Raw genomic sequence first — 56520 nt, 5'->3', positions numbered from 1 at the left:
TCCTGCCCAAACTCCGCATGCTGCCGCGGGGCCGCGAGTGGTGGCCCATCCTGGCCTACGGCGTCATGTGGTTCGGCGGGTACAACGTGGCCCTCAACGCCGCCGAACACCTGCTCGACGCCGGAACCAGCGCGTTGCTGATCAACGTGAACCCCATTCTCATCGCGGTGATGGCCGGCCTCATCCTCAAGGAGGGGTTCCCGCGCTGGCTGATCATCGGAAGCCTCGTGGCGTTCGGGGGTGTTGCCGTGATCGCGCTGGGTTCAGGGCAGCGGTCGACGGCGGACGTGGCCGGCGTGCTGCTTTGCCTCCTCGCTGCCGCACTGGCCGCCGTCAGCGTCATTGTCCAGAAGCCCGTGCTGCGGAAGTTTCCCGCCGGGCAGGCTACCTGGTTCGGGATCATGGTGGGCCTGGTGTGCTGCCTGCCCTTTGGCGGCCAACTGGTGACGGAACTGCTGGCGGCGCCGTTGCCGGCAACCCTGGGCCTCGTGTATCTCGGCATCTTCCCCACCGCCATCGCGTTCACCACCTGGGCCTACGCGCTGTCCCTGATCGACGCCGGGAAGCTGGCTGCCACCACCTATCTGGTTCCCGGCACCACTGTCCTGATCTCGTGGCTGGTGCTGAGCGAAAACCCGACGGTCTGGGGCCTGGTGGGCGGCGCAATCTGCCTGGTCGGCGTGGGGCTCACGCGGCGGGGATCCCGCTAAAGTTTGGGTATGCCTGCAAACCTGCCGCCCGGACTTCCCATCGTCCCGGACGGCGACGGCGAACCATCAGGCTTCGACATGTCGGAAGCCGATTTCGAGGCGGCCGTCAGCGACGCGCTGAACAGGATTCCGGCGGAGGTGGCGCGGGCCATGGACAACGTGGCCGTCTTCATCGACGACGACTACACACCCCAGCCGGGCGAGGATCCGGACACAGTGCTGTTGGGACTGTACGAGGGCGTTCCGCTGACCGAGCGGGATTCATGGTGGGACGCGGGATCCCTGCCGGACCGGATCACCATCTACCGCCAGCCCATCCTGGACATCTGTTCCTCCCGGGAGGAGGTGGTGGAGGAAGTGGCCATTACTGTGATCCACGAGATTGCCCACCACTTCGGAATCGACGACCAGAGGCTTCACGAACTCGGTTGGGACTAGCCTTGTAGGCATGGGACACGACCACAACCACGCGCACGGTGTCACCGCGACCGGGAAGCACCGCAGCCGACTGGTTGCGGTCCTGTCCATCACCTTGGCCGTGGTCTTCATCCAGGTGATTGGCGCGGCACTATCGGGGTCCCTGGCCCTGCTTGCCGACGCCGGACACATGCTGTCCGACGCCGCGGGCGTGTTCATTGCCCTCCTGGCCGCGTGGATCGCGGCCCGTCCGGCCAGCGACCTGCGCACCTACGGCTATCAGCGCGCCGAGGTCCTGGCCGCCCTCGCCAACGCGCTCATCCTCGTGGTGATTGCGGTGGTCATCTTCTCCGAGGCGATCCGCCGGATCGGTTCCGCGCCGGAAGTGCAGACGGACATCATGCTCTACGCCGCCGTCCTGGGCGCGGTCGCCAACCTGGCCTCCCTGCTGATCCTGCGCCGGGCGCAGAAGGAAAGCCTCAACGTGCGCGGCGCATACCTGGAAGTGCTGGGCGACCTCCTGGGGTCCTTCGCCGTCATTGCTGCGGCCCTGGTGATCAAATTCACCGGTTTCCACGCAGCGGACACGATTGCCTCGGCGCTCATCGCCCTGATGATCCTGCCCCGCGCCTGGCACCTGCTCCGGGACGTGGTGGACGTCCTGCTCGAAGCCACGCCCAAGGGTGTGGAGGTCCAAATGATCCGCGAGCACATCCTGTCCGTGGCCGGCGTCGTGGCCGTCCATGACATCCACATCTGGACCATCACCTCCGGCGTGCCCGTGTTTTCCGCCCATGTGGTGGTGGAGGATGCCGTCCTGAGCGCCCGCGGCGCGGACCAGGTCCTGGACAAGCTCACCACGTGCCTCGGCTCCCACTTCGACACGGAACACTGCACCTTCCAGCTGGAACCGGCCAGCCACTCCGAGCACGAGTCCCGCCAGCACGCCTGAGCGCGCCGTAAGGGGCTGTCGGGGCCGCTCCCGCCACGTGGAACACGCCCACGGAAATTCCATCGGATGACACGCTTGTGGTTTATGTTATTGATGTGACTCGTGTTGCCAAAGTGGCACATGGGCACGTAGCCTCGGTGCTGCTGGGTGATTTGCAGAGGGGCACTTTTGTGCCGCCTCCCTACTCGTTCGTCCCGGCCCCGAACGCAGCGAGGTTTGCGAATGAGTTTGACCGGAACAGGCCGCAAGGCCGCCGTGCTGTGCACCGCCGTCGTACTTTTCGGAATGCTCGCGGTGCCCGCGCACGCCTCCCTGCTGCCCCCGGCCAGCGCACCGGCGCTGGTGGTTCCGGCGGCCCCTGAGATCCCCTCCCCCGGCGACATTGCCACCGCCAAGTCCAGTGAAAGCGCGACGGCGGCGCGGGTCACCGACATCGAACGCATCCTGGCGGATGCCGCCTCAGCACAGGAGCTGACCTTCGCACGGACCCTCGAAGCAAACAACGCCTACAGTGACGCACTCGTGGAGCTCCGGATCAGGACCGACGCCGCTGCCGTGGCAACCGCCCGCGCCGAGGCCGCGGACAAGGAACAGGCAAAGAGCCGCAAGGAGATCGGCCACCTGGCAGGGGACCTGTACCGCAATGGCGGGCTGAACCCCGCGCTGAGCAGTTTCGTCACCGGCAAGGGCGACGTCCTGGAGCAGGCGGCAACCCTGCAGGCCCTCACCGCCGGCCGCAGCCGTGCCTTCGAAACAGCCGAGACCACCGCTTCCGCGGCAGAATCACTTACAGCAGCCGCTGCAGACGCCCGGCGGGCGGCCGAGGACGCCGCCAAGACGGCCGAGTCGCTCAAGGGTGCGGCCGAGCAGGCGAACGCTGCCCAGCTGAAGGCTGTGTCCGAGGCCAAGGCGCAGCGGACCGTCCTCGTGGGCCAGCTCGCCTCGCTGAGGCGCACCACGGCCGCCCTTGAGTCGGCAAGAATTGACGGGCTGGACCGGCAGCGGCAGCAGGCACGGCTCGCTGCCATCACGGCCGCAGCCGGGGCTGCAGCGGAGCAGTCTGCAACCGTGCAGTCTGCAACGGTGAGCGGCGCCGCGGATGCATCGGCGGGACAGACTCCCAGCCGGACGGCAGTTCCCGCACCGGCAGCCCAGGCGCCGGTAGCCGCCCGGCCTGCGGCGCCGGCAAACCCGGCACCCGACCCGGCCCCCGCGAGGCCGGAACCGGCGCCGTCACCGGCGCGGCCTGCTCCGGTCGATCCGGCTCCCGCGGTTCCGGCTCCGGCTCCGAAACCGGTCCAGCCCGCTCCCGCCCCGTCACCGGGAGGCACCAACCAGACCGCCGTTTCCGTGGCTTTAGGCAAGGTGGGGAAGCCCTATTTCTACCAGTTCGGCGGCACCGGAGCCTACGGTTTTGACTGCTCCGGCCTGGTTCAGAACGCCTTTGCCGCAGCAGGAAAATACCTGCCGCGGACGGCCGCCGAGCAATTCGCCCAGGCGCCCGTGCACGTTCCCCTGTCGCAGGCGCAGCCGGGTGACCTCCTGGTCTGGGGATCGGCTCCCGGTTTCTACCATGTGGCCATCTACCTGGGCGGCGGCCGGGTGGTGCAGGCCCTGAATCCGTCTGACGGGATCACCGTGACGGACCTCAGCATGATGGCCGGCATGCAGCTCCATCCGGTGGCGGCGCGCTACTAGCCTGGTCCGGCACAGCCTGACTCGGCACGCAAGCACGGCACCGCTAGGACAACACGTCCTTGCTGACGAACCGGCCGTAGGCCAGGGCACCGAACACGGCGATGTAGCCGGCCTGCAGCATGGCGTTGCTGGTGAAGGAATCCCACCCAATGGGTTGGCGCAGCAGGTCCGCGAAGCCGAACCAGTAATGGCTGAATAGCCACGGGTGCAGCCACTCCAGCTGGGGCAGCTGGTCCATCACCTGCGACGCGACGGACAGGACGATCGTGGCCGCCATGGCTCCCACTGGCACGTCCGTCAGCGTGGACAAGAAGAGCCCGATCGCCGACAGTCCCAGCAGGGATACGGTCTGGTAGGCGGCGATCAGCAACATCCTGTTCAATGCTTCGCCCGGCTCCACAACGTCGCCGGACAGAAGGGTCACGGGGCCCACGGGGAACAGTGCCGCCCCGATCCCGGCCCCGGCGAGCGCCACCGCCAGCGGGGCCGAAACGCAGAATGCGACCGCCCCCACATACTTCACGAGGAGCAGCCGCACGCGCCCGGCGGGAGCCACGAGCAGGTAGCGGAGGGTTCCGTGGCCGGCCTCCCCGGCGATGGTGTCACCGGCCACGACGCCGATGGTCAGCGGCAGGAACAGCGGTACCGCAACGATCAGGGCGGTCACTCCGACGAACAGCCCGTTCTGCGTGATGCGGTCCAGGAACGCCGGCCCCCGGCCCGGCGGGACCGCCGTGGAAAGGCGGACGACGACGGCGATCATCACCGGGATGGCGGCGAGCGCCAGCAGCAGGGCCTGGGTCCGCCGGCGGCGGAACAGCTGCTTGAGCTCCGAGGCGAGCAACGATCGGCTGGAAGGCCGCTGGCGAGGCGATGAACCCTCCCTGCCGGGGTTTGTCCTGGTCCCGGCGCCGGGTGCGGACACCTGGTCACTGTGCGACATCGAAGCCCTCCCCTGTCAGTGCCACGAAGCGGTCCTCCAGGCTGCCCCGCTCGACGGCGAATCCCCGGACGCGCACACCGTCCGCCACGAGCGCGGCCACGATTGCTTCCGGCGCCGCATCAAGGGCGGACGTAATGACGGCGTCGGCGCCGTCCGGGTGCCCGACGACCGGGGTCATGCCGAACCGGACCAGCACGCCCGAGGCCGCGCCGGCGTCGGGCGTTATCAGGCGCACCTGAGCGGTGCCCGCCTGGCGCAGCTCGGCCAGCGGCCCCTGCGCCACCAGGCGCCCCGCACTCATGATGGCCGCATGCGTGCAAATTTGCTCCACTTCGGCCAGCAGATGGCTGGAGACGAACACGGTGGCGCCATCGGCAGCGAGGGAACGGACCAGGCTGCGCACCTCCCGGGTGCCCTGGGGATCCAGCCCGTTCGTGGGTTCGTCCAGGATCAGAAGTTCCCGGCGGGAGAGCAGGGCATTGGCGATCCCGAGCCGCTGCTTCATGCCCATCGAATAGGCGCGCACCTTCTTGCGCGCGGCGTGGGAGAGCCCCACCCGCTCGAGCGCTTCCGCCACCCGCGCCCGCCGCGTGCCCGGCGAGGCGTGACGGTCCGCGGCATCAAAACGGTGCAGATTTGCAGCACCGGAGAGGAACGGATAGAAAGCCGGCCCCTCGACGAGGGCGCCCACCTGCGGCAGGACCTCGTCCAGCTTGCCCGGCATGTCCTGACCGAGCACCCTCACCGACCCCGCTGTCGCTGCGGCCAGGCCAAGCATCAAGCGGATGGTGGTGGTCTTGCCGGAGCCGTTGGGACCCAGGAAGCCAAAGACGGAACCCCGTGGCACCGCCAGGTCGATGCTGTTCACGGCAAGCTGATGGCCGAAGCGCTTGCTCAGCCCCGTGGTTTCTATGGCGAGTCCGGCGCCCCGGTCAGCGGAAGTCACCTCGCGGCAGCGGCCTGCAGCCGCTCCAGGGGCACCGAGCCAACGAACATCCGGCCGTCGTCCGTCAGCAGGACGTTCAGCAGCGATGTGGAGATCGCCCGGCCGCCGGGCACGGCAACCGTTGCCTGGCGGAGAAGCGGATCATTCAGCAGCATGTCGACCGACGGCGCCCCGGCCGCCGGGGAGTTGGCGCGGGCCGGGAAACCGACCACCGTCTCCCAGCCGAAGCCGGTCACAGACGGTGCCCTACCGGCCGCAGCCGGCGGCCTCCGGTCCTTTTCCAGCTTGCCCTGTTCATCCTTCCACGAGCCGGCGGCGCCCTTGCCGTACTTGCCCAGGTCCCGCTTGGCGTATCCGGACGACGGCAGCGCCAGTTCCTTCACCGTGGCGCCGGGCGGAGGCGTGAAGTTGAAGACGGAAGCATCCGGCGCCTCAAGCTTGAGGCTGGAGAATGCCGTCCGGAAGGCCGGTTCCTGCTGTCCACGGGCCCGAACCTCCACGCTCAGCGGCAACCCGCTCTCGCCGTCGACGGCGACAGCCACGGATTCAACCAGCGTTGCCTGCGAACGCGGAGTGACCACCAGGTTGTAGGCTGCCCGGCCGGCCACCTCAACGTCCTCACGCACGGCCACGTCCGTGGAAGCATCAACCTTTTCAAGCATCCGGGCGGCCAGTTGTTCGGGCGTTGCCACACTGCCCGGCATCCGGGAGCCACGGTCCTCCTTGCCGGACGCATTGCCCGGAAGCGTCAGGTGGGTGGCGGTGTTGTCCTTGGAGTTGTACAGCCAAACCTCGCTGCCCTGCCGCACCGCGTCCCGCTCGCCCATCCGGTCCATGATCTGGACGCGCACCTTGGCGGGTCCGTCGACGTAGACCCGGGCGGTATGCGGTCCGGTCAGCAGTTCCGCAATCGAACCTGCGGCGGGGCCGCTGGTCGGCCCTATCTGCGGAACGTCGGGCAGTCCAAGCTCGGACGTCTGCTCCACAGTTCCGGAGAGGGCCTTGGTGGTGTGCGGCGCGATCATTGCCAGCACCTGCGCGGGCGTCTTGTCGGGCAGCGGATCCCGGGCGCTGGCGGGGACGGACCCTGCCAGGACTCCGGCAGCGATTACAGCAGGTACGGCCACGGCGGGCATCCACCGCAGCCAGGTGGGGGTCATCTCAACTCCGCTCCGTGGTCGCAGCTCATATCCTCAGGGTACGCCTCGGCCCAGCGGGTGGCAGCCCCCAATTCGTGCTGCCGCTTTCGCCGGACCACGCGCTAGGCAAGACTGGGTGGGACGCCGTCATCCAGCTTCAGGAGCCTGAGCAAATGAGCAGCATTGGTGCCATGTCCACGCCCGCCGATGAGCTGACCGGCATTGTGGGCTACGCCGCCCGGTCCATCGATTCCCTCGGGGAATGGGGCGTCGGGCTGTTCACGCTCGCGGAGACGGTGTTCCCGCCGATCCCCAGCGAGGTCATTCTCCCCCTTGCGGGGTTCCTGACCCGGCAGGGATCCCTGAGCCTGCCGCTCGTCTTCGTGACCAGCACGCTCGGGGCATATGTGGGTGCCCTGGCGCTGTACTTCCTCGGGGCCAAGGTGGGGCTGGAACGCTCCATCCGGTGGTTATCCAAGCTGCCGCTCGTGGACCGGGAGGACTTCGAAACCGCGGAACGCTGGTTCCGGAGGCACGGCAGGTCCGCGATCTTCTTCGGCCGGCTGCTACCCGGTGTGCGTAGCCTCATCTCCCTGCCGGCGGGGGCTGAGAGGATGCACCTGGGCACGTTCAGCATCTTCACCATCGCCGGAAGCGGGATCTGGAACGGGGCCCTGATCGGGCTGGGGGTCCTGCTGGGGCGGCAGTACTCGATGGTGGAGCAGTACTCCCGCTTCCTCAACTACGCGGTCTACGCTTCGCTGGCGGTCTTCGTCGTTTGGCTCGTGGTCCGGTACGTCCGGCGAAGGAAGACGGCGGACGAACCGAAGCAAGTGCCCTAGTCCTCAGCCTCCCGCGGCCGACCGGATTCCGGCCGGGCCCCTGCCGGCCTTCAGGCCCCGCCCACTCTGCCGCCGGCCGGCACCACGGTGCCCGCGCCGCCGTCGACCGTTACTTCCTGGCCCGTCCGCAGGACCGACGTAGCATCGGCGACGCCCACCACCGCGGGGATCCCGTACTCCCGGGCCACCACCGCTCCGTGCGAGTTGGGGCCGCCCATTTCCATGACGAGGCCGCCGGCCGTGAGGAACAGCGGGGTCCAGCCCGGATCGGTGGACGGGGCCACCAGGATCTCGCCCGGTTCCAGGTGCGCACCCACCGGGTCCAGGATCACCCGGGCCGGGGCCGTGACCGTTCCCGCCGACGCCGGGCTCCCCGCCAGGGCACCGTCCGCGGCAGCCCCGCGGGCAGTGGCCAGGGTTTCCGGCTCCGTTCCGTCGGACAGCAGGATCCTCGGGATGCGGCGCCGCTCCAGCTCCAGGTAGTAGGCGCCTTGCCGCCGCGCCACGAGTTCCTGCATATCGGCGCCGTCCAGCGCCTCCCCCGCCTCGCCGAAGTCCAGGAAGAACACGTCGTCGGCTCGGGCGATCCGCCCTTCCGCGGCCAGTGCCTTGCCCACCTCGGCCAGCTGCCGGCGGACCTCCGCCAGGGCCACGACGATCTGGTATTTCGGAAGTTCGCGGAGCCCGGCGAAAAGCCGGGCCCTCCGGAGCGCGCCCCGGACGATGATGCCGCGGAGCCGGCCCCTGGAGCGGGCCTCGGCCACCAGCCGGGCCACCTGCGCCTCCGCTTCGTCTTCCGCCCGGCTGAACTGCCGGTCGGGGGCGAGCGCGGGGTCATCCAGCCGCAGGTAGTTGGCCAAGACACCCAGGATGTGGGTGGGGTCGTCCCGCCACCGCGGCATCCCGACGTCGATTTCCGCAACGGCCCGGTGCCCGAACCGCTCCAGGAATGCGGCCAGGCCGGACTGCGCCACGGCCGGGAGTTCGCCGGCACTGAACCGCTGGGCCAGCAGCGCGGGCGGCTGCCCGGTGAGCAGCCGCGAGGATTCGGCGTCGGCACGGATGGCCGTGGCAAGCCGCCACAGCTCCAGATCCATCTCCGTGGTGACGTTGTTGGGCAGTCCGCGCAGAATCGGCTGGAGCTCAGCCCACGCGTCGCGCCCTGCCTGCCCCTGCCGCCGTCCTCCCTTGAGCAGCCTTCCGGCGAGCGCCAGCATCGCAAAGCCGAGCGCCGGTAGCGGAATGATGGCCGGGACATTGGGGAACAGCCTGGTGAGTACCTGCTCCGCGTGCTCCAGCCGCTGCCGTGGCGAAACGCCGTCGGGCAGTTCGAGCGACTTATTGAAATCCTTGGTGAACCGGTCCACGCGCCGCAGCGCGGCTTCCGGCCGGACCAGCGCCCGGAAGAGGGATTCCGGCACCCGGGCGCGCGCGGCCACAGGTCCCACGTGTTTGATCAGGCCCCAGGGCGTGCGGCGGGTGATCGAGAACCGCGGATCGTCAAACACCCGGCGCAGGACCGCCGCCGAGCGCGCCTCCATGATGTCGAATACCTTGGGGACGATCCGGCGGCCCACCGTGCTCCGGGCCACGGTGGTCAGGTCGAAGAAGATGCGCTGGCCCGCTTCGACAAAGGGACGGGGGCCGCTCCGCGCATCGGGCACGTCGAAGCCGGCCGCCGTTGCCACCGAGGCCGCGATGCGGCGGAAGGCGGCGAGGCCCATCGGGGTGATGGGCCGGGTCAGCCCCTGGGCCAGGCTGAAGCACAGGTAGATGCGGGTGTCGTACTCCGAGACCTCGCCACGCAGCACCTTATCCGCCAGCGGGTAGAGCGTGGTGATGGGCCTGGACTGGGTCAGCCATGCCTTGCCGGCGGCGTCGATCGCCCACTCTGTGTCCTGCGGCGCCCCGTAGTGGTGCTCGGCCTTTGCCCCCAGCGCGGCGAGTTCCCTGACTTGCGTGTCCGTCAGGCAGGGCTTGTCCCCCGCGGCCGGCTGGTCGGCGCTTTCCGTGCCTCCCCCGGGCAGCGGGCGGATGACCAGTCGCTTGTCTCCGACCCGACGCTCCAGGATCCTTCCGGACGCGGTGTCCACCACAAAGTGGTCAGGGTTCACGGCACCGGACACCACGGCCTCCCCCAGGCCCGGGCTGGCATCGATCACGGATTCCCGGCGCCGACCGGTCACCGGGTTGGCCGTGAACATCACCCCCGCTGCCGCGGCATCCACCATGCGCTGGACGACGACGGCGAGCGCCACCGTGGACGGGTCAATGTTGCGGCTGGCGCGGTAGGCGACGGCGCGGTCCGTCCACAGGGAAGCCCAGCAGTCCCGGACTGCCGCCAGCAGCGCTTCCGCGCCCACGACGTTCAGGTAGGTGTCCTGCTGGCCGGCAAAACTGGCGAAGGGGAGATCCTCGGCCGTGGCCGACGACCTGACCGCGACCGGAACGCCCGGTCCCGGCCCCGAGTCCGGTCCCGGCCCCGGCCCCGGGTCCAGCGCCTGATAGGCGGACAGCAATTCGCTCGCGATGCCCGGCGGCAGTTCGGCCGCGGTGATCAGGCTGCGGGCCCGGGCGGCCAGCTCGGCGAGGGCGTCCAGGTGGTCCGCCGGGGTGGCCTGCAGGTCCCGGTGCACGTCGCCAAGCCCCAGGGGCGCCATGGCTTCGGCATAGGCCTCGGTGGTGAGGCAGAAGCCGTCGGGCACCGGCAATCCCGCTGAGAACAGCTCGCCCAGGTTCGCGGCCTTCCCGCCCACCTGCGGCAACATGCGTGCGTTGAGGTCACGGAGGCCGAGCACCCGCCCGCTCATGGCCTATGAGGCGCCGAGCATGGGCCCGAAGCTGGCACGGTCGGCGAGCCTCGGGTCCTCGCTGTCCGGCACCACCATCACGGGACTCTTGGCGTGGTGCAGGACGCCGTCGGAGGTGGAGCCCAGGAGCATGCCGGTGAAACCGCCGCGCCCGCGCGTGCCAACGACAATCAGCTCCACATGGCGGCTGGCCTCGACGAGCACATCCACGGGCGAACCGTCCACGAGCCGGGTTTCGATGGTCAGCCGGGGGAAGTGGCTCTGCAGCCACGCGACACCGGCCTTCAGCTGGACCTGGATGTCCGCAAACAGGGCCTCCCTGTCCAGCGGCGCCGGAACCCACGCCAGGGATCCGCTGTACTGCGGCACGGCGCAGATCACCCGAAGCGGTGCTGCCAGCCGCTCGGCCTGGGCCGCGGCCTCGAGAACGGCGACGCGGGCCTGTTCAGAGCCATCCACGCCCACCACGACCACGTTTTCCACGGGACCGTACCCTGCCTTGGCCTGCTCCGCCCGGACATGTTTGTCCTGCGTGGTTTCGCCCAGCCGGTTGGCGCAAATCAGGGGAACCGTAACGGTGGGGCACTTGGCGTGGGCGGGCAGGGCGCTGCTGACGGAACCCAGAAGCCGCCCGACGAACCCGCCCCGGCCGCGGGTCCCGACGACCAGGAGTTCCGCGGATTCCGAGATTTCCAACAGCACGCCGGAGGCGTCCCCGTTTTCAACCGAGGCGGTGACGTGGATGTTGTAGCCGGCCACCTTGTCCACCGCGTGCTGCAGGATGGCCTCGGCGCCCTCGCGGATCACAGAATCGTCCACGGTGGCATAACCGCCGTCGAGGCCGGACGCTGCGAAGATGGGCACCGAGTAGGCGGTGACGACATGGAGGGGATGACGGCGGCGCTCGGCTTCGCGGGCTGCCCACACCAAGGCGCACTGCCCATGGTCTGAACCGTCGACGCCGACTACGATCCCTTCGGGCCTGGCGGCCCTTCCGTCGCCATTCCGTGCCGGGTCCGGATGCAACTCGTGTGCGTCCATTCGGTCCGCCTCCTCGCGATACTGCCCTGATGATGCGGCTATTCTGCCAGAAGCAGGGACTTTCGCCGTCACCGGCAGGCCTCCCGTCTCCCGGTTGCGTCAGGCCTGCTTTCATGTCCAACTATTCTCGGTCGGCGACATGTTAGCAAGCGGGCCGGGAGGCCGTTTCAGGCGGCCGCGTGCGCGGGCTCAACGGCTCCATGAGGCCCCGGCGCGGGTCACTGTTTCAATGTTTCCGGCGGGCTATCCAGGGACCGAAAAATTCTGTAGTCTTCGAGGCACTATTGATCCGAGAATTGTGTTTCAGAACACATCCGGACAATATTTTGTGTCTGCTTGCTGGGGCAGCGGACCGTGCAGGGCGCAGACGCCCTGTGCTTCGAAATTTTCGAGGAGGAAGCTGTAGTGTCAAGCATGCCTGGTCTCAGCGGGGCTGAACGGACCACCACCGTGGTCATCGGCGCCGGCCTTCCCGGTCTGGCCATCGCCACGGAACTCCGCCGGCGGGGCGTGGATTCGATCACCGTCAGCGGGCTTGAAGCGCCCGGCGGGCAGGCGTCCCAGACAGCGCCGCTGCAGCGGTGCGACGCAGCGGGGGGATCCTCCCTTCAGGAGCGCAATGAAATCCTGCGCCAGTTGCGTAATTATGCCTCGAGCCACCACTTGGACATCCGAAACGGCACCGCCGCCGTTCAGCTGGACAGGATGGGCGCGGGGACGGCTGACGCTCCGCTCCACCGCTGGGCCGTCCACACCCCTGACGGCGTGCTGCTGGCCGACCACATCGTGCTGACCCGCTGCGCCCACAGCCAGCTGCGCCGCATGCTCACTGACCTCGGCATCTCCGTGGGCCAGAATCTTGTGGCGGCCATGCGGGCCATCGGCATGTACCTCGTGGGGGTGGGCGAGCTGATCACGCCGACGCCCAGGGAAGTCCTACGGCAGGCGAAGGTAGTGGGCCAGGCCATCTCGGCCAAGGTGTACCCGGACAGCGTCCCGTCAGTATTGACGGGAAGCTTCGCGACCCTCCAGGCCCCCGCCTAGCAGCAAGACCCGCCTAGCGGCCAAGGCCCCCTGGCACCAAGGTCCCGTCAAGCAGCAAGACCCGCCTGGCGGCGGGGACTAGACGCTTCGGCTTAGACCCCCTGGCCGCCGGACCCTCCGGGGCGGGCGCCGGCGTCGTCATCCTCAGCACCGGCCGCCTCCCCGGCGTCCGGCTCCTCCCGGTCATTGCCGGTGCCGAGCCTCCGGCGGGCCAGCACACCAAGGGTCACGAGCAGCCCGAGCGCCACCGCGGCGAACACCACGACGCTCCACGGGAACGGCTCCGAAGCGTCAGGCACCTTTTCCGGGGCCGGGGTGATGCCGGGCTGGGGCGTGCCGACCGTAGGAACCGGGACTGCCGGCGTCGATCCCGCGGCCCCGGACGATGCCGTGAACGTGAACGTCCCCTCAATGGGGTGCGAATCCGAACTGACCACGCGCCAAGCCACCGCGTATTTACCCGCCGGGGCACCCTCCCGCAGTTTCTGCGAGGCCACGTTGTCGACGATCTCCACCTTGCCGTCCGCCCAGTCAGTTCCGGCGGAGTCGGTGACCTTGACCTGCGAGCCGAGCCCCAGCGGATTCTTGTTGAAGGTGATGGACACCTTCTCCGGCGGCGTGGCCACCGTGGCGCCGTCGGCCGGGCTGCTGGACTCGGCGGCATCGTGCGCTGCGGCCGGACCGGCGGTGAGGAGCAGGGCGGCGAAGACGAGCGCGCCCAGGATGGCGCTCAGCAGCTGGCGGGTGGAACGCATGGACGGACTTCTCCCTTGTGTTGGCTTCCTTACAGACTAGGCGAAAATGCCGGGAAGGCCCCCTGCCGCCTAATAGGATTCAACCAACCCCAACCCCGGAGGACTAATGCTTAAGCAGGGCTCTGCACTGGACCGGTACTTCAAGATTTCCGAACGGGGGTCAAACTTCTCCCGCGAGATCCGCGGCGGTTTTGCCACGTTCTTCGCCATGAGCTACATCGTGGTGCTGAACCCCCTGATCCTGTCGGTAGCGGACTCCTCCGGCGCCACTCTTGGCTTTCCCGCCGTCGCCGCCACCACCGCGTTCGTCGCGGGCATCCTGACCATCCTCATGGGAGCGTGGGCCAAACACCCGTTCGCGATGGCCACCGGTCTGGGCGTCAACGCTTTCGTGGCCGTCACGGTGGCCACCAACCCCGGCCTGACATGGCCGGACATGATGGGGCTCGTGGTTCTGTCCGGGACCACCATGCTGATCTTGGTCCTCACCGGCTTCCGAACCGCCGTGTTCAAGGCGGTCCCGGACGGACTCAAGACGGCGATCGTCGTGGGCATCGGCCTGTTCATCGCCCTGATCGGGCTGGTCAATGCCGGCTTCGTGCGCCGCATCCCGGACGCGGCAGGCACCACGGTGCCGGTGGGCCTGGGTGTTGACGGCCAGCTGTTGGGGTGGCCGACGCTGGTGTTCGTCTTCGGACTCATCCTGACCATCGGCCTGCTGGTCCGCAACGTCAAGGGCGCCATTCTGATCGGCATCGTCGCGTCCACCGTCCTGTCCGTGATGCTCGAATTCACGCTGCGCATCGGCCCGAGCTTCGACGGCGAGAACTTCAACCCGCAGGGCTGGTCCCTCGTTGCCCCCACGTTCACCGAGTGGGCCGCCCCGGACCTCTCCCTGATCGGCAAGGCCAACCCGATCGGCGCCTTCGAGCACCTGGGCTTCGTGGCCGCTACCCTGCTGGCATTCGTGATCCTGCTGAGCATCTTCTTCGACGCCATGGGCACCATGGTTGGCCTGGCCAACGAGGCCGGAACCGTGGACAAAGAGGGCAACATCCCCAACGTTGACCGGGTGCTGCAGGTCGACGCCCTCGGCGCCATCGTGGGCGGCGGCGCGTCCGTGTCCTCCAACCAGATCTACGTCGAATCCGGCGCCGGCATCGGTGAAGGCGCGCGGACCGGCCTTGCCTCGATTGTGACCGGCCTGCTGTTCCTGGTGGCCATGTTCTTCACCCCGCTCATCAACCTGGTGCCGTTCGAAGCCGTGGCCCCCGCCCTGGTGGTGGTCGGCTTCATGATGGTGGCCCAGGTGGGCAAGATCGACTGGAAGGACTGGGGAATCGCCCTCCCCGCCTTCCTCACATTCACGCTGATGCCGTTCACCTACTCGATTGCCAACGGCCTTGGCGCAGGCTTCATCTCCTACGTCATCATCCGGACCTTCCAGGGCCGCGCGCGGGAGGTCCACCCGCTCATGTGGGCCGTGGCCGCGGCCTTCGTCCTGTTCTTCAGCATCGGGCCCATCGAGCAGGCCCTCGGAATGCACTAGCCTTCGCCCTTAACGCCGGTTCCGGGATTTCAGACAGTACGACGCCGGCGCTGCTGGCTTTCTCCGGCCCTGTGCGGTGAGCTTGAAGCATGGATTTTCCCGCTCTCTCCGTCGATGCCCCGCCGCCGCCCTGGACGGGCCGATTCGACGGCGACGGCGAAGAACACCGGCGCTGGTGGCAGGCGGTGGCTCCGTACGCGGCCGCCCGGCGCCAGCGCAGTCCGCTCCGCGCGGACCCGCCTGTCAGAGTCACCCCACCGGCCAATGTAACTACTCCGGTCAGCGCCACTGCTCCGGGCAGGGCCGGCCGGCCGGCCGTACTGCTGGGCTTCTGCAGCGACGAAGGCGTCCGCCGCAACAAGGGGCGTACGGGCGCCGCAAAAGCGCCCGCCGCCATCCGCACCGCGCTGGGCCCGCTGGGCTTCCATCTGGACAGGCCCGTCCTCGACGCCGGTGACGTGACCGTCCGGGACGGCGAACTCGAAGCCGGCCAGGCCAGGGCCGGCGTGGCGGTCACAGCACTGCTCGACGCCGGCAACCTCACCGTGCTGCTTGGCGGCGGCCACGAGTCTGCCTTCGCGAGCTACCTGGGCGTGGCCGGATCCCAGGCCGTCAGAGAAGGACAGCGGCTGGGGGTGCTGAACCTGGACGCCCACTTCGATCTCCGCGACGAGGCCGCGCCCAGCTCCGGCACGCCGTTCCTCCAGATGGCCCGGGCGGAAGCCGCCGCGGGGCGCGAACTGAAGTACGCCGTCGTCGGGATTTCCGAACCGAACAACACCCGCACGCTCTTCGGCACGGCCGACCGGCTGGGCGTGAAATACCTCCTGGACGAGGACTGCACGCCGGACGCCGTGCACGCGTTCGTGGCGGGCTTCCTGGCCGACATCGACGTCCTGTACCTGACCATCGACCTGGACGTGCTGCCGGCGTCCGCTGCCCCTGGGGTGAGCGCCCCGGCGGCGTTCGGCGTTCCGCTGCCGGTGATCAGCGCCGTGTGCCGGCAGGTGTGCGCGAGCGGGAAGCTGCTGCACGCCGACGTGGCGGAGCTGAACCCCTCCCTTGACATTGACAACCGCACGGCCCGGGTGGCGGCGCGCCTGGTCAACACCCTGCTGGGCAGGACCGCACTGCCGGGCCAGGACCCGGCGCTGCCGGACTAATCCTTGGCGCTGGCGGAGGGGCTGGCGGAGGCGCGCGGGCTGGCGGACGTGCGCGGGATCGGCGCTGGTTTGGGCTTCGGCTTTGCGACGATGGCCGCCGGCGGCTTGGGGAACGCGGCGGCCGGATACAGCCGCGCCACTTGGACCATGTAATTTGCCCATTGCGGGCCGGCGATCATGTAGCCGTCGACGCGGCTGTAGAACTTGCCGTTGATGGTGAGGTTCCGGCCGGGCCGCTGCTGGCCCTCCAGCGCGTCCCCGAAGAAGGAGGCCGTGGCCAGGCCGGTGGTGTAGCCCACCACCCAGCTGGCGCCGTTGGTGTTGTTGGTGCCTGTCTTGGCCGCCACCGGCACGCGGCTCTGGACCTTGGGGTTGATGTAGATCCCCGAGCCTTTCGTGAGCATGTCCTGCAACGCCTTATTCACGCCGCGGGCGACGTCCCGGCGTACAGCGCTCCGGCATTCCGCAGCCTGGCCCGGTAGTTGCCGTCCGGCGGCGTCCGCCACGCGAAGGAGTGCGAACGGCGCGCAGTACCGGCCGTCGGCGGCGAACGTTGCAAAGGCATTGGCCAAGGACATCGGGGACACGCCGGTGCCGCCCAGCAGGTTACCCAGCTGGTGCATGTTGACCGGAGCGCCGTCCAGTCCGCTGTGCAGGCCCACGGCATCGACCATGTTCTGGATCCCGCAGAAGTCCAGCTGCGCCGCTTCGGCAAACGTGGCCGTGTTGATGGAGTTGTAGAGCCCGTAGTCGGCCGGCATCTTCCGGTAGTAGCCCTCGGAGGCATTCTGCAGGTCCTCGGCCGCTTCCCGGCCCGCTTTCTGCTGTTTGGTGCTGTAGGCGCCGAGCACCTTCCCGCAGGAGGACCGCCAGCGGAATCCCAGCGGATACTCGCGCCGTGAAGCATCCACGACCTCCGTCATGGCCCGTCCCTGCTGCAGCCATGCGGCGAACGTGAACGGTTTCATGGTGGAACCCGGCTGGAATCCACCGGCGCCGTTGAGGTCGTTGCCGCTGGGGTCCTTGGAGTCCACGTTGAAGTTCAGCTGGGTATCAAACTTTCCGCGCTGCGGCAGGAAGACCGTATTCTGCGCCATGGCGAGGATTTTGCCCGTGCCCGGCTGGACCGTTACCAGCGAGGCACCCCACTTGGCGGGGTTCGGCCCGGCGGTGGCGTTCACCTGGGCCTGGGCCTTTTCCTGAAGCCGGCTGTCCAGCGTGGTGGTGATGGTCAATCCGCCGCGGTAGAGCTTCTGCTCGCGCGCTGCCGTGTCCGCGCCGTACGCGGGGTTGTTGAGGACCAGGTGGGTGACGTAGTCACAGAAGTAGGGCGCTATCGCGGCCGCCGCGCAACCCTGTTTGGAGGGCCTGACCTTCAGCCCCACGCCCGTGGCCACCGCGGCAGCATGCTGCTTCTTGGTGATCTTGCCCTGGCTGAGCATTGCCGCCAGGACCTGGTTGCGCCGTGCGATGGAGTTCTTCGGGTTGGCCACGGGGTCGTAGAAGCTTGGGCTGTTCACCAGCCCCGCGAGCAGCGCCGCCTGGGGCAGGGTCAGTTTGCTGGCCGGGACGCTGTAGAAGTATTGGGCGGCGGCCTCAATGCCGTAGGCCGTCCGGTGGAAGAAGACAATGTTGAGGTAACCCTCGAGGATCTGGTCCTTGGTGAACTTCTTCTCCAACGCCATCGCCAGCCGCATTTCGCGGAGCTTGTCCCCCATGCTTTTCTGCCCGCTTAGCACCACCTGTTCCTCTCGCCCGGCTGAAATCAGGGCCTCGTTGGCCACGTTGGTGACGTACTGCTGGGTCAGGGTCGAGGCCCCCTGCCTCTCGCCGCGCGTCAGGTTGCTGGTCAGGGCACGGAGAACGCCCTGCGTATCGACCCCGCTGTGCTCGTAGAAGCGGCTGTCCTCGATAGCCACTACAGCATCCCGGATAAACGGGGACATCTGCTTCAGCGGCACCTGCACCCTGTTTTCCGCGTAGAACGTGGCGATCAGCTTCCCGTCCGCCGTCACCATCCTGGTGGTTTGGGCCGGCGTCGGCACGGCAAGCTCGGTGGGGAGGCTCTTGAAATAGGAGATCGAATTGCTGACGGTGGTACCCGCGAGCGCAGCCCCGGGAACCAGGAAGCTGGCCACCAAAACCCCGCAGATGCCACTGACGATCACGAACCCCAGCATCGCTGCCAGGGCACGCGCCGTCCGGAATACAAAGCTCTTGCCTGCCATGAAGTCAGCTCACCAACGTCGAAAATGAATTCAGAATACCCGCCGGCCGTTGCCCGCTCCACACTTCGGGCCGGCGTGGCCTGAACGGCTGGCGCCGCTGTGGCGCCTCTGTGGCCCACGGCAATGGAACACTCCCGCCGCGTCAGATCGGGGTCTTCGGCGCTTTTCCTTCGTCCCCGAATTCCTCGGCCGCCCGGCGTTCGCGCAGCCGGTCCAGTCTGTTCATGACGGGCGCGGTGGTGGCACCGTGCAGCACTACGGACATGGCCACCACCAGGCCAACGATCGCCCAAAGCCGCTCCGCCTGGTCCCCGAACCCGCCCTGCCCGAGCGCGTACGAAAGGTAGTAGAGCGAACCGATTCCGCGGATGCCGAAGAAGGAAATGGCGATCCGCTCCCGTGGCCCCGTCTTGCCCCGGGCCAGGGCCAGCCAGCCGGACAGCGGACGGACCAGCATCAGGAAAATCAGCGCGACCCCTACTTCTGCCCAGCCGATTCTCGCCAGCAGGCCCCTAGCGATGGCTCCGCCCAGGAGGACCAGGATGACCACCGTCAACAGCCGCTCGAGCTGTTCCACGTAGGAGTGCAGAACTTTGTGGTAGCCGTGCGTATGCTCGGCCGCCCGGATAGTCACGGCGCAGACAAAGACCGCAATGAAGCCGTAGCCCTCGAACATCTCGGTGACGCCGTAGGCCAGGAACGTGGCAGCAAGAGCAACGAACCCCTCGGAGTGGCTGGACAATCGCATGCTCTCGTGCCGGGCGGAGAAGAAGAGCAGGGCAAGGGCCTTACCCGTTCCGAATCCCAGCAGCATGCCCATGCCAATGCGCCACAGGACATCCACGGCGAACCATTCGGGGAACCATGCCGAGGGCGAGGTGCCCACCACACTCATGGCGATGGCCAGGTACACGAAGGGAAAGGCCAGGCCGTCGTTGAGCCCTGCCTCCGAGGTCAGCCCGAACCTGACTTCATCCTCCTGGTCTGTCCCTTCCTCCTCATCGGCCGGCTCTCCGACCTGCACCTCGGAGGCCAGGACAGGGTCCGTGGGCGCCAGGGCGGCGGCGACAAGGACCGCCGCGGCGAGTCCCAGGCCCAGCAGCCACATGCCCAGAAGCGCCATGCCGGCCAAGCACAGCGGCATCGCAATCGCCAGCATCCGCCAGGTGGTGGCCCACCGGCGGCGGCCGACGGGGCGGTCCAGTGCCAACCCCGCCCCCATGAGGGAGATGATGACGCAGACTTCGGTCAGGTGCGTGGTGAAGTCCGGATGCGCGACGGGGTCCGGGTCCGGCAGGTCGCCCAGCAGGCTGAAGGCGGCCATGCCTGCGCCCAGGAACACCATGGGCATCGAGAACGGGGCATTCCGCAGGAGTTTAGGCAGGATGGCGGCGACAAACACGGCGATGCCGGCCGCGGCGAAGATGATGCTTGCAGGTTCAAACACGGCCGCCCCTCCGCTGGTGGCTTGTCGGATCAGACCAACACTAGCCGTAGGATCAGCCCCCCAGGGACCCGAATCCCCTTTATTTATGCGCTAGACAAACTGGTCATGGACCCTATCAAATGCCAGTCATCTTACGTTTGTTGACTCAGGCGGGTAGAGTGAGCTTCGGCCTCGGCACGAATTACAGAAAGTCAGTACATGAGCACAGCAATTATGGAGCGCCCAACCGCTCCTTCAAACGCGGCAGGCTCCTCGGATTCCCGGTCCATCCACTTGGCCTTCACCAGTGCGGACCAGGTCCACGAGGGCCTGGAGAATGCGGTGGAAACCCTGATCGAAACGGCAGCCCAAGACGGCACCTGCGGCATCAGGGTCACCCGCCTCGAACCGGGCCACTACAAGGTGGCCCTCGACGAGTCGGTCCCCTTCGGCGAAACCCACGAGGACATCGCAGCCTAGCACGGCCTAGCAAGCAAAAAGCCCCCGCCTCTGGTTTCATCCGCCGCCGTAAACGGCCGGATGATCCCAGGGTCGGGGGCTTTTGTTTGCCTGACCTACGTCCGGCGAACCTGCACGCCGTCGGACGTCATGAAGAGCTGAGTCTCGGAAATCCCGCTGCTGACGAGCCACAGAACGTTGCCGCTCCGTGAGACCTCCTCGACCTCGCCTGCGGCAATAACATGCGCATGCTTGATGATTTCGACCCGCTCGCCCGCGTGCAACGATCCCCAGTCGGAAACCGTGGCCGTGTGTGCGATACGTCTGGACAGGACTGCCCCGCGTGCTTTCATGTGAACTTCTACCCCTTTGTGGATGTTCTCCGCCACAGCGTCGTTGATGTGACTTTTGCTACACGTTCAGTTCTACTACACTCCGCAAGTCGGTGCGTGGAGCGTTGCAGAGTATTTCGGCGCCGCCGGCAAAAGTTTACCGGCGGCGCACATTGTTCATTTTTAGGCAAGGATTCCGACGGCGGATTCGGCTGCCGCCCTTACCTCGCCGGAGGCCACCAGCACATCGGCTGCCTCCAGTTCCGGTGAGAGGAACCTGTCGGCCCCCGGACCCTCGACGACGCCGCGGAGCGCCGCGACGACTGCTGCACCCGCAGGACCCGGAGTCAGCTGACCGCCGGAGAGCTGCGTGCGCATGTCGAGGGCGCGGGCGGACGTCACCAGTTCGATTGCCAGGACGCGGCGGAGGTTCTCAACGGCCTTCCTGAGCTTTCGTGCAGCATGCCAGCCCATGGACACGTGGTCCTCCTGCATGGCGGAGCTCGGGATGGAGTCCACGGACGCCGGCACCGCCAACCGCTTGTTGTCCGAGACCAGCCCGGCCTGGGTGTACTGCGCGATCATGAGCCCCGAATCGACGCCCGGATCCGCGGCGAGGAACGCCGGCAGCCCGTGCGAACGCGCCGGATCCAGCATGCGGTCGGTGCGGCGCTCGGCGATGGAACTCAGATCCGCCACGGCAATCGCCAGGAAATCGAGGACGTACGCCACGGGGGCACCATGGAAGTTGCCGTTGGAGGTCACGCGGCCGTCCGGCAGGACCACCGGGTTGTCGATGGCCGCCGCGAGTTCGCGGGAGGCCACGAGGTCCGCGTGGTCCACGGTGTCGCGGACGGCCCCGGCAACCTGCGGTGCGCAGCGCAGCGAGTAGGCGTCCTGGACCCGGGAGTCGCCCACCCGGTGTGAGGCGACGATCGGGGAGTTGGACAGCACGCGCAGCATGTTGTCAGCGCTGGCGGCCTGCCCCGGGTGCGGCCGCAGGGCCGCGTGGAGCTCGGGCAGGAACACCTGGTCCGTGCCGAGCAGCGCCTCGACGCTGAGCGCGGCGGTGATGTCCGCCGTCGTGAGCAACTGGCGCAGGTCAGCGATGGCCATGAGGAGCATGCCCAGCATGCCCTCGGTGCCGTTCACGAGCGCCAGGCCCTCCTTCTCCGCGAGCGTGACGGGTTCGATCCCGTGCTCGGCGAGGAGTTCGGACACGGTGCGGCAGTCCTTGGCGCCGTACAGCACGCCGTCGGGTCCGGTGGCTTCGCCTTCGCCCATGAGCACCAGGGCGCAATGCGAGAGCGGCGCGAGGTCGCCGGAGCAGCCCAGCGAGCCGAATTCGCGGACCACCGGGGTGATGCCGGCGTTGAGCACGTCCACCATCGTCTGCAGGACCACCGGGCGGACGCCGGTGCGGCCGGAGGCGAGGGTCTTGGAGCGGAGGAACATGATGCCGCGGACCACCTCGCGCTCGACTGCCGGGCCCATGCCGGCGGCGTGGCTGCGGATGAGCGACTTCTGCAGCTGCGTGCGCAGCTCGTTGGGGATGTGCCGGTTGGCGAGCGCCCCGAAGCCGGTGGAGATGCCGTACGCGGGCACCTCGCTGTGGGCGAGCTCGTCGATGTGTGCGCGGACCTTGGCAACAGTGTCCAGGGCTTCCGGTGAGATGGTCACCTTCGCGTTGTGGCGTGCGACGGCGACGACGTCCTCGGGCGTGACGCCGCTGGAACCGAGGGTAACGGTCAGCGGTTCCTGGGTTGTGAGTGTCATGATTCCTACTTTTCTCATCGATTGCTCCGTAGGTGTCCTTTTGGGGGCCCAAAACGGCAGTTACGGAGCAGTCGACGTGGGGCTTGGACCTGGTTAGCGGGTTTCGTTCATCGGGATGCGGACGCCGCGTTCCTGGGCGACCTCGAGGGCGCGGTCGTAGCCGGCGTCGGCGTGGCGGATGACGCCCATGCCCGGGTCGTTGGTCAGGAGCCGTTCGAGTTTCTGCGCGGCGAGGTCGGTGCCGTCGGCGACGGAGACCTGGCCGGCGTGGATGGAGCGGCCGATGCCGACGCCGCCGCCGTGGTGGATCGAGACCCAGGTGGCGCCGGAGGCGGTGTTGAGCAGGGCGTTCAGCAGCGGCCAGTCGGCGATCGCGTCCGACCCGTCCTGCATTGCCTCGGTTTCGCGGTACGGGGACGCGACGGAGCCGGAGTCCAGGTGGTCCCGGCCGATTACGATGGGCGCCTTGACCTTGCCTTCCTTCACGAGCTGGTTGAACAGCAGCCCGGCCTTGGCGCGTTCGCCGTACCCGAGCCAGCAGATCCGGGCGGGCAGGCCCTCGAACTCCACGCGCTCCCCGGCGGCGTCGATCCAGCGGTGCAGGTGCTTGTTCTCCGGGAAGAGTTCCTTGATCGCCTTATCGGTGACGGCGATGTCCTCGGGGTCACCGGAGAGCGCGACCCAGCGGAACGGGCCCAGGCCCTCGCAGAACAGCGGGCGGATGTAGGCCGGGACGAACCCGGGGAATTCGAAGGCACGGGTGTAGCCGCCCTTGCGGGCCTCGTCGCGGATGGAGTTGCCGTAGTCGAACACCTCGGCCCCGGCGTCCTGGAACTCCACCATGGCCTGGACGTGCTTGGCCATCGAGGCCTGGGCCTTCTTGGTGAACCCTTCCGGGTCGGCGGCGGCCTCGGCCTGCCACTCCGTAACGGTGATGCCCTCGGGCAGGTAGGACAGCGGGTCGTGCGCGGAGGTCTGGTCCGTGACGATGTCCACGGTCAGCTCCCCGGCGTTGTGGCGGCGCAGGATCTCCGGGAAGACCTCGGCGGCGTTGCCGACGTAGCCGACGGACCAGCCGCGGCGCTCCTCCTTGGCCGCCAGGACCTTGGCGATCGCGGCGTCAAGGTCGGTCTCGACCTCGTCGAGGTAGCGCTTGCCGGCGCGGCGGCGCAGCCGGGTCTCGTCGACGTCGACAATCAGGCACGCGCCGTCGTTCAGCGTCACGGCCAGCGGCTGCGCCCCGCCCATGCCGCCGCAGCCGCCGGTGAGCGTCAGGGTCCCGGCGAGGGTGCCGTTCTCGTCCCCGGTGAGCTTCCGGGCGATCGCGGCGAACGTCTCGAAGGTGCCCTGCAGGATGCCCTGGGTGCCGATGTAGATCCAGGACCCGGCCGTCATCTGGCCGTACATCATCAGGCCCTCGGCCTCGAGCCGGCGGAACTCGGGCCAGTTCGCCCAGTCCCCCACCAGGTTCGAGTTCGCCAGCAGCACCCGCGGGGCCCACTCGTTGGTCCGGAACACACCCACCGGCTTGCCGGACTGGACCAGCAGGGTCTCGTCCTTCTCCATCGTCTCCAGGGTGCGGGTGATCGCGTCGAACGCGGCCCAGGACCGGACGGCCCGGCCGGTGCCGCCGTAGACCACCAGGTCATCGGGGCGCTCGGCCACCTCCGGGTCCAGGTTGTTCATCAGCATCCGCAGCGGGGCCTCCGTCTGCCAGGACTTGGCGCTGAGCTCGGTGCCGCGGGCCGCTTTGACCGGGCGGGCACCGGTGGTGAAATCGGCGGGTGCCATGAGGGCTCCTTCGTGTGTTCAATAGTTCGGGGGAAGTGCTTCTGTATCAACTAAAGCCTGTCCGCAGCCCCGGAAACAGGGGGTTCAAGCCAGTGCTGTCCGGGATTACAGACGCGGCACCTTTCCCCAACTAGGTCGCAATAGGTGTCGTTTTGGGGGCTCAAAACGACACCTATTGCGACCTAGTTGGGAAAGGTTGGGAAGGGCGGCCGGGACGGCGGGTCAGGCGGAGCGGCGGCCGTGGATGCGGACCGAAAGTTCGTCGGCGACCTTCTGCACGCGCACGGCGAGCGCCGGCCACTGGCCCGCCGGCAGCCTGTCCTCGAGGAACGTGACGGCGACTGCCGCCGTCGGCCATCCCAGGTGATCCGTGACGGCGGCGGCGATGGAACCGAAGCCGGGCGTCACCTCACCGTGTTCCGTGGCGTAGCCGCGCTGGCGGACCTGGTCCAGGTGCGAGGACAGCGCCGAGTACTTCATGATGGCCCCCTCCATCTCGTGCCGCGCACTGAACGCGGCGGCATTCGGATACAGCGCGCGGACCTGGGACTTGGGCAGCGCGGCAAGGATGGCCCGACCGCTGGCGGTGAGGTGGCTCGGCAGCCGCACGCCGACGTCGGTCACGAGCGACGGCCGGTTCTTGGCCCGCTCCTCCACGATGTACAGCACGTCCCGGCCGTGCAGCACTGCGAGGTGCGCGCTTTCGCCGATCGCGTCCACGAGCGAGGCGAGCACGGGCCGCCCGAGCCGGGACAGCGGCTCCTGCCGCGAGTAGGCCGAGCTGAGTTCGAAGGCGCTGATGCCGAGGCCATAGCGCTGTTCCTCGTGCAGGTGCAGGACAAAACCGTTGGCCTCCATCACGCCCAGCAGGTGGTAGACGCTGGAACGCGGCAGTCCCAGCGAGGTGGCGATGTTCGACGCCGCCATCGGCCCGCGCCTCGAAGCCAGCAGTTTGAGGATCCGGAGCGTGTTTTCGGCGGCAGGGACTTTCGACGTCGCCTTTGCCGCCGCCTTCGGTGCCCGTACCGCTCCCTGCGGCACCACGGTGTCTGCCATATTTTCCTCCGTCGTTCCGGTCCCGGGCCGGGGTCGTGTCCGGGATACCGTACTTAAGCCTGCGCCTTCGCGAATGAGTCGGCAGGCGAAGCGGATGCCTATGTGTCCGGAATACCAGACTATTGCCGCATCCGCCACAGTCCGCCGCCGGCGCCTCCGGAGGTAGCGTTAGGCATGGACTCACCGCTGGCTGGGAAAGTCGCCCTGGTTGCCGGTGCCACGCGCGGGGCCGGGCGGGGCACCGCGGTGGCGCTGGGCGAAGCAGGCGCCACCGTCTACTGCACGGGCCGCACCACGCGGGACCGCAGGTCCGCCTACGACCGCGCCGAAACCATCGAGGAAACCGCCGAGATGGTTGCCGCCGCCGGCGGGCACGGCATCGCTGCCGCCGTCGACCACCTCAATGCCGCCGAAGTGGAAGAACTGATCCGCCGGATTGACGCCGAGCGAGGTCGGCTGGACATCCTGGTCAACGATGTGTGGGGCGGCGAGAACCTCATCGAGTGGAATACGCCGCTCTGGGAGCACAACCTCGATGCCGGACTGAAAATGCTCCACGGCGCCGTGGACACGCATCTGGTCACCAGCCATTTCGCCCTCCCACTGCTCATCCGACGGCCCGGCGGGCTCGTGGTGGAGATGACCGACGGGACCCGGGAGTACAACACGGCGCACTACCGGCTCTCGGCGTTTTACGACTTGGCAAAGTCCGCCGTCCTGCGCCTCGCCTTCAGCCAGGCCGAGGAGCTGAAGCCGTTCGGATGCACTGCGCTGGCCCTGACGCCCGGCTGGATGCGCTCGGAAATGATGCTGGAACACTACGGCGTGACGGAGGCGAACTGGCGCGACGGTGCAGCAATCAACCCACACTTCGCCGCGATCTCGGAAAGCCCGCGCTTCGTCGGCCGCGCGGTCGCCGCGCTGGCAGCGGACCCGGACCTGCATCTCCGCAAAGGCGGCTCGTTCTCCTCCGGCGGACTGGCCCGTGAGTACGGCTTCACCGACGTTGACGGCTCGCAGCCCGACTGCTGGCGATACCTGGCCGAGGTCCAGGACGCCGGCCTTCCCGCGGATCCCGCCGGTTACCGGTGACACCGGTTGCCTCGCTTAAGCCAGATGCCGCTGACACCGCTTGCCTCGCTTAAGCCGGAAAGCCGGAAGCCGCTGACGGTCCACCGCCGCACAGTCTGAAATTGAAGACACCAAGGCCCCGTGAGGCTCATCACGTGTGTCCCGGAAATGGTCTGCTGGTAAACGATCCCCCTCCCAAAGACGAGAAGGTATTCGTATGCAGCAAGCACCAGACGCCATAAAGACGGCACCCGCAGCCGCGATCCGGACGGCAAGCACCGCGGTGGAAACCGTCCTCCACCGCGGACTCAACGTCCGGCACATCCGCTTCATGGCGCTGGGCTCGGCTATCGGCACCGGGCTGTTCTACGGTTCGGCGTCAGCGATCCAGAAGGCCGGGCCCGCAGTGCTGCTTGCCTACATGATCGGCGGCGCCGCGGTGTTCATGGTGATGCGGGCACTGGGCGAGATGGCCGTGAGGCACCCGGTGTCAGGCTCGTTCGGGCAGTACGCCAGCCGGTACCTTGGCCCGCTGGCGGGCTTCGTGACCGGCTGGACGTATGTCTTCGAGATGGCGATTGTGGCCATTGCCGATGTCACTGCCTTCAGCATCTACATGGGCTTCTGGTTCCCCGCCGTGGAGCGCTGGATCTGGGTCCTGGCCATCATCTTCCTTCTCGCGGCCCTGAACCTGCTGAGCGTGAAGGTGTTCGGCGAACTTGAGTTCTGGTTCACCCTGGTCAAGGTCACGGCCATCATCGCGATGATCGCCGGCGGCGCGGCCATCCTCGCTTTCGGCTTCCAGGCCGGCGGGTCCACCGTCGCCCCGGGACTGGGCAACCTCGTGGAGCATGGCGGGCTGTTCCCCAACGGCTTCGAAGGCCTCCTGGCCGCGTTCGCCGTGGTGATGTTCGCATTCGGCGGGATCGAGACCATCGGCATAACCGCCGGCGAGGCCGCCGACCCCAAGAAAGTCATCCCGCAGGCAGTCAACACCGTGCCGGTCCGCGTGCTGCTGTTCTACGTACTGACCCTCGGCGTGCTCATGAGCCTGTTCCCGTGGAACGAGATCGGCAGCAACGGCAGCCCGTTCGTACAGATCTTCAGCGGCCTCGGCATCCCGGCCGCACCTCACATCCTCAACGCCGTGGTGATCACCGCCGCCCTCTCGGCGATCAACAGTGACATTTTCGGCGCCGGCCGCATCCTGTTTGGCCTGGCCCAGCAGGGACACGCTCCGCAGAGCTTCGGCCGGGTTTCAAGGCATGGCGTGCCCTGGATGACCGTGGTGATGATGGCGGGCATCCTCCTCGTGGGCGTCGTCCTGAATGCGGTCATCCCCGAGGACGTCTTCCTGCTGATCGCCTCCATAGCCACGTTCGCCACAGTCTGGGTATGGGTCATGATCCTGTCCTCCCATGTGGCAATGAAGCGCGAGATCGCCCGCAACGGCCTGCCGGTGTCGGAATTCCCGTCCCCCTGGTGGCCGGCTGCCTCCGTCCTGACCATCGGATTCATGGCTTTGGTGATCGCCGTCCTCGGCGTTTTCGAGGACACGCGCATTGCGCTCTACGTGGGCGCGGTCTGGCTGGGCCTGCTGGTCCTCGCCTACCGGCTGTGGGTCAAGGGGAACGGACGACGGCGCGCCCACCTTGAGGACGAAACCTCACCTCTGCCGGTGGTCCGGGGCTGACCGGGGCCGCCGGGTGCCGGTCTAAGGCAGCCGGCTTAAGGCAGCCGGCCGCCGGCACCCGCACGAGGGAAGACTGGCGCCCAAGTATTCCCCGGTGGCCGAAATTGAGTAATTAAAGGTCTGTTACGGGAGTGACCAATGTGATAAATGGGGTAGATGTTACTCGTGTGACGGATGTGATTGCTTTCTACAGTTAACGCCACGGTGCCAGCCGGATGCGGGGAACGCTTCTCCGCCGTCAGATGTTCGGATCCGCGCCGCCAGTGAACCGACGATTGGTAACGCTGTGAAGGAGTGATCCCTGATGTTGAGAATCCCTGCCGGAGCACCGGCTGACAGAAGTCGGAACGGCCGACTGTCCGGTCTCCTAAACCAGACTCTGCACCGTGCACGCACGGGTGCGGTGCCGTACAAATTAGGCGACGTCCTCGTGGGCGACGATCCCTTCAGCGGCAGGCACGAGGGCACCGTGGTGGTCAAGCACGGCCATTGGATCGGGCTCCGGTCCAACGGCCGGACATACTTCTACGACTACCGGCAGTTGAGGCGGCCGGACTAGGCCGGGCTTTGCGGCGACCGTCCACTTCGCCCCATTACCCCGGAGGAGCCCGGATCCATGTCCATCGCCAATCTACACACGGCATACCTCACCATCGCTGAAGTCGCAGCGGCTATGCGCCTCTCGCGAATAACCGTTTACCGCATGGTCAGGGCCGGCACGCTGGCGGCAGACCGCTTCGGCAAGTCCTACCGGGTCCCGGAATCGGCAGTCGAGGAGTACATGCGGCAGGCCGGCAGTCCGGCCACCGGTCAGGAGGCTCATCCGGGTCCCGATTCAGACTCCGATCCGGGTCCCGGCCAGGGCTGAGACCAGGGAGGCACGGCGGGTGGCTGGCCGAGGCCTCCGGCGTTACCATCAGGCATGGTGCCTTTGACCAATCTGGTGGCCTTTGCCCTGGTCTCCGCGTTGCTGATAGCCGTCCCCGGCCCGAGTGTCCTGTTTGTCATCGGGCGGTCCCTTGCCTTGGGGCGGCGGGGCGGCCTGCTCAGCGTTGCGGGCAATGCCGTGGGCGAACTCTTGCAGATCGCGGCAGTGGCGCTGGGCCTCGGGGTGGTGCTGGCACAGTCGGTGCTGCTGTTTACCGTCGTGAAGTTCGCCGGAGCGGCCTACCTCATCTACTTGGGCGTCCAGGCAGTCCGGCAACGCAAGGGGCATTCGGCGGCGCGGGACGTGTCACGTTCCGCTTCCACCCTGCGCATTCTCCGGGAAGGGTTCGTTGTGGGAGCAACCAACCCGAAGTCCGTGGTGTTTTTCGTGGCCGTGCTCCCCCAGTTCGTGGATCACGGCGCAGGGGCCATTCCGCTCCAACTGGCCGTACTGGGGGCCACGTTCCTGGTGATCGCCCTGGTCTCGGACAGTGTCTGGGCCCTTGCGGCGGGCACGGCGAGGCAGTGGTTTGCCCGCTCGCCCCGCCGAATCTCGGCGGTCAGCACGACCGGCGGAGCCATGATGATAGCCCTGGGCGGCACCCTCGCCTTAACAGGCACCAAGAACTAGGTTGGGCGGGGCGGGCCGGGGCTAGCGAGCCGACCAGCCGCCGTCCATGGTGTAGCTCGCTCCGGTCACCATGCCGGCGTCGTTGGAGGCCAGCCACGCCACCAGCGAGGCGACTTCCTCGGGCTCGACCAGCCGCTTGACCGCGGACTCTGTCAGCATGACCTTGGCCAGGACCTCCGACTCGGGGATGCCATGCAAGCGCGCCTGGTCCACGATCTGCTTTTCCACGAGAGGGGTCCGCACGTATCCGGGGTTGATGCAGTTCGACGTGACGCCGTGCTCGCCGCCCTCCAGCGCCGTGACCTTGCTCAGCCCTTCGAGACCGTGCTTGGCGGAAACGTAGGCGCTCTTGAACGGGGAGGCTCGGATGCCGTGCACGGACGAGACGTTGATGATGCGGCCGAACCCGTTGGCGTACATGTGCGGCAGCGCCGCCCGGATCAGCAGGAACGGTGCCTCGAGCATGAGCGAGATAATCCTCCGGAAGGCTTCCGGTTCGAAGTCCTCGATGGGGCTGACCCGCTGGATTCCGGCGTTGTTGACCAGGATGTCGCAGTCCAGGCTCAGCGCCGCCAAGGCGTCGACGTCCAGGAGGTCCACCGCCCATGCCGTGCCGCCCACCTCGTCGGCGAGGGCCGCGGCCCCGGTTTCATCCACGTCCGCCACCACCACCTTGGCTCCCCGGGCCGCGAGCTCCCGCACGCACGCCGCACCGATCCCGCTGGCACCGCCGGTCACCACTGCCTTGCGGCCGTTCAGTGTCTTCTCCACGCCAGGACCGCCTATCAAGTTGTGTGGCGCCGGGCCGGAGCCGCCGCCGGGTCTGCCGCCGGGCGCTGCCGGGCCTGCAAGGATGGTTCCGCGTTCATGGTTGGCTCCTCAAAGTGTCCACGCTGACATGTGCTGCGTTCCAGCACTTCCGATCCACCTGAGTATTGCTGCAGAAAGAACGCGGTTCAATAACTAATCCGGCACTTGTTTCGTGCAAAATTGCAGATATGGATGCCAACCCGGATGATCTTCTGGTTCTGCTCGCTGTCTCGCGCTCGGCAAAATTCACGACGGCGGCGCAGGTGTTGGGACTGAACCACACCACGGTCTCGCGCAGGATTGCCGCCCTGGAGAAGGCCCTGGGCGGGCGCGTCCTCTCCCGGGCGGCCGGCGGCTGGGAGCTGACCGAGCTCGGCGCGCAGGCCGCGCTGGTCGCGGAGCAGGTCGAAACTGCGGTGCGCGCGCTGGGACCGTCAGGCCGCGCGCCGGACCCGATTACCGGCGTCGTTCGCATGACCGCCACCGACGGCTTCAGCGCGTACATTGCGGCGCCGGCGGTGGCGCGGCTGCGGCGGAACCATCCGGGGCTCAGCGTGGAGATCGTCACCGTCACTAGGCGGGCGCTGCAGCAGCGCTCCGGCCTGGACATCGAAGTGGTGGTGGGCGAGCCGCAGGTGCACCGGGCCGAAGCGTTCCGGCTGGGCGAATATGTCCTCGGCATGTACGCGTCCCGGGCGTATCTGGAGGAAAACGGCACGCCGGACTCGGTGGAATCCCTGAGCACGCATCCGCTGGTGTACTTCGTGGACTCCATGCTGCAGGTGGACGACCTCGACGCTCCGCGGCGCCTGGTGCCGGCGATGCGGGACGGAGTGAGCTCCACCAATGTGTTTGTGCATGTGGAAGCAACGCGGGCCGGCGCCGGCATCGGGTTCCTGCCGTGCTTCATGGCCGACAGGCACGACGACCTGGTGCGCCTGCTGCCCGGGGACATCGCCGAACGGCTGCCCTACTGGATGGTGCTGCGCCCGGACTCGATGCGCCGGCCGGCGGTCGCGGCCGTCGTCCAGGCCGTGCGGGAACAGACCGCGGCCCACCGGGAGTGGCTGCTGGGGCATGGCGGCAATTCATCCGTTGCTCTGTAACTGCCCTTCTGAGGCCTCAAAACGGCAGTTACGGAGCAGGCGACGCGAGCTCGGGGTCGTGGCGCACCCGCGCGCCGGTGGCGAAGGCACGGACCTTCGCATCATTCCAGATGTGCGCGGGTACAGCCCCGCCCAGGAGCCGGCGCGCCAGCCCGGGATCGTCGTCGAAGGGCTCGTCGCTGCCGGCCATCACCATGTTGCCGTAGCGGCGCCCCTTCAGCATGGCGGGATCCGCGATGATCACGGTGTGTTCAAAGGCCGCCGCGATGGTGGCGGCATCCTCGCGGGCGTTTTTCAGGTCCGGGCCGTCCCCGGAATTCACCACATAGATGCCGCCGGGGGCCAGCACGCGCCGCACGTGGGCGTTGAACTCCCCCGTGGTCAGGGGACGCGGCGTCAGGGCACCGGCGAAGACATCCCGGATGATGAAGTCGCGGGTCTGCGGGGTAAGGGTCTCGGTCACGGCCCGGGCCTCGCCCACGCGCAGCCGCAGCAGCGGAGCCTTGGGGAGGTCGAACCACCCGCGGACGTATTCGGCGAGCTTGCCGTCCAGTTCCACCACCACCTGCCGTGCCTCGGGGTAGGCCGCGTGGAAGTAGCGGGCAAGCGAACAGGCCCCGCCGCCAAGATGCAGTCCTCGCAGTTTTGGCCTGGACTCCGTGGGCCAGCGCGACTCGATCAGGGCCGCCATCCACCGCATGTACTCGAACTCGAGGAACAGCGGATCGGCGAGGTCAATGTGCGAACTCATGACGCCGTTGATGCGCAGGAGCCAGCCCGTGGAATTGTCCTGGTCCGCGATGAGTTCACAGTCGCCGGTGTCGATGTAGTACACGCCTTCAACGGGACCGTCCGGGCGGGCGCCCCGGGGCAGCTCCACCACTCCGGGAGCAGAATCGTCTGTTTTTCTTCCCGACTTTCCGCGCCGTGCCATCAGTTTTCCGCCGCTTCCGTCATGCTTCAACCCTAGTTGACGGGACAGGCGTGCCGGGCCGGGGCTGCAGCATGCTGAAGTGGCCCAGCTTTGGGTCGCATCGGCTCGGCATCGCTGCGCCGATCTGCCGTGCCCGCGCGAGAACAGGGCCACTTCAGCAGTGCCCGCTACGCCTCCGAGACGGATGCGCCTTCGCCGTTGCGGATGCGCTGGACCATGGCCGTGGTGGACCGGTCCGCCACGTAGTCGAGGATGGAAACCCGGCCGCCGTAGGCCTCCACCGCCTCGGTCTCCGCGAGCATCTCGGGCGTGTAGTCGCCGCCCTTGGCGTAGACCTCCGGGCGCAGCTGCTCGATCAGCGGAATGGGCGTCGGGGTGTCAAAGACGGTGACGTAGTCCACGCAGCTCAAGGCCGCGATCACGGCCGCCCGGTCCGCCACGCCGTTGATGGGCCGGCCGGGTCCCTTGAGTTTGCGCACCGAGTCGTCACTGTTGAGTGCCACCACCAGCACGTCGCCCAGCTGCTTGGCCTGGTTCAGGTAGCGCGTATGCCCCCGGTGCAGCACGTCGAAACAGCCGTTGGTGAGGACCACGCGCTGGCCGTCGCTTCGGTGTGCCCGCAGGTGCCGCTCCAGCTCGTCGGCGGTCAGGGCGGTGTCAGCGAAGCTCTCAAGGTAGCGCCCCAGCTCTTCCGTGCCGCACACCGAGGTGCCGGGATGATGGACCACTACATCCGCGGCGGCCTGGGCCAGGTCGAGGCTCGCCGTCAGTGGGAGCGAGGCGGCGCGGGCCAGGGTCAGGGCGGCTACGAAGGTGTCCCCCGCTCCCGAGGCCTGCTTCTCGGTGGCAGGCCTCGCCCAGGTCCGGTGGGAACTGCCGGCGGCGGGAATCAGCACTGTCCCGTCCCGGTCCAGCGTGACCACGACGGCGCGCGCCCCTGTGGTTTGCAGGAGCTCGGGCCCGTGCTCCGCGACAACGGCGGCGCGCTCCGATCCGGCCGGCAACCGGAGCTCCAGCAGCCGGGCAGCTTCCTGCGCATTGGGGGTCGCGAGATCCGGCTCCAGCTCCGCCCACGGACGGGGGTCATGGGCATCCACCACCACCAGCATTTCCGGTGCCCGACGGACCAGGCAGTCGATGAGCCGCCGGCGGACCGGCCCGGCCAGGACACCTGTTCCGTAGTCGCAGATCACCACGGCGGCCTGATGTTCGACGGCGGCAGGCACCGCTGCGGCCAGCGCCGCCAGGGCGTCTCCGGGGACTTGGCCCGCGGAGTCGTCGAAGCGCAACAGGACCTGGCCGCCGCTGCTGATCCTGGTCTTCGTGGTGGTGACCATGTCTTGGTGCTCGCACAGCAGGCCCGTGTCCACGCCCGCGGCGAGCAGCTGCCGCTTCAGTTCCCCGCCGGCGTCATCCCGGCCGATAATCCCGGCGACCCTGACCCTGGCTCCGAGGGCGGCCAGGTTCATGGCGGTGTTCGCGGCGCCACCGGGGGCAAAATCACGGCGTTCGATGTCCACCACGGGAGCGGGCGCCTCGCGGCACATCCTGTCGATCGAACCGCTCCACCAGCCGTCAAGCATGAAGTCGCCCACCACGGTTACGGCCGGGCGTTCCTCTGCGAGCCGCCGCGGAAGCCAGGCGGCAAGTCCCCGCTGCTCGGAAAGGTCCGGCAGGCCAGCCCCGGGCAGGCCGCCGCCGCTCACGGTTCGGGCTCTTCCGCCGGGGTGACCCCGGGGGCCGGGGCCTGGCCGGGTAACCCAATTGCCGGCGGGGCCGCGACGTGCACCACCCTGACGCGGGTGAATTCGTCCGGGAGTTCCGGGCCATAGCCGAAGCCGTGGCCGCTTTCGCCGCGCGGCTGGGCTGAACCGCCCGGTGCACCGCCGAACACCCCATTGACCTTGACGGTGCCCACCGGCAGCGCGGCGATGGCCTGCTGGGCGTGCGCGATGCTCCCGGTCAGGACGGTCGCGGCCAGCCCGTAGCGGCCCGCGGCGGCGAGGCTGAGCCCCTGCTCGAAGCTGTCCACCACCCGGACCGGAGCCACGGGCCCGAACGTTTCCTCGGCCATGACGTCCATGGTGTCGGTGCATTCGAGGAGCACTGTGGCCGGATAGAAGGCCCCGGGGCCTTCGGGAACTGCGCCGCCCTCGGCCGCCCGCGCGCCGAGCTGGAGCGACTCGGCCACGTGCCGGTGGACGGCGTCGCGCATCCGGGTATCCACCAGCGGGGCCAGCCGGCCCTCCCGGTTGCGGCTCCGTGCCTGCTCAACCAGGGCCCCGCAAAACTGTTCGGCGATGGCCCGGTGGACGTAGATCCGTTCCACCGAGGTGCAGATCTGGCCGCTGTTGCTGAAGGAACCAATCGCCGCCTGTTCGGCGGCCCAGCCGGGATCAACGTCCTCATCCACGAGCAGCGGATCGTTACCGCCGTTTTCCCTGATGACGTGCGCGCCCGTGAAAACGGCCGCGCGAGCGATGCGCGAGCCGGCGTCGCTGGACCCTACGTGCGCAAAAACGTCAACGGAAGCTTGCTGCGTGAGGAGGGTGCCGACGTCGGCCCCTCCGGTGAGGGTCAGCAGCACGTTGGGCGGAAAGACTGGAGACAGCACTTCACCCAGCCGCTTCCCCACGTGCGGGCAGCGCTCGCTGGGTTTGTGAACGGCGGTGTTGCCGGTGACGAGGGCGGCGCCGATGAGCCCGCAAGCCACGGCCACCGGATCATTCCAGGGCGTGAGCAGCACGGCTACGCCGCGGGGCTCGGCAACCGTGTAATCGGCCGCCAGAATACTGCCGCGGAGGCTATGGCCGCGGTGCACCGGGCCGAGTTCGGCAAACTGTTCCAAGGTGGACACCCCGGCGGCTATCCCGGCGAGGGCCTCCCCGGCCGGGCGTCCGGTTTCCCGCGAGTTCAGCTCCGCCAGCTCCGCCGCTGCCCCGTCCAGTGCTCCGGCTGCGGCGCGGATCAGCCTTCCGCGCCCGGCGGTCGGCGTGGCTGCCCAGCCAGGCTGTGCGGCGCGTGCTGCGTCCAGTGCATCGGCAACGTCCGCGGGCCGGGCGACGGGCAGGCTGCCCACCGTTGCCCCTGTGCGGGGGTCCAGGATGGTGAGCTCATCCTCCGCAGTGGCCAGTGTGGTCGATCGCATGGGGCTCCTCGCTGTGGGTCGCTGGTTCCTGGATGCCGCCGTCTTCTGACGTCATCCGTACCCTCGCGTCGGCGGATTTACACCCCGCCGCGTCGGGAGTTTTCAGCGCTGGCGGGGGGCGCCGAGGCGCCGTATGGTGGCATCACGGACCATTCCCGCAGGGCATTGGTCCGCCCCGAGATAGCCGAAGGGGCTGACACCATGGGACACCTCAACGCCGACTTTGGCGGAGCACACATGACCGGGTACGGAGTCGGCCCCGTGCTGGAGGAATTCACCGAAGTCTCGCGGATCGCCGTGCTCCGCGGCGGCGGGCTGGGCGATCTGATGTACGCCATCCCCGCGGTCACAGCGCTGAAAGCGGCATATCCGGAGTCCACCGTGACGCTGCTGGGCACCCCTATTCACGCCGAACTGCTTGCCCAGGTTGAGAGTCCGGTGGATGAAACTGCCATCCTTCCGTTCGCGGAAGGCGTGCGGCCGGGGGCAGTGGATGAAGAAAAACTGGACGGATTCTTCGCTGCGATGCGCGCCAGGGAATTCGACCTCGCCGTCCAGCTGCACGGCGGCGGACGCAATTCCAATCCCTTCCTGCTCCGGCTTGGCGCGCGGCACACCGTGGGTGCCGGGACGCCCGATGCCGCCAGGCTGGAGCGCACCGTGCCCTACCTGTATTACCAGCACGAGCCGCTGCGGGCGCTCGAGGTGGCGGGTTACGCCGGTGCACCGCCGGTTGACCTGGAGGCCCGGCTGCGTCCCCGGCCGGAGTTCGAGAGGCAGCTGGCCATCAGCCTCGCCGGTGACACCCGCACCGTGATCGTGGTCCACCCGGGCGCCACCGATCCCCGGCGGCGCTGGCCGGCCGAACGCTTCGCCGCCGTGGCCAGGAGGGCGGCCGACGACGGCTTCCGGGTTCTGGTAGTCGGTGACCAGAGCGAAAGGGAGCTGGCGGAAACGGTGGTGGAACTCGCCGTCGGCCCCGTCCCGGCCGGAACGGGCGCCGCGCGGGGCGGCTATTCCGCCGACGACGACGCTCCGCAGGTGGCATCGCTCGCGGGGAGACTCAGCCTGGGCGAGCTCGCGGGGCTGCTCGCCGGCTGCAGCGTGGTGGTGGCCAACGACAGCGGCCCCCGGCACCTGGCCCAGGCGCTGGGGACGCCGACGGTGGGCATCTTCTGGGCGGGCAATGCCATCCACGCCGCGCCGCTGGGCCGCAGCCTGCACCGGATCCATCTTGGCTGGGCCACGCACTGCCCCGTCTGCGGGATCGACATCACCCAAGTGGGGTGGACGGCGCCGCGGTGCCGGCACGATGTGTCCACGGTGGAGGCCGTGGCAGCGGACGCCGTCTACGAGGACGTCCTCCAGCTCACGGCCATGACCCCTCGTCCTCGTGGCAGATGAGCATCTCGCGTATTTCGCACCCGGCGGGCTGGGACAGCACGAACAGGATGGCCTGGGCCACGTTGGCCGGATCGTTCAGGCGGGAATCGTCCTGCGGTTTGTATTGCTCGGCGCGGTCGTCGAAGAACCGCGTCTTCATTCCGCCGGGGATCATGGTGGTCACGCCGATCTCCCCGCCTGTCTCGGCGGCAAGGGAATGGCTGAACCCCACCACCCCGAACTTGGACGCGCAGTACGCGCTGGCCTCGGGCAGCGCCCTCTTGCCCAGCGTGGAGGCGATGGTGACAACCCTGCCCCGGGATTCCTTCAGGTAGGGCAGCGCCGCACGCACTACGGACACCGTGCCCAGGAGGTTGACACCGATGACCCGTTCCCACTCGTCGGCGGCCACATCCTCGAGTTTTCCGCAGCGGTCGATCCCGGCGGCGGTGACCACTGCGTCCAGGCCGCCGAGCGTTTCGGCGGCATGCTGCACGGCCTCACTCACTGCAGACCGATCCGACACGTCAACCTCGAAGGCCTTCGCCGCCGCGGCATTGCGGATGTCCCGGTCCAGCACCACCGGGGTTCCGCCCGCCTTCAGGACGGCGTCGACGACGGCGGCGCCCAGGCCCGAGGCTCCGCCGGTGACAAGGACCCGGCCGGGCCGGAAAGCGGTGTGGTTCATGGTGTTCCTTTCAGAGGGACGGTTTCAGGGTTCGTGTGGTTCGCAGGGGCGCCCGGTTTGCAAGGCGGCCGCTCCGCCGGCTGCCGGGCGTTTGACGGCCTCAGCTCACCTTGGCCAGCGCGTCCGCCAGGACGGATGTGGAGTGGGCCTGGTGGTAAGGCACTGTCACGCACCGCCCTCCCCAGCTCGCAACAAGATCCGCTTCGGGCAGCTGTGACACGCTGTAATCTCCGCCCTTGACCCAGACTGCCGGGCGAAGCACGTCGAGGCAGGCCTGCGGGGTGTCCTCCTCGAAGACCAGGACGGCATCCACGCATTCGAGGGCCAGGAGGAGCTCGGCCCTGTCCTGCTGGCTCACGATGGGCCTGGGCCCACCCTTGATCCGGTGGACGGATTCGTCCGAGTTCAGGCACACGATCAGGCAGTCGCCCAGGTCCCGGGCCGCCGCCAGTGTACGGGCATGGCCGGCATGCAGCAGGTCGAAGCAGCCGCCGGTCGCCACCACGGTTCCGCCGTTGGCCCGCACTCGCCGGGCCAACGCCAGGGCGTCCCCGTCCCGCCGGTGCCGCCAGACAGGACGGTGCCTGTCAGAAAGGTGCCGGTCGGAAAGTGCGGCCACTCCCCCGGCGCCAAGGAAGGCCGCCGCTTCATGGATGGCCAGTTCCGCGGCGTCGTCGAGGCTGCGTCCTTCGGCCAGGCGCACGGCGAGGCTGGCCGCCAGCCTGTCTCCCGCACCGCATGGATCGACGACGTCGGCCGGCGGCGCCGGGATGGTCCGCGGCGGACGGTTCCGCGCCCGCATCAGCAGCCCTCCCCGTTTCCCCATGGTCACCAGTACGGCTTTGCTCCCCCAGCGTTCCAGGAGCAAGCCGCCAGCCTCGGCGATTTCAGCAGGTGTCTCCACCCGGGTTCCAGCGGCTTTCGCAGCTTCAGCCAGATTCGGCGTAGCCACCGCTATGCCAGGCACCGGCACGGCACCGGCGGGGTGCGGATCCCACACGATCGGTATGTCATCCGCCAGGGCAGCGAGGAGGGCCCGGAGCTCCGGATTGGCGGCCAGGCCGCGGCCGTAATCGGCCACAACGATCGCGTCCGCCTCCTCCACGGCCCTCAGCATGCCCGGCGTCACCCCGGGCACGTCCGGCCGTCCGCAGGCCTCGTCCACCCGGAGCAGAGGATGGCGGCCCGCCCGGATACGGGTCTTCACCGGCGTGCGTGCACCTGTTCGTCCGGCCACCACCCTCAACCCGGCGAGCGCACCCTCCAGCTCCAGGGATGCGTCGTCGTCGGACAGCACGGTCACGAGCGTGACGCGGTGTCCGTCCTGGGCGAGCATCCGGGCCACCAAACCTGCGCCGCCTGCCCGCCGTCGGGTATTCCCAATGTCCACCACGGGCACGGGCGCGTCCGGGCACAACCGGGTTGCTTCGCCGGTCAGGTCCACGTCCAGCAGCACGTCCCCCACCACGGTGATCCTCATCAGCGGCCACCTTCCGAACCGGCCACGGGCCGGCCGCGGCGTGCGACCTCCGCCTCGAACGCGCGGCACATGGCGTGGAGGGCGATGAGGTGGCCCTCCTGTGCGTTGGCTGAAAGCGCGTCGATGGCCACGGCGTCGTCGCAGCAGGACGCCAGCGGATTCGGCGCCGGGCCCGTGAGCGCCCACGTGGTCACGTTGAGCCGGGAAGCGGCCTCCGCGGCGCGCAACAGGTTGGGGCTCTGCCCGCTCGTGGAGAGCAGCATCAGGATGTCGCCGGACCTCCCGTGCGCGCGGACCTGCCGGGCGAACAGTTCGGCGTATCCGTAGTCGTTGGCGATGGCCGTCACGGCTGAACTCTCCGCGTGCAGCGAGATGGCAGAAAAAGGTACCCGTTCGCCGTCGAACCTGCCCACGAGCTCGGCCGTCAGATGCTGGGCCTCGGCGGCCGAGCCGCCATTTCCCGCAGCCAGCAGCCGCTGCCCGCCGAGCAGCCGCTGCGCCAGCTCCACACCCCAGGCAGCCAGGCGGTCGGCCTGGCTGTCGAGTGCCCGAAGGGCAGGCAGGACGTTTGCCAGGTGCGCCCTGACGGCCTCCCGCGAGCCGGCCGGGACGCCCGTGCCAGCGCCGGGGCCGACGCCGACGCCGGGGTCACGCTGCCCCGGCGGCACGAACGCCGCCGGCGCTCCAAAAGCCGCCGCCGCCCCGGCGTTCACGGACCGCAAGGGAAGCAGTTCGGCATCCCGTAAGGACCACTCCGTCGTCACAGCGCCGCTCCTTCCATCGGTTCCAGGCTGGCGGCGTCCGCCGTTCCCGCGATGGCCAGCCGGTACGCCTTTTCGGTTTCCTCGGCCACCCGGTTCCAGGAATACCGTGCCCGGGCACGCCTCTCCCCGGCCCGGCCCAGTTTGGTGCGCAGCCGGGGGCTTGCCAGAAGCGCAGCCAGCGCCCCTGCTATGGCTTCGGGGTTCCTGGGCGGCACGTGCAGGCCCGTTCCGCGGTCCACAACACTGTCCGTCAACCCGCCCACCGCGGCAGCGACCACGGGAATTCCACAGGCCATGGCTTCCAGCGGAACGATGCCGAACGGCTCGTACCACGGGGTGCACACCACCGCGTCTGCGCTCCGGAAGATGCCCGGCATGGCGTCCCTCGGGACCTGCCCGCGCAGCTCCACCTGGTCAGCGACGCCCAGGCTGCGGGCAAGCTCGAGCAACCTGCGGGCCTCGGGATCCGGACCTCCGGCCGCACTGCCGCCCACAATGAGGAGCTCGACGTCGCCGAACCCCGCGTCCTTCAGGTGAGGCAGGGACCGGATCACCAGGTCCACGCCCTTGCGCGGAACCAGCCGGCCCACCGAGAGGACGCGGTGCGCCCGGTTCTTGGCGTCGGCCGGGCCCTCGCTGGAGAACAGTTCCAGGTCAACGCCGCAGGGGGCTATGGATACCGTGCGCACGTCAACGCCCATCGCTTTGAGTTCGAACACCTCGTCAGAGCAGGTGGCGATGATGCGGTCTGCGGCCCGGCCCAGGGATGGTTCAAGGAAGCGGCGTTCGGGCGGGCTGGTGTCATCTGCGCCCTGGTGCCGGCGTTTGACGGTGCCCAGCGCGTGGAACGTTTGCACCACGGGCACCCCGGAACCGGCCGGCCGGCGGCGCGCGGCGTCCAGCGCGGCGATGCCCGACATCCAGAAATGCGCGTGGACCACATCCGGCGGCCCCGCCGCCCAGTCCTCCGCCACCCCGTCTGCGAGCGCGCCCATGAAGGGCAGCAAATCGTCCTTGGGCACATAGGCGGCCGGACCGGCATCGACGTGCACCACGTCCAGCCCGGGCTGCATGCGAACCCGTGCGGGCAAGTCCGGCGCATCGCGCCTCGTGTACACCGTGACGCGGTGCCCGCGCCTGGCCAGCGCGCCGGACAGCGCCGCCACGTGGACGTTCTGGCCACCCGCGTCCACTCCGCCGAGCGCGGCAAGCGGGCTGGCGTGTTCTGAAATCATGGAGATCCTCACGTGGCATTCCTCTCTCGCGCCGGGGAAAGGGACGCCGGTCCGGGCCCCTCCAAAGATCCGTGCCGTGCCCGGTTCCCCAGCCCTGCCAGCAGTTCGTCCCAGTCCGCCAGGAACCGGTCAAGGCCGTAGCGTTCCAGCACCGCCTCACGTGCGGCCTTGCCGCGCCGGCGAGCCTCCTCGGGATCGTTGACGAGCAGGGTGGCGCACCGGAGGAGCTCCTCGACGCTGGTTGAGATGCCGCCCGCCTCCGACGGAACGGCCCGCGCCGCTTCCGTCGTGGCCAGGGCCAGCACGGGCATGCCCAGGTGCATCGCCTCCAGCAGCGCGAGGCCCAGCGACGTCCAGCGCAGCGGATGCAGATATACGCGGCAACGGGCCAGCTCGCGATGCAGCTCTCCGGTCGGGAGGTCTCCCCGGACCCTGAGCCTCGACCACGGGATGCCGCTGCTGCCCGGCAGTCCGTCGCCGCCCATTCCGAAGACCCGGAGCGGTGCCGCTGCCGCAAAGCGGGGCAACAGGTCGGTGCCGGTCACGCGCCCGCGGCGGACGGGTTCATTCACCACAACGCCCAGCTCCGCGAGTTCACCGGTGTAGAGATACCCGGGGTCCGCGATGCCGTGCTCAATGACGGTGGTGGGGGCCCTGCCGCTGTCCCAGAAGAGCTCGTTGAAGTGCGTGACGTGGACAAGCGGTATTTCCCGTTGCTCCGCGAGCGGGTGCAGGGTGAAGGGGACATCCCCCCTGGGCGTGTTGTGTTCCACGAACACGGCCGGCAGGTCGACGCCGGGACGCCGCCCCAATACGTGTCTCACCTTGGCGGCCTCTTCCGGGCGCTGGAGGACGACGGCGTCGATGCCGTCCGCGTCAAGCTCCGCCAGCGCCACTTCCCGCACTGACGCGGGCCAGTTCCTGCCGGCCCGCCCCAGGCCCCACGGACTTCCTTCGGGCAGGACAGGCAGCAGGTACTCGTGCCTGCCGCGGACGAACGCGTCCGTCCATGACCCGTGGACGTGCCAGAGGAGAATTCTCATTGCCAGCGAACCTTTCTCCGGGTGTTGAGCGAGGACACTCCGCGCAACAGGCGTTCGACCGCTTCAACCACGTGTTCCGGGGAGACCGACCCCAGGCACGGATGCCCCGGCACAGGGCACTCCCGCGCCCGGCTGAGCCTGCACGGCGCGTTCTGATCGCCGAGCAGTTCCAGCGGAACGCCGTACGGAGCCCACCGGATGGCCGGCACAACCGGTGAGAACAGGCTCACCACGGGGGTTCCGACGGCGGCGGCCAGGTGCGCCGGGCCGGTGTTTCCGGCGACCACCACCTCGGCATTGGCCAGGACTCCGGCGAGGACAGCCAGGCCGGTACGTCCGCCCAGATCTATCGCTGATGGACCGGCCACCGTGGCGGTGAGCTGCTTTTCGGCGGGGCCTCCGGTCACGACCACCCGGTGACCGGCCCCTTCGAGCAGTTCCACGGCCGCCGCATGGTGGAAGGGAGGCCAGGCCCGCGCCGGGACGGTTGCACCCGGATGGACCACCACGTAGGGGCTGCTCCCCACCAGGTGCCGGACATCCGGCGGCTCCTTCACCATCAGCTTGCCGTCGTCGCCCGGCTTCAAACGAAAGCCGGCGGCCCGGGCAATGCCCAGGGCACGCACCGGCTCGGGCTGGTCTTCGGGGAAGTCTTCCCCGGGCCTCAGCCGGACGTCGAGCAGCGATCCTGCGTAGTCCGTCGAGGCTCCCGTGATGCGCTCCACCCCGGCCAGTCGAAGAAGAAGAGCCAGCGGAAGCGGGGACTGATGGAAGGAGGTAAGGATGACTGCTTCGGTGATCCTGGAATTGCGGACGTAGCTGACCAGGGTGTCCACGTGGAGGCCGGTCAGGCGCGGGGCGGGATTGCTGATCCACGGGCTGTCCCACGCGAAAACATCGGCGACGTGGGGCAGCAGCGAGGCCGCTGACTTTCCCTGCGGTCCGCAGAGCACGACGACGTCGTTGGGGCTGCCGCCGTCGGCCCGCCTTCCGTGGGCCACCGCACGGACAGCGGGTCCCGCCAGCAGGACATCGCCCACGCTGTCCAGCCGTGCCACCAGCACCCTGCTCACTGCGCACCCGCAAGCAGCATGGCCACAGCGTGCGCGAGATCTTGGGCGACTTCCCTGGCGGCCGAGACTTCCTCGTCCCGTGTCAGCGGAGTGGGAACCAGGATCCCCCGGGCTCCGGCCGCCCGGGCTGCCTCGATGTCGCTGCCGATGTCGCCGATGAACGCGGCCTCCGAGGGGTCGATCCCCAGCCGCCTGCATGCGCTGCGGATCATTCCGGGGGCCGGCTTTCGGCAGGAGCAGCCGTCCTCGGCGGCATGTGGGCAGACTTCCCAGACATCAAAGGGGCCCAGCAGCTCCTCCACCCTCGCGTTGACGCTTTCGACCTGCCGGCCAGTCAGGATGCCCCGTGCGATGCCCGACTGGTTGCTGAGCACACCCGTTGCCAGGCCGCGGCTGCGCACGTCGTCGAGCACTTCACGCGCCGCGGGGAACGGCTCGACCTTCCGTGGATCGCCGTTATAGGGCACGTCCACGACCAAGGTCCCGTCCCGGTCGAACAGCACGGCTTTGAGTGAGGAAGCGTTGCCTGCCATACCCCCTTCGTTCCCTGCAGGGACGAAGCCTAAACAACCTGCGGGCCACTTCTTCGGGCTAGACTCCTCGACAGGCGGCCCTCCCGGGCTCAAGGCGACGGAGGAGGCCACAGGTGGACGCGTCGAACGGCGGCCCTGACCGGCCGCTCCTGCTGGTACTGAGGGCGCTGAAGCTGGGCGACCTGCTGGTCGCCGTGCCGGCGCTCCGCGCGCTACGGCGGGCCTACCCTGACCACCGCCTGGTGTACGCCGCACCGGGCTGGCTGGAGGAGGCCCTGGAACTGGTGGGCGGGTACGAACTGCTGCCCACGCACGGACTGGATGTCCCGATTCCTGTCGTACCCGGCCTGGTTGACGTCGCGGTGAACCTCCACGGCAGCGGGCCCGAGAGCGAGGAGCGCCTCGCAGCCCTGGCGGCAGGCACGGTTATCGGACACCGGACCACGGCGAGGCCGGGACCGCGGTGGATCGACGGGATCCACGAGCGCGAGCGGTGGACCCGGCTGCTTAAGTGGCACGGCATCGAAGCCGACGCCGCCGACTACAGACTTCACCCTCCGGCCGTTGCCAGCCCCTGCCCGGGCGCAACGGTCCTGCATGTGGGCGCCGCGTCCGGCAGCCGGCTGTGGCCCGAGGAGCGCTTCGCCGGCGTCGCCCGGAAGCTGGCCGCGCAGGGGCACAAAATAGTCTTCACCGGCAGCGCCGCGGAGCGCCCCCGTGCCGCGGAGGTGGCACGCCTGGCAGGACTTGAGGAGGACGGCGTTTTGGCGGGAAGCCTTCGGCTGTCCGAGTTTGCGGCCTGCATTGCCGAAGCCGGGCTGGTGATCTCTGCGGACACCGGCGCGGCCCATCTTGCCTCCGCCTACTCGCGGCCCTCGGTGGTGCTGTTCGGCCCCGCGCCGGCTGAGGTCTGGGGGCCGCCACCTGGCCCGCACGTAGTGCTTACCGATGCCCGGGCCCGCCGGGGTGATACGTTCGCAGCCACACCGGACCCCGCGTTGCTGGCAGTCAGCGTGCAGGATGTGCTTGCAGCGGTGCGCGGGCTGCAGCCGGCCTGATCCTCCTCCGCCAGCAGCCGGCGCTGCAGCTGCACAAGGATCCGGGCCAGCCGCCGCGATACCTGCATCTGGGAGATCCCGAACCGCCTGCCGAGATCAGCCTGGGTCTCCTCCATGAAATACCGCCGGTACAGCATTTCGCGGTCGTCGGGATCAAGCTCCTGGATCGCCTCGTTCAGGCAGACCAGGTCCTCCAGATGCTCGATCGGCGCATCGGGCGAGACCAAAACCTCCGCCATCGACGGGCCGCCCCACGGGTCGGCGGTGTCCAGCGAATCCGGATGCATGCTGCTGGCAGCCGCGTCGGCCTCCCGGACGTCTTCCGCGCTGACGCCGAGTTCGTGCGCCAGTTCCTGGGTTGAAGGAGCTCGGCCCAGCGTCTGGGTAAGGTCCGGGACGGTGCGAAGCAATTGCGTCCGCACGTCCTGCACGCGCCGCGGAGGCCGCACGGTCCAGCAGCGGTCCCGCAGAAACCGCTTAAGTTCTCCGCTGATGGTCGGAGCGGCGTACGCCGGAAAGCTCTCGCCCTTTTCCTGGTCAAAGCCCCGGGCGGCCTTGACCAACCCCAGATAGGCGACCTGGACGAGGTCGGAGCGCTCCCTGCCGCGGGTGGCAAAGCGTGAAGCGAGGGACTCGGCGAGGTCGAGGTAGTTCAGCACCAGCTGATTCTGGAAGGCGTCATGGAGGCGGCCCGCCTGCGGGGACGGGCGTCTGTCCCGGCGCTCAGGGGCCGGGTGGCCGGCGCCGTCGTACTGGGAATCTGCGTTGTGCACCGGTGTCACGGTCACGGCCGTAAGGGGAGGATTCTCTGGCATTGTCGGGGATTCCTTCGACCTGGATCTCTAGAAAGCCTGCGGCAAGACTTAGGAGAAGAAAATCATAAGTGTACTTATAAAACAATGGTCCTGAGAGATAGGCTCGGATCAATGCATCCAGCGCCCCGGCATCCTCCGGAGCCGGTTGCCGCCGTGCTCCGGCGCAACAGACGGAGGTCTCAACATGCGAATCGTCATCACCGGGACAAGCGGAAATGCAGGCACCGCCCTGCTCCGCAGGCTGCAGCGCGAGGCTGCGCAGCGGCCCGGCGGACTGGAGCTGGTGGGCGTCAGCCGCAGGTCCCCGGATACCGCGAAAGCGCCCTACTCCGGTGCTGAGTGGCATACCGTCGACGTGGGTCAGGACGGTCAGTCCGGACGTCTTACGAGGGCCTTCGCGGGAGCCGACGCAGTCGTGCATCTGGCGTGGCAGATCCAGCCCAACCGCGACCTCGCAGTGCTTCGCCGCACCAACGTCACCGGGACGGCAAATGTCCTGGCCGCAGCCCGGGAAGCCGGTATTGGACATGTGGTGTGCGCTTCATCCGTTGGCGCCTACAGCACGTCACCCAAGGACCGCCTCATCGACGAGGCCTGGCCCACCGAAGGCATCAGCAGCTCGCACTACAGCCGCCATAAAGCCGAGCAGGAGCGGCTTCTGGACCGCTTCGCAGCGGAAAATCCTTCGATCATGGTGGCCCGCCTGCGGCCGGCACTGATCTTTCAGCGTGACGCCGGCAGCGAGATCGGCAGGTACTTCCTGGGCCTGGTCCACCCCAGTTTCGTACCGAGCCGCCCCGCCCTGCCTGGCCTGGCTTTTTCACGCCAAGAGCTCCCGATCCCCCTTCGACTGCTCCATGCGGTGGTTGATGCCAACTGGCGCCTTCGGCTACAGCAAACGGACGCTGGCTGGGTTGAGATGGCGGCGGGCGCGCCGATAATGGACACCCGGCGCAGGCGCCGCGAACTGGACTGGGAGCCCCGGACGTCTTCCCTGGACGCCATCAGGGAAGTGTTGGAGGGCATGGGAAAGGGCACCGGCGTCGAAGCCTCTCCACCGCTCAAACCGCGGCGCACCCTGGGTGTTTTCACCCGTCGGAGCTAGCTCGCGAACAGCCGGATTACGCGTGGGTCGCGTTCTACCGAAGCGAAATCCGTACGGACCCCTACTCCCGCGGATTGGTCCGCCGCGTGTCCGTACCCGCTCGCGGATCCCGGCCCGCGTCAGCTTCGCGGCGCGTGTCAGCGCCACGGCCTGCGTCAGCGCCACGGCCTGCGTCAGCGTCACGGCGTGCGTCAGCGTCAGCATCGCGGCGTGTGTCAGCGTCAACTCCTGCTTCAGCCCGCCGGCCACGTTCCGTATCTGCGTCGGGGTCCAAGGCATCCGCCTTGTGGAGGTGCTTCTCGGAGTCAGACCGGAAGTCCTGCGCTTCCGACTGCCGCTGCTCGGCCTCCTGCCGGAGCCGTGCTGCCTCGACCTGGGCCTTCTCGGCATCAGCCTTGGCGCGCATGGCCCTGGCTTCATTTTCACGGGCCTGAAGTTCCGACTCCTCAGCTTTGCTGCGGATTTCGGCAGCGTGCTGACGGTTCTGTTCATCCCGCTTCTGCCGGAACGCTTCCCTGCGCTTGCGGCTCATGAGCAGAACAATGAGTGCGACGGCGACGATTATAACGACGATCCAAATCCAGGCAGTTGTCTCCACCGTGGATCCACCTCTCTCCATATCCAGCACTGGCCGGCCTTTTGCGCGAACAGCGTGTTCCACCTCGACGCGCGACCGATTGAACTAGCGGCAATCGTGGTACTTACAATCTAATAGTAATCATGCTTACTATTTTAGGGCCAGCAAAGCTGGTGGTGATCAGCAGCCCACTTCTTCGAGAGAGAGCGGCGATGAAAGATAGCCAATGGCGTCCGGAGGACAACTCCTCTGCGCACGAGGAGAACAGTTCAGAGGACGCCGAAAGCCAGGGCAGCGAAATCCAGGGCACCCAGACCGAGGGCAACCGGACCAACGACGCCTGGCCGGCGGGCGGCCAGCAGTTCGCTGACGCGGCATCGGGAAGCTTCAAACCCGCAGCCGGCACCGCCGTGCCGCCGCCGGTGGACCTGCCCGGCCCTGACGCCACCACCGCCGGGTTCACCGGTGCGTCCCCTTCCGCAAGCACGACGGCGGGTGCTGTTCCCGGCGCTCCGGCCGCCGAGCCTCCCCACGTCCCCAGCCCCCTGGATTCCACCCAAATGGCGGAAAGCCCCGCGTCCGGAACACGGATAGCGGATGATCCGCTTGCCGGCAAGCAGCCGGCCGACGACCCCCTGGGCAGCGACCCGATCACCCTCGACCGCAAGAATGCCTCGCGCCCGCCCAGTAAATGACCGCCCAGTGAATGATCCGCGCAGTAGATGATTCGCGCAGAGCATGACGGACTACCCGCGCGCGACCGAAAGGATGGTCTCATGGCCACGAAAGAAGCCCCGGACACCAGCACGGCCAAAGCGGCCACCGCGCCCGCCCCGGATGATGAACGCAAGCCAGACAGCCCCACGGACGTCAGCAAGCCGTCGTGGAAATACATCGCCCGCAAGACCCTCCGGGAATTCACCTCCGACCAGTGTCCCGACCTCGCAGCCGGCCTCACCTATTACGGTGTCCTCTCGCTTTTCCCGGCACTGCTGGCCTTGGTTTCGCTGCTGGGAATCTTTGGGCAGCCGGAAAAGACGACGGCGGCCCTCCTCGACATCGTCCAGGGCATCGCGCCCGGTTCCACCGTGGACATGATCCGCCAGCCAGTTGAGGAACTCACGACCTCCCCCGCCGCGGGCTTCGCCCTGGTGATCGGCCTCGCAACCGCCCTCTGGTCCGCTTCGGGCTACGTCGGAGCGTTCGGCCGGGCCATGAACCGCGTTTACGAAATCGATGAAGGGCGCGGATTCGTCAAGCTCAGGGGGACCATGCTCGGAGTGACACTGCTTTCCGTCGTCATCGTGGCCGTCCTTGCGGCAATGCTGGTGATCAGCGGCCCGGTCGCTGAAGCCGTCGGCGGCGTTCTGGGACTCGGCGGCGTGTTCCTAACGGTCTGGAACATTGCCAAGTGGCCGGTCATCGTCCTGCTGGTCATCGTGATCATCGCCGTCCTCTATTACGCCACTCCCAACGTCAGGCAGCCCAAGCTCCGGTGGATGAGCATTGGCTCCTTCATTGCCTTGATGGCCTTCGTGCTGGCCTCCCTCGGGTTCGGGTTCTACGTGGCCAATTTCAGCAGCTACGACAAGACGTACGGTGCGATCGGCGGCGTGATTGTGATGCTGCTGTGGCTGTGGATCCTTAACATGTCCCTCCTGTTTGGCGCAGAGTTCGACGCTGAAATGGAACGCGGCAGGCAGCTGCAGGCGGGCATCGAGGCGGAGGAAACGATTCAGCTGCCGCCCCGCGACACCAAGAAGAGCGACAAACTCCAGGAAAAGGAAGCGGAAGACATCCGGCACGGTCGCGAGCTGCGCGAGAAGTACAGCGAGGAAGGCAACGCCGGAGCGGACAACGGCAGCGGCGACAACCGAGGAGGCACGGCCCGGGAGGCCGACGGCCGGTCAGCCGGGCGCGACAGCCACTGACTCGGCCGGGGCCTCCGCGCCCAGCGTCCGCAGGTAGGCTCCGAAGCCGTGCGGCGCCCGCGCGGAGGTCCGCCCCGATGTCACCACGCGGGTGGTGTCGGTGGCCAGCACCGCGAATCCGCGCCGCCGCAGCCGGCCCACCAGGACCCTGTCCTCGGAGGAGGGTATTTCCGGAAAGCCTCCGGCCAGCCGGTACGCCGACGCCCTGACGCCCAGGTTGGCTCCGTACACATGCGGGTGCCGCTCGTCAGCGGGATGCCGGACACGCCATGTACGGAGGACTTCCGGATCCATTCCGCGGGGATCTGGCTCGACGGACCCGAGCACCACGTCCCACCCGGCGTCGGCCAATTCGAGCTGGCGCCAGAGCCAGTTCTCCGGGACGCGCGAATCCGCGTCCGTGCTGGCCAGCCAGGTGCTCTCCAAGCAGGGGCTTTCCGGGCCCGGGTTTTCCAGGCCCCGACGCGTGCGGCCAAGAGCGGCCGCCACTCCGGCGGCCCTGCTGGCGCCCGCGTTGCGGAAGGTTTGGTGGATCACCCTGAACCGCTGGTCCGCTGCCGCTATGCGGGCGGCGATGTCAGCCGAACCGTCGGTGCAGTGGTCCAGGACCACGGTGATTCCGACGGCGGCTGCTGGCCGCCGTTCGGCCAGCGCCTGCGCTGCCGCCTGAAGCGCGTGGAGGGCGTGCTCGATGTGGCGTTCCTCGTCGTGGGCAGGCATCACCACCTCAACCCTGCCGATCGGCGGCCGCACCGACTCAGGCCTCATTCAACAGCTCCGGCTCATTCAACAGCTCCGGGGCAAGGAACGTCTCGAGCACGAAGTCACGCTCCCGATACAGGCCCGCCGTGGGCCACCCGAGGCGGTTGCGGGCCTGCACGTGGACGGCATCGCCGTCGAGCTCCCACCCGGAAATCGGGTGCCTCCAGTGGCACAGCAGCAGGGTCCCGCCAGGCGCCAGCGATCCGGCGATCCGGGTGAACAGCCCGTCGAGCTCGGACGGCGCGAGGTAGTAGCCCACCTCGGAAACCACGATCAGGTCGAAGCCGCCGTCCGGCCACTGCTGCGGCACAGTGAGCTGCCTGGCCTCGGCGCCGGCAAAAGGGGCCAGCCGCTGGGCCGCCCGGGCTACGGCGGTGCCGCTGGCGTCAACGGCCAGCAACCGTCCGCACCGCCCTGCCAACTCCGCGCTCAAGGTGCCGATCGAGCACCCGACCTCCAGCCCGGCGTCGTAATTCTGCTCAGGCAGCGCGCCGAGCGTCAGGGCGCGCTTGCGCTGCTCATACCAGCTGACGTCATACCCCCACGGGTCATCGGCCCCGCGGTGCAGGGCATCGAAGATGCCCTCGGCGTCGCGGGCACCCAACGCCCCGGATGCCGGAGGAAGCCAGGAGAACACCTCGAAGGGTCGTTCAAAGTGCGCCAGGAAATGGTCCGCCAGGAGCACTTCGTCCCCGGGCCGTTCGGACAGCGGCTCCAGCTGCGAGGCGTGGGCCCGCAGGGCACCCTGCTTCGCCCGCTGCTCGGCGGTGCCCAGCGGCAGCCGCACCCAGCGGCGCCACTCCGGGTGTTCCGGCGTTGCCCACAGCCAGTACCAGATGGGATATTCCAGCAGCCCGTGGCCGCCCGCCTGCGCGAGCTCGGCCGCGACAGCGCCAAGGGTGTCGTGGTCAGGGTGCCCGTCGGAGCGGAATGGAGCAACGATCACCAGCCGCTCGGCAGGACCGCGGTACCGGCCAATGGCTTCTTGGACGTGCCTGGCTATGTCCGCGCGGTGTTCGGCGAGCCGGCCGTCCGCAAGCTCCAGGAACTGCCAGCCGCCCGCCGGGCCGAGCACGGACATCGCGCGCCCGAACTCTTCCAGCCGGACGGCGGCAAGCTGCTCCGGCGTGGTGGTCGGAGAGTCCGGGTGGGACGCCTCCCCCGCCGTGCACAACAGGACTTCCGCTGCGGCGCCTGCGGCCTGCAGCCGTGCCAGCAGCCCGCCTGCCCCGAGCGTTTCGTCGTCCGGGTGGGCGGCAAGAAGGACGAACGTCATTCCGGCCAGCTCGCCCGGATCCAGCGGCAATTCGCCCAGCGCGGCCAGCCCGGCAGCCTGCCAGGCCGCTTCGTGCGTGCCGGCGTCAGTGTGTGAAAAGCTCACCACTCGTGCTCGCCCTTGAGCGCGAGGGCGCCGAGCTGCGCGTCGTCCCGCAGGGCATGGTGCTGCCGGACGTACAGCGACAGGTCCGCCATGCACTTGCCATACCGCTCATCGAACGCCAGCGGCCCGGGTCCCAGGTTCTGGCTCACCAGGAGCTGGACGCGTTCGACGGCGGCGGCAATGGTCCCGCGGACACGGAGCGCCTCGCTCCACGCGCCGGAGGTCCGGCTGCCGCCCGGTTCTTCCCGCGGTTCCGCCCGTCCCTGCATGCGGCCGTCGACGAGTTCGGCGGTCCGGGCCAGATACTGGATGGCGGACGTGAGGGTACGGTCCACCTCGCCGAGGCTCGCGAGCGCCACCTGGTCAGGTTCGCGCTGGGCCTGTGCTCCCCGTATCAGGGCGGCCTTGAATTGCCGGCCCAGCGCCGCTGCGCCGCCCAGCCAGCACGCGGCGACTCCCATGCCGCCCCAGGCGAAGCCCGGGCGCTGGAAATACCAGCCCTCTCCGCCCAGGGGAACGGCCGGAACGCGGTCAAAGTGGACGGTTCCGCTGGGTATCTCCCGCAGGCCCCGGCTTGTCCACTCCGGATCGACGCAAGTCACCCCGGCGTCCCTGAGGTCCACGGCGAAGGCGGACCGGCCGCCTGATTGCGTGTGTGCCGTCACGACGGCGTGGTCCACGAATTGCGCCAGCGAGCACCACGGCTTGGACCCGCTGAGGCGCACCCCGCCAGGCTGTTCTCCTCCGGACTCTTCGCCCCCGGACTGTTCTCCTCCGGACTCTTCGCCCCCGGACTGGGGCACGGCCGCGAGGCGTGTGCCCGGGGCTTCGGCGGCAAAGACGCCCCACGTTCCGGTGAAGGAGTCAGCTGCCCCTGCCTGGGACAGTATGGCCCCGGCGTCCAGATGGGGTTCCAGGATGCGGCCCGCCGCCACGTCAATCGCGGCAACGGAGGCCAATAGTTCCCAAAGCCGCGCTGTTTGGCCTTCTCCCGGTTTGGGCGCGAACCGGCCTGCCTGGTTGGCTGCCGCCAGGAGCGCGGGCACGTCTCCCACGGCGGCGGCCATCGCCTCCAGGGTGGTGTCCAGATCGGCCAGCTGCTCCGGAGAGGAGCTGATGCGGACCGCCTGCCAGCGGCGGTGTGGCGGGGTCATTCAAAGCTCGCTGACATGGTGCACGGCCTATTCATCATTCTGCTCAGGCTTCCGCGGGTGCCGTCACGGACGCCGAGGCAGCCATGACTTCCGCATTCACCATCCACGCCAGCTGCTCCAGCCGCGTAATGGCGGCATGCAGCAGGTCAGCGCTGGTGGGGTCCTCTGCATCCACGTCGTCGTGGACCTCGCGCAGGGTCTTGGCCGTCTGCTCCAGCCTGGCCGTGATGAGCTTGACGGTGTCCTTCGTCGAGGTCAGCCCGGCGGGGAACTGCTCCAGCCTGGTGCCGCCGGAAACCGTGGAGCTCCGCCCGTCCGGAAGTGCATGGAGGGCGCGCATGCGTTCGGCCGTCCGGTCGGCAAATTGCCGGGCGCTGGCGATGATCTCGTCCAGCTGGAGGTGCAGATCGCGGAAGTTCGTTCCCACGAGGTTCCAGTGCGCCTGCTTCCCCTGGACATGCAGCTCGATCAGGTCGGTGAGAACTTTTTGAAGGTTGCTGGCCAACGACTGGGATGCTTTCATCTCTTCCTCCGCTGCAGTGTGTCCGGACCGGCCACCTTCGGCCGGGAACATCATTCCAAGCATACTTAGCTTCGGTGCCGCAGGCGCCCGCTTAACGTTTCCCGTCCGGCAGTTCCTAGCGGCCGGCTGGCCACAGCACGGTGGCCTGGAGATCTCCCAGCGGCACGCTGCCGTAGATCCGCGAGTCGATGGATCCCGCCCGGTTGTCGCCGAGGACAAAGACGTGACCGGCCGGCACCGTGACGGGTCCAAAGTACGTGCCGTCGATGCGGCTGTGGTCAATGCCGGGTTCGGGCTGCGGAACGCCGTCCACCACCAGCACGGAGTCCTCGATCGCCACCGTCTGGCCCTGGAAGGCCACGGCGCGCTTAATTGCCGGGTTCCCGTCGTCCGGGCTGGTGAAAACCACAAGATCGCCCGCCCTTAGTCCGCCCAGCGCCGGCCCGGGTTTGAACATCAGCACCGTGCTCCCCCGGGGCACTGCCGGCTCCATGCTTTCCGAGCTGACCGTGACCGGCTCCACCACCCACAGGCGCGCGGCAAGCAGGACCGCCGCCAGCACGGCCGCCGTCGTGATTTTCTTTCCCCGAACGCCCCGCCGGGATTTTCCGGCGGGGCTTTCGCGGTGCCGTGCCGGCTTGGTGGCTAGCTGTCCCATTGGGGCATCCCTGCCGAGCCGAGCCGGCTTGCCGTGGCTTCCACTTCGCGGGTTGGCAGCACCGGCAGCAGGACCAGTCGTCCGGAAACGGGCATGACGGGGCTCCTTTCGCTTTATTGCCAAGAGCATGACCGGCCTGTCTTGGAAAAAACCTGAGGCGCCAATGCCGCTTCGGGGCTGATTCGGCACCACCCCCAATTGGGCCCCCTCAAATCGATGGCCTAACCCCCGCAGGGCGGGAAGAACCATCCCGACCCCCTTGCTGGGCGGTTTGAGGGCCTGCGACGCGCTCGGTCCCCGGGAAATTCCCAAGTCCTTAATCGCACACTTGTCTTGTCCCGAACCGGACGGTGGCCGCCGCCGGTAACGGACCTGGACCGCCGGGTCCGGCGCCGTCTCCCCAGCGGCACCGGACCCGGCGGTCCGACCTAAACGGCTTGCGGAGCCCGGAATTCCGCCTCAGCGGCTTGCGCGCCGGCACTTCCCCACCGGTTTTATCCGACTTTTATCCAAGGTCTTTAGTTCACCGTGAACGTGGTTGGGAATCGAGTCCCTGACCTGGCCTTGAAGGTACTGGGGGCCACAAATCGAGTGTCCATAAGGAGTCACCATGTTCTCGCAATCCGTGAAGCGGCCGAAGATGCCCGACGGAACAAGCCGCTCCGGCCCCGCCCACCGCCGGTCCACGTCGACCGCCGCGGCCCGGCTTGCCCCTGTTGCTGCAGGGGCCCTGCTGGCCGCCGCTCTGGCACCGCTGGGCGCCGTTCCGGCGGGCGCCGAAACGGCCGGAATGGGTCCCGTGGATCCGGACAACGGCTTCCCTACCTGGTACTCAGACGGAACCGTCAAGCTGCAGCTGTGCTACATGGCCAACAGCGGGTGCCTCACCGAGCCGCCGGATCCCAACTCGCCGGCGTCCTACCCCGACAACTTCCCGGATGAGGCTTTCTGGTTCAACGCCGAGGCGAGCGGGGGAAATCTCGGTCTCTATGAGGCTGCCCTCGAGGCCGCCCACGCCAACGAAGCCGTAATCGACGGCGACCAGATGGGCTTCGGCCGGCTGCGGTTCCGGCTGAACAATCTTCAGCCGAACCAGCAGTACACCATCACCCACCCCTACGGCGTCCACACGTTCACTTCAGAACCGGACCCCCAGGATCCGAGCCTTGGTGAGATCAATGTGACCCTCGACGAAGGCTGCACTCCCTCCGGAACGACTGCCTGCGACTGGGCCAGCGTCGGTGCGTCCTTCCTTGGCGACTTCGCCTCCGGATCCACCGCCACGTTCCTCCGCCAGGACGGCGCCCCTGCAGGAACCATAGGCGACATCAATACGGCCAGGCCCGTCACAGGCGCCCCTTCCGGCACCAACGCCGTCATCGTGACCGGACCTGACGCGGGCGGCCCCGGAATCGACACCCTCACGGTCAGCACGTTCACCGTCCAGGGCCTGATTGCGGAAGGCTCGGACGGCGCACCCTCAACTCCGGACCTGGTGGCAGCCAGCGACACCGGCCGTTCCTCGACGGACAACGTCACCCGGCTGACAACACCGACCGTCACCGGGACGCTTCCGGCAGGCGACTCGGGGCCCGTCCAGCTGATCGTCGACGACGGCGCCCCGCGGGCCACTACGCTCACCGGCTCCGCCTACTCCGCCACGCTTGCGGCCCTGCCGCAGGGCGTCCACCGGGTGCAGTCCCGCATCGCCAATCCTGCCTTCGCGGCCGATCCCACCCAGCCGGAGTTCCTGGTTTCTCCGACGCTGACGTTTACGGTGGACACCACCGCGCCGGCCGTTTCGGTCACGGCGCCGTTCCCGTCATCGCCGAGCCTGGACAACACGCCCACGCTCAGTTTCTCGGGTGAGGCGCAGGCAAGGTTTGAGTGCCAGTTGCAGCCCAGCAACCCCACGTGGGATGCCACCTGCGCTTCGCCCAAGACCTGGGATGCCCAGGCCAACGGCACGTACGTCTTCAACGTGCGGGCCACCGACGTCGCCGGCAATGTCAGCGGCGCCGCCAGCCGCACTGTGCAAATCGGGCTGAGCACGGCAACCGCCGCCACTCCCAAGCTTCAGGACTTCAACAGCGATGGCCGGGCGGATATCGTGTCCCGGGATGCCGGTGGACGGCTGTGGCTTTACCGCGGCAACGGAACGGGCGGTTTCCTCGCCAAGCTGCAGATCGGCACCGGCTGGAACGTCATGAGCGCCATCGTCAGCTCCGGCGACTTCAACGGCGACCGCAAAGCGGACATCGTGGCCCGGGACACCGCCGGCGCACTGTGGCTCTACCGCGGTAACGGCGCGAACGGCTTCACCGGCCGGGTCCAGATCGGCAACGGCTGGAACGGGCTGAACAACATCGTCGCCCCCGGCGACTTCAACGGCGACCGCAAGGCCGACCTGGCCGCACGCGACGCCAGCGGAAACCTGTTCCTCTACTTCGGCAACGGAACAGGCGGCTTCATGGGCAACGCCCAGATCGGCACCGGCTGGAACGTCATGAACACCATCGTGGCCCCCGGCGACTTCAACAGCGACGGCAAAGCCGACCTGGCCGCCCGTGACGCCAGCGGAAACCTGTGGCTGTACCGTGGCGACGGCTTCGGATCGTTCAATGGCAGGGTCCAGATCGGATCCGGCTGGAACGGCCTGACCATTGCCGGCCCGGGTGACTTCAACGGCGACCGCAAGATGGACCTCACGGCCCGCGACGCCAACGGAAACCTCACCCTCTACCGCGGCAACGGAGCGACCGGTTTCCTCGGCAAGACCCAGATCGGCACGGGCTGGAACACCATGAACGCCATCATGTAGTCCCGATCCTCTGAGTTCCGACGCAGCACCGCCCGCGTACAGCCAGTACGCGGGCGGTGCTGCGTCGTGGCGGGGTTCCGTTGCGGGAGGTTGCCACGCCAGCCGTGGTCCGCTAGCCCGAAGTTACGTTGCTGGTGAC

General features: G+C 68.3%; 50 protein-coding genes and 1 pseudogene (1 of these 51 only partly in view). 21 read left to right on the top strand and 30 right to left on the bottom strand.

Annotated elements, in window-relative coordinates; translation table 11 throughout:
* The 4 genes from J7I89_RS09110 to J7I89_RS09095 all read left to right on the top strand — a co-directional run.
* Window positions 1–710, top strand: the 3' portion of a protein-coding gene (locus J7I89_RS09110; RefSeq protein WP_214969279.1) for a DMT family transporter. 253 nt of this gene lie to the left of the window's left edge; the window shows 710 of its 963 coding nt (coding positions 254–963); its start codon lies off the left edge, out of view; the stop codon is at window positions 708–710.
* A 9-nt stretch (window positions 711–719) separates the two neighbouring features.
* Window positions 720–1148, top strand: coding sequence for a metallopeptidase family protein (locus tag J7I89_RS09105; protein WP_214969277.1), 429 nt, complete (start codon window positions 720–722; stop codon window positions 1146–1148).
* Between the two features lie 10 nt (window positions 1149–1158).
* Window positions 1159–2079, top strand: coding sequence for a cation diffusion facilitator family transporter (locus J7I89_RS09100; RefSeq protein ID WP_214969275.1), 921 nt, complete (start codon window positions 1159–1161; stop codon window positions 2077–2079).
* A 222-nt stretch (window positions 2080–2301) separates the two neighbouring features.
* Window positions 2302–3777, top strand: coding sequence for a C40 family peptidase (locus tag J7I89_RS09095; RefSeq protein WP_214969273.1), 1476 nt, complete (start codon window positions 2302–2304; stop codon window positions 3775–3777).
* A gap of 43 nt (window positions 3778–3820) precedes the next feature.
* Here J7I89_RS09095 and J7I89_RS09090 read toward each other — a convergent pair whose 3' ends face one another.
* Genes J7I89_RS09090 through J7I89_RS09080 form a run of 3 tightly spaced genes read right to left on the bottom strand, consistent with a single transcriptional unit; the run spans window position 3821 to window position 6826 of the window.
* On the bottom strand, window positions 3821–4720 hold the full coding sequence (locus J7I89_RS09090; protein ID WP_214969271.1) for an ABC transporter permease: 900 nt from the start codon (window positions 4718–4720) through the stop codon (window positions 3821–3823).
* Window positions 4707–5666 carry an ABC transporter ATP-binding protein gene (locus tag J7I89_RS09085; protein WP_214969269.1) on the bottom strand — a complete coding sequence of 320 codons (960 nt, stop codon included), beginning with the start codon at window positions 5664–5666 and terminating at the stop codon, window positions 4707–4709. Before J7I89_RS09085 ends, J7I89_RS09090 begins: the two co-directional genes overlap by 14 nt.
* Window positions 5663–6826, bottom strand: coding sequence for a DUF2092 domain-containing protein (locus tag J7I89_RS09080; RefSeq protein WP_214969267.1), 1164 nt, complete (start codon window positions 6824–6826; stop codon window positions 5663–5665). Before J7I89_RS09080 ends, J7I89_RS09085 begins: the two co-directional genes overlap by 4 nt.
* A 152-nt stretch (window positions 6827–6978) precedes the next feature.
* Between J7I89_RS09080 and J7I89_RS09075 the strand changes: the two genes are divergently transcribed.
* The gene (locus J7I89_RS09075; RefSeq protein WP_214969266.1) at window positions 6979–7647 is read left to right on the top strand and encodes a DedA family protein; all 669 of its coding nucleotides are present in this window, start codon (window positions 6979–6981) and stop codon (window positions 7645–7647) included.
* Between the two features lie 50 nt (window positions 7648–7697).
* On the opposite strand, the gene J7I89_RS09070 is transcribed toward J7I89_RS09075, so the two are convergent.
* The gene (locus J7I89_RS09070; RefSeq protein WP_214969264.1) at window positions 7698–10457 is read right to left on the bottom strand and encodes a PEP/pyruvate-binding domain-containing protein; all 2760 of its coding nucleotides are present in this window, start codon (window positions 10455–10457) and stop codon (window positions 7698–7700) included.
* A 3-nt stretch (window positions 10458–10460) separates the two neighbouring features.
* Complete coding sequence (locus J7I89_RS09065; RefSeq protein WP_214969262.1) at window positions 10461–11498, bottom strand: universal stress protein; 1038 nt, start codon at window positions 11496–11498, stop codon at window positions 10461–10463.
* Between the two features lie 414 nt (window positions 11499–11912).
* Between J7I89_RS09065 and J7I89_RS09060 the strand changes: the two genes are divergently transcribed.
* The gene (locus tag J7I89_RS09060; RefSeq protein WP_214969585.1) at window positions 11913–12542 is read left to right on the top strand and encodes an FAD-binding protein; all 630 of its coding nucleotides are present in this window, start codon (window positions 11913–11915) and stop codon (window positions 12540–12542) included.
* 92 nt (window positions 12543–12634) lie between these two features.
* Here J7I89_RS09060 and J7I89_RS09055 read toward each other — a convergent pair whose 3' ends face one another.
* Window positions 12635–13297 carry a copper resistance CopC family protein gene (locus tag J7I89_RS09055; protein ID WP_214969260.1) on the bottom strand — a complete coding sequence of 221 codons (663 nt, stop codon included), beginning with the start codon at window positions 13295–13297 and terminating at the stop codon, window positions 12635–12637.
* Window positions 13298–13403: 106 nt separating this feature from the next.
* Between J7I89_RS09055 and J7I89_RS09050 the strand changes: the two genes are divergently transcribed.
* Window positions 13404–14846, top strand: a complete 1443-nt coding sequence (locus J7I89_RS09050; RefSeq protein ID WP_214969258.1) for an NCS2 family permease — start codon at window positions 13404–13406, stop codon at window positions 14844–14846.
* Between the two features lie 89 nt (window positions 14847–14935).
* The gene (gene hutG, locus J7I89_RS09045) at window positions 14936–16009 is read left to right on the top strand and encodes a formimidoylglutamase (RefSeq protein ID WP_214969257.1); all 1074 of its coding nucleotides are present in this window, start codon (window positions 14936–14938) and stop codon (window positions 16007–16009) included.
* On the opposite strand, the gene J7I89_RS09040 is transcribed toward hutG, so the two are convergent.
* Entirely contained in the window at window positions 16006–18237 is a 2232-nt protein-coding gene (locus J7I89_RS09040; protein ID WP_214969255.1) for a transglycosylase domain-containing protein, read from the bottom strand. The genes hutG and J7I89_RS09040 overlap by 4 nt on opposite strands.
* Before the next feature lie 142 nt (window positions 18238–18379).
* A complete protein-coding gene (locus J7I89_RS09035; protein WP_214969253.1) occupies window positions 18380–19684 on the bottom strand; it encodes a sodium:proton antiporter in 1305 nt (434 codons plus the stop codon).
* Between the two features lie 198 nt (window positions 19685–19882).
* Here J7I89_RS09035 and J7I89_RS09030 point away from each other — a divergent pair, with 198 nt between their 5' ends.
* The gene (locus tag J7I89_RS09030) at window positions 19883–20143 is read left to right on the top strand and encodes a hypothetical protein (protein WP_251045100.1); all 261 of its coding nucleotides are present in this window, start codon (window positions 19883–19885) and stop codon (window positions 20141–20143) included.
* A gap of 95 nt (window positions 20144–20238) precedes the next feature.
* Here J7I89_RS09030 and J7I89_RS09025 read toward each other — a convergent pair whose 3' ends face one another.
* From J7I89_RS09025 to J7I89_RS09010, 4 genes are all read right to left on the bottom strand, one after another.
* Window positions 20239–20475: a hypothetical protein gene (locus tag J7I89_RS09025; protein ID WP_214969252.1), complete on the bottom strand. Its 237-nt coding sequence runs from the start codon at window positions 20473–20475 to the stop codon at window positions 20239–20241.
* 162 nt (window positions 20476–20637) lie between these two features.
* On the bottom strand, window positions 20638–22230 hold the full coding sequence (gene hutH, locus J7I89_RS09020) for a histidine ammonia-lyase (protein WP_214969250.1): 1593 nt from the start codon (window positions 22228–22230) through the stop codon (window positions 20638–20640).
* A 93-nt stretch (window positions 22231–22323) separates the two neighbouring features.
* Window positions 22324–24021: a urocanate hydratase gene (locus tag J7I89_RS09015; RefSeq protein WP_214969249.1), complete on the bottom strand. Its 1698-nt coding sequence runs from the start codon at window positions 24019–24021 to the stop codon at window positions 22324–22326.
* A gap of 222 nt (window positions 24022–24243) precedes the next feature.
* A complete protein-coding gene (locus J7I89_RS09010; protein ID WP_214969247.1) occupies window positions 24244–25077 on the bottom strand; it encodes an IclR family transcriptional regulator in 834 nt (277 codons plus the stop codon).
* 174 nt (window positions 25078–25251) lie between these two features.
* On the opposite strand from J7I89_RS09010, the gene J7I89_RS09005 reads away from it, so the two are divergent.
* From J7I89_RS09005 to J7I89_RS08985, 5 genes are all read left to right on the top strand, one after another.
* A complete protein-coding gene (locus tag J7I89_RS09005; protein ID WP_214969245.1) occupies window positions 25252–26169 on the top strand; it encodes an SDR family oxidoreductase in 918 nt (305 codons plus the stop codon).
* Between the two features lie 196 nt (window positions 26170–26365).
* Window positions 26366–27841 carry an amino acid permease gene (locus J7I89_RS09000; protein ID WP_214969243.1) on the top strand — a complete coding sequence of 492 codons (1476 nt, stop codon included), beginning with the start codon at window positions 26366–26368 and terminating at the stop codon, window positions 27839–27841.
* Window positions 27842–28244: 403 nt separating this feature from the next.
* Window positions 28245–28400, top strand: a complete 156-nt coding sequence (locus J7I89_RS08995; protein WP_214969241.1) for a hypothetical protein — start codon at window positions 28245–28247, stop codon at window positions 28398–28400.
* Between the two features lie 57 nt (window positions 28401–28457).
* Window positions 28458–28709, top strand: a complete 252-nt coding sequence (locus J7I89_RS08990; RefSeq protein WP_214969239.1) for a helix-turn-helix domain-containing protein — start codon at window positions 28458–28460, stop codon at window positions 28707–28709.
* Between the two features lie 54 nt (window positions 28710–28763).
* On the top strand, window positions 28764–29399 hold the full coding sequence (locus J7I89_RS08985; RefSeq protein ID WP_214969238.1) for a LysE family translocator: 636 nt from the start codon (window positions 28764–28766) through the stop codon (window positions 29397–29399).
* 21 nt (window positions 29400–29420) lie between these two features.
* Here the strand turns inward: J7I89_RS08985 and J7I89_RS08980 are convergent, their stop codons facing one another.
* On the bottom strand, window positions 29421–30170 hold the full coding sequence (locus J7I89_RS08980) for a 3-hydroxybutyrate dehydrogenase (RefSeq protein ID WP_214969235.1): 750 nt from the start codon (window positions 30168–30170) through the stop codon (window positions 29421–29423).
* Between the two features lie 227 nt (window positions 30171–30397).
* Between J7I89_RS08980 and J7I89_RS08975 the strand changes: the two genes are divergently transcribed.
* Entirely contained in the window at window positions 30398–31315 is a 918-nt protein-coding gene (locus tag J7I89_RS08975; protein ID WP_214969233.1) for a LysR family transcriptional regulator, read from the top strand.
* A gap of 28 nt (window positions 31316–31343) precedes the next feature.
* On the opposite strand, the gene J7I89_RS08970 is transcribed toward J7I89_RS08975, so the two are convergent.
* From J7I89_RS08970 to J7I89_RS08960, 3 genes are all read right to left on the bottom strand, one after another.
* Window positions 31344–32249: a spermidine synthase gene (locus tag J7I89_RS08970; protein ID WP_214969231.1), complete on the bottom strand. Its 906-nt coding sequence runs from the start codon at window positions 32247–32249 to the stop codon at window positions 31344–31346.
* Between the two features lie 167 nt (window positions 32250–32416).
* A complete protein-coding gene (gene rfaE2 / locus J7I89_RS08965) occupies window positions 32417–33955 on the bottom strand; it encodes a D-glycero-beta-D-manno-heptose 1-phosphate adenylyltransferase (RefSeq protein ID WP_308159849.1) in 1539 nt (512 codons plus the stop codon).
* Complete coding sequence (locus tag J7I89_RS08960; RefSeq protein ID WP_214969229.1) at window positions 33952–35397, bottom strand: aldehyde dehydrogenase; 1446 nt, start codon at window positions 35395–35397, stop codon at window positions 33952–33954. Before J7I89_RS08960 ends, rfaE2 begins: the two co-directional genes overlap by 4 nt.
* Before the next feature lie 201 nt (window positions 35398–35598).
* Here J7I89_RS08960 and J7I89_RS08955 point away from each other — a divergent pair, with 201 nt between their 5' ends.
* Complete coding sequence (locus J7I89_RS08955) at window positions 35599–36801, top strand: glycosyltransferase family 9 protein (RefSeq protein ID WP_214969227.1); 1203 nt, start codon at window positions 35599–35601, stop codon at window positions 36799–36801.
* Here the strand turns inward: J7I89_RS08955 and J7I89_RS08950 are convergent.
* The 7 genes from J7I89_RS08950 to J7I89_RS08920 all read right to left on the bottom strand — a co-directional run bounded on the left by J7I89_RS08950 (window position 36767) and on the right by J7I89_RS08920 (window position 43596).
* Entirely contained in the window at window positions 36767–37468 is a 702-nt protein-coding gene (locus J7I89_RS08950) for an SDR family oxidoreductase (protein ID WP_214969226.1), read from the bottom strand. The two genes, J7I89_RS08955 and J7I89_RS08950, sit on opposite strands and share 35 nt — an antisense overlap.
* 100 nt (window positions 37469–37568) lie before the next feature.
* Window positions 37569–38948: a PfkB family carbohydrate kinase gene (locus J7I89_RS08945; protein ID WP_214969224.1), complete on the bottom strand. Its 1380-nt coding sequence runs from the start codon at window positions 38946–38948 to the stop codon at window positions 37569–37571.
* On the bottom strand, window positions 38948–39712 hold the full coding sequence (locus tag J7I89_RS08940; protein WP_308159848.1) for an SIS domain-containing protein: 765 nt from the start codon (window positions 39710–39712) through the stop codon (window positions 38948–38950). Before J7I89_RS08940 ends, J7I89_RS08945 begins: the two co-directional genes overlap by 1 nt.
* Window positions 39709–40959, bottom strand: a complete 1251-nt coding sequence (locus J7I89_RS08935) for a glycosyltransferase (RefSeq protein ID WP_214969222.1) — start codon at window positions 40957–40959, stop codon at window positions 39709–39711. Before J7I89_RS08935 ends, J7I89_RS08940 begins: the two co-directional genes overlap by 4 nt.
* Window positions 40956–41990, bottom strand: a complete 1035-nt coding sequence (locus J7I89_RS08930) for a glycosyltransferase (RefSeq protein WP_214969220.1) — start codon at window positions 41988–41990, stop codon at window positions 40956–40958. Before J7I89_RS08930 ends, J7I89_RS08935 begins: the two co-directional genes overlap by 4 nt.
* Window positions 41987–43063: a glycosyltransferase family 9 protein gene (locus J7I89_RS08925; protein WP_214969218.1), complete on the bottom strand. Its 1077-nt coding sequence runs from the start codon at window positions 43061–43063 to the stop codon at window positions 41987–41989. The genes J7I89_RS08930 and J7I89_RS08925 overlap by 4 nt, the downstream gene beginning before the upstream one ends.
* Window positions 43060–43596: an HAD-IIIA family hydrolase gene (locus J7I89_RS08920; RefSeq protein WP_214969216.1), complete on the bottom strand. Its 537-nt coding sequence runs from the start codon at window positions 43594–43596 to the stop codon at window positions 43060–43062. Before J7I89_RS08920 ends, J7I89_RS08925 begins: the two co-directional genes overlap by 4 nt.
* A gap of 113 nt (window positions 43597–43709) precedes the next feature.
* On the opposite strand from J7I89_RS08920, the gene J7I89_RS25115 reads away from it, so the two are divergent.
* Entirely contained in the window at window positions 43710–44654 is a 945-nt protein-coding gene (locus J7I89_RS25115) for a glycosyltransferase family 9 protein (RefSeq protein ID WP_308159847.1), read from the top strand.
* Window positions 44655–44680: 26 nt separating this feature from the next.
* On the opposite strand, the pseudogene J7I89_RS08915 reads toward J7I89_RS25115, so the two are convergent.
* Window positions 44681–45469 (bottom strand): annotated as a pseudogene (locus J7I89_RS08915) (sigma-70 family RNA polymerase sigma factor); the annotation flags it as partial.
* A gap of 184 nt (window positions 45470–45653) precedes the next feature.
* On the opposite strand from J7I89_RS08915, the gene J7I89_RS08910 reads away from it, so the two are divergent.
* Window positions 45654–46574, top strand: coding sequence for an NAD-dependent epimerase/dehydratase family protein (locus tag J7I89_RS08910; protein ID WP_214969212.1), 921 nt, complete (start codon window positions 45654–45656; stop codon window positions 46572–46574).
* Window positions 46575–46635: 61 nt separating this feature from the next.
* On the opposite strand, the gene J7I89_RS08905 is transcribed toward J7I89_RS08910, so the two are convergent.
* Window positions 46636–47172, bottom strand: a complete 537-nt coding sequence (locus J7I89_RS08905) for a hypothetical protein (RefSeq protein WP_214969210.1) — start codon at window positions 47170–47172, stop codon at window positions 46636–46638.
* 191 nt (window positions 47173–47363) lie between these two features.
* Between J7I89_RS08905 and J7I89_RS08900 the strand changes: the two genes are divergently transcribed.
* Both J7I89_RS08900 and J7I89_RS08895 read left to right on the top strand, forming a co-directional pair.
* Complete coding sequence (locus tag J7I89_RS08900; protein ID WP_214969208.1) at window positions 47364–47846, top strand: hypothetical protein; 483 nt, start codon at window positions 47364–47366, stop codon at window positions 47844–47846.
* A gap of 81 nt (window positions 47847–47927) precedes the next feature.
* A complete protein-coding gene (locus J7I89_RS08895; RefSeq protein ID WP_214969206.1) occupies window positions 47928–49082 on the top strand; it encodes a YihY/virulence factor BrkB family protein in 1155 nt (384 codons plus the stop codon).
* On the opposite strand, the gene J7I89_RS08890 is transcribed toward J7I89_RS08895, so the two are convergent.
* The 5 genes from J7I89_RS08890 to lepB all read right to left on the bottom strand — a co-directional run bounded on the left by J7I89_RS08890 (window position 49059) and on the right by lepB (window position 53560).
* Window positions 49059–49850: a glycosyltransferase family 2 protein gene (locus J7I89_RS08890; protein WP_214969204.1), complete on the bottom strand. Its 792-nt coding sequence runs from the start codon at window positions 49848–49850 to the stop codon at window positions 49059–49061. The two genes, J7I89_RS08895 and J7I89_RS08890, sit on opposite strands and share 24 nt — an antisense overlap.
* Window positions 49840–51228 carry a bifunctional PIG-L family deacetylase/class I SAM-dependent methyltransferase gene (locus J7I89_RS08885; RefSeq protein ID WP_214969203.1) on the bottom strand — a complete coding sequence of 463 codons (1389 nt, stop codon included), beginning with the start codon at window positions 51226–51228 and terminating at the stop codon, window positions 49840–49842. Before J7I89_RS08885 ends, J7I89_RS08890 begins: the two co-directional genes overlap by 11 nt.
* On the bottom strand, window positions 51222–52379 hold the full coding sequence (locus J7I89_RS08880) for an acyl-CoA dehydrogenase family protein (RefSeq protein ID WP_214969201.1): 1158 nt from the start codon (window positions 52377–52379) through the stop codon (window positions 51222–51224). Before J7I89_RS08880 ends, J7I89_RS08885 begins: the two co-directional genes overlap by 7 nt.
* A gap of 43 nt (window positions 52380–52422) precedes the next feature.
* A complete protein-coding gene (locus J7I89_RS08875) occupies window positions 52423–52902 on the bottom strand; it encodes a Dps family protein (RefSeq protein WP_214969199.1) in 480 nt (159 codons plus the stop codon).
* A 115-nt stretch (window positions 52903–53017) separates the two neighbouring features.
* The gene (gene lepB, locus J7I89_RS08870; protein WP_214969197.1) at window positions 53018–53560 is read right to left on the bottom strand and encodes a signal peptidase I; all 543 of its coding nucleotides are present in this window, start codon (window positions 53558–53560) and stop codon (window positions 53018–53020) included.
* 610 nt (window positions 53561–54170) lie between these two features.
* Here lepB and J7I89_RS08865 point away from each other — a divergent pair.
* Window positions 54171–56381, top strand: a complete 2211-nt coding sequence (locus J7I89_RS08865; protein WP_214969196.1) for a VCBS repeat-containing protein — start codon at window positions 54171–54173, stop codon at window positions 56379–56381.
* Window positions 56382–56520 lie beyond the last annotated feature (139 nt).

It is taken from the genome of Arthrobacter sp. ISL-5 (genome assembly GCF_018613835.1).
Classification (GTDB): Bacteria; Actinomycetota; Actinomycetes; order Actinomycetales; family Micrococcaceae; genus Arthrobacter.
The sequence above is the reverse complement of the archived record's forward strand: the minus strand, read 5'-3'. Positions and strand labels throughout refer to the sequence as shown.

Excerpts from the sequence above, each read along its gene's own strand:
- J7I89_RS09100 (WP_214969275.1), top strand. The coding sequence starts at position 1,159 with ATGGGACACGACCACAACCACGCGCACGGTGTCACCGCGACCGGGAAG.
- J7I89_RS09075 (WP_214969266.1), top strand. The coding sequence starts at position 6,979 with ATGAGCAGCATTGGTGCCATGTCCACGCCCGCCGATGAGCTGACCGGC.
- J7I89_RS08910 (WP_214969212.1), top strand. The coding sequence starts at position 45,654 with ATGCGAATCGTCATCACCGGGACAAGCGGAAATGCAGGCACCGCCCTG.
- J7I89_RS09015 (WP_214969249.1), bottom strand. The coding sequence starts at position 24,021 with ATGGCACCCGCCGATTTCACCACCGGTGCCCGCCCGGTCAAAGCGGCC.
- J7I89_RS09050 (WP_214969258.1), top strand. The coding sequence starts at position 13,404 with ATGCTTAAGCAGGGCTCTGCACTGGACCGGTACTTCAAGATTTCCGAA.
- J7I89_RS08875 (WP_214969199.1), bottom strand. The coding sequence starts at position 52,902 with ATGAAAGCATCCCAGTCGTTGGCCAGCAACCTTCAAAAAGTTCTCACC.
- J7I89_RS09070 (WP_214969264.1), bottom strand. The coding sequence starts at position 10,457 with ATGAGCGGGCGGGTGCTCGGCCTCCGTGACCTCAACGCACGCATGTTG.
- J7I89_RS08990 (WP_214969239.1), top strand. The coding sequence starts at position 28,458 with ATGTCCATCGCCAATCTACACACGGCATACCTCACCATCGCTGAAGTC.
- J7I89_RS09025 (WP_214969252.1), bottom strand. The coding sequence starts at position 20,475 with ATGAAAGCACGCGGGGCAGTCCTGTCCAGACGTATCGCACACACGGCC.
- J7I89_RS08950 (WP_214969226.1), bottom strand. The coding sequence starts at position 37,468 with ATGAACCACACCGCTTTCCGGCCCGGCCGGGTCCTTGTCACCGGCGGA.
- J7I89_RS09005 (WP_214969245.1), top strand. The coding sequence starts at position 25,252 with ATGGACTCACCGCTGGCTGGGAAAGTCGCCCTGGTTGCCGGTGCCACG.
- J7I89_RS09030 (WP_251045100.1), top strand. The coding sequence starts at position 19,883 with ATGAGCACAGCAATTATGGAGCGCCCAACCGCTCCTTCAAACGCGGCA.
- J7I89_RS09060 (WP_214969585.1), top strand. The coding sequence starts at position 11,913 with ATGCCTGGTCTCAGCGGGGCTGAACGGACCACCACCGTGGTCATCGGC.
- J7I89_RS08865 (WP_214969196.1), top strand. The coding sequence starts at position 54,171 with ATGTTCTCGCAATCCGTGAAGCGGCCGAAGATGCCCGACGGAACAAGC.
- J7I89_RS09040 (WP_214969255.1), bottom strand. The coding sequence starts at position 18,237 with ATGGCAGGCAAGAGCTTTGTATTCCGGACGGCGCGTGCCCTGGCAGCG.
- J7I89_RS08970 (WP_214969231.1), bottom strand. The coding sequence starts at position 32,249 with ATGGCACGGCGCGGAAAGTCGGGAAGAAAAACAGACGATTCTGCTCCC.
- J7I89_RS08955 (WP_214969227.1), top strand. The coding sequence starts at position 35,599 with ATGGGACACCTCAACGCCGACTTTGGCGGAGCACACATGACCGGGTAC.
- J7I89_RS08890 (WP_214969204.1), bottom strand. The coding sequence starts at position 49,850 with ATGAGGCCTGAGTCGGTGCGGCCGCCGATCGGCAGGGTTGAGGTGGTG.
- J7I89_RS08880 (WP_214969201.1), bottom strand. The coding sequence starts at position 52,379 with ATGACCCCGCCACACCGCCGCTGGCAGGCGGTCCGCATCAGCTCCTCT.
- J7I89_RS09055 (WP_214969260.1), bottom strand. The coding sequence starts at position 13,297 with ATGCGTTCCACCCGCCAGCTGCTGAGCGCCATCCTGGGCGCGCTCGTC.
- lepB (WP_214969197.1), bottom strand. The coding sequence starts at position 53,560 with ATGGGACAGCTAGCCACCAAGCCGGCACGGCACCGCGAAAGCCCCGCC.
- J7I89_RS09000 (WP_214969243.1), top strand. The coding sequence starts at position 26,366 with ATGCAGCAAGCACCAGACGCCATAAAGACGGCACCCGCAGCCGCGATC.
- J7I89_RS09095 (WP_214969273.1), top strand. The coding sequence starts at position 2,302 with ATGAGTTTGACCGGAACAGGCCGCAAGGCCGCCGTGCTGTGCACCGCC.
- J7I89_RS09010 (WP_214969247.1), bottom strand. The coding sequence starts at position 25,077 with ATGGCAGACACCGTGGTGCCGCAGGGAGCGGTACGGGCACCGAAGGCG.
- J7I89_RS08900 (WP_214969208.1), top strand. The coding sequence starts at position 47,364 with ATGAAAGATAGCCAATGGCGTCCGGAGGACAACTCCTCTGCGCACGAG.
- J7I89_RS08895 (WP_214969206.1), top strand. The coding sequence starts at position 47,928 with ATGGCCACGAAAGAAGCCCCGGACACCAGCACGGCCAAAGCGGCCACC.
- J7I89_RS08985 (WP_214969238.1), top strand. The coding sequence starts at position 28,764 with ATGGTGCCTTTGACCAATCTGGTGGCCTTTGCCCTGGTCTCCGCGTTG.
- J7I89_RS08920 (WP_214969216.1), bottom strand. The coding sequence starts at position 43,596 with ATGGCAGGCAACGCTTCCTCACTCAAAGCCGTGCTGTTCGACCGGGAC.
- J7I89_RS08975 (WP_214969233.1), top strand. The coding sequence starts at position 30,398 with ATGGATGCCAACCCGGATGATCTTCTGGTTCTGCTCGCTGTCTCGCGC.
- hutG (WP_214969257.1), top strand. The coding sequence starts at position 14,936 with ATGGATTTTCCCGCTCTCTCCGTCGATGCCCCGCCGCCGCCCTGGACG.
- J7I89_RS09065 (WP_214969262.1), bottom strand. The coding sequence starts at position 11,498 with ATGGACGCACACGAGTTGCATCCGGACCCGGCACGGAATGGCGACGGA.
- J7I89_RS09105 (WP_214969277.1), top strand. The coding sequence starts at position 720 with ATGCCTGCAAACCTGCCGCCCGGACTTCCCATCGTCCCGGACGGCGAC.
- J7I89_RS09080 (WP_214969267.1), bottom strand. The coding sequence starts at position 6,826 with ATGACCCCCACCTGGCTGCGGTGGATGCCCGCCGTGGCCGTACCTGCT.
- J7I89_RS08960 (WP_214969229.1), bottom strand. The coding sequence starts at position 35,397 with ATGCGATCGACCACACTGGCCACTGCGGAGGATGAGCTCACCATCCTG.
- J7I89_RS08945 (WP_214969224.1), bottom strand. The coding sequence starts at position 38,948 with ATGAGGATCACCGTGGTGGGGGACGTGCTGCTGGACGTGGACCTGACC.
- hutH (WP_214969250.1), bottom strand. The coding sequence starts at position 22,230 with ATGACACTCACAACCCAGGAACCGCTGACCGTTACCCTCGGTTCCAGC.
- J7I89_RS09090 (WP_214969271.1), bottom strand. The coding sequence starts at position 4,720 with ATGTCGCACAGTGACCAGGTGTCCGCACCCGGCGCCGGGACCAGGACA.
- J7I89_RS08930 (WP_214969220.1), bottom strand. The coding sequence starts at position 41,990 with ATGAGAATTCTCCTCTGGCACGTCCACGGGTCATGGACGGACGCGTTC.